The sequence below is a fragment of the Methanobrevibacter millerae genome (assembly GCF_900103415.1).
Taxonomy (GTDB): domain Archaea; phylum Methanobacteriota; class Methanobacteria; order Methanobacteriales; family Methanobacteriaceae; genus Methanocatella; species Methanocatella millerae.
In genome coordinates this window covers 23319-80989 of sequence record NZ_FMXB01000005.1, presented here as the reverse complement: position 1 = coordinate 80989, position 57671 = coordinate 23319, and the positions used below count along the sequence as shown (strand labels likewise).

The 57671-nt window shown below is 35.0% G+C and carries 64 protein-coding genes and 5 tRNA genes (1 of these 69 only partly in view); 54 read left to right on the top strand and 15 right to left on the bottom strand.

Going from position 1 to position 57671, the window contains the following annotated elements:
- The 4 genes from F3G70_RS04045 to glmS all read right to left on the bottom strand — a co-directional run.
- On the bottom strand, nt 1-293 hold the 5' portion of the coding sequence (locus tag F3G70_RS04045) for a BspA family leucine-rich repeat surface protein (RefSeq protein WP_149731440.1). The gene continues 175 nt to the left of window position 1, outside the view; the window shows 293 of its 468 coding nt (coding positions 1-293); it begins with the start codon at nt 291-293; the stop codon falls past the left edge of the window.
- On the bottom strand, nt 260-1138 hold the full coding sequence (locus F3G70_RS04040; RefSeq protein ID WP_188118073.1) for a BspA family leucine-rich repeat surface protein: 879 nt from the start codon (nt 1136-1138) through the stop codon (nt 260-262). The genes F3G70_RS04045 and F3G70_RS04040 overlap by 34 nt, the downstream gene beginning before the upstream one ends.
- A gap of 300 nt (nt 1139-1438) precedes the next feature.
- Nucleotides 1439-2446 (bottom strand): hypothetical protein, encoded by a 1008-nt coding sequence (locus F3G70_RS04035; protein WP_149731438.1) that lies wholly within the window; start codon nt 2444-2446, stop codon nt 1439-1441.
- A 289-nt stretch (nt 2447-2735) separates the two neighbouring features.
- Complete coding sequence (gene glmS / locus F3G70_RS04030; protein WP_149731437.1) at nt 2736-4514, bottom strand: glutamine--fructose-6-phosphate transaminase (isomerizing); 1779 nt, start codon at nt 4512-4514, stop codon at nt 2736-2738.
- Nucleotides 4515-4675: 161 nt separating this feature from the next.
- On the opposite strand from glmS, the gene F3G70_RS04025 reads away from it, so the two are divergent.
- Genes F3G70_RS04025 through F3G70_RS04015 form a run of 3 tightly spaced genes read left to right on the top strand, consistent with a single transcriptional unit; the run spans nt 4676 to nt 6431 of the window.
- Nucleotides 4676-5425, top strand: a complete 750-nt coding sequence (locus tag F3G70_RS04025) for a nucleotidyltransferase domain-containing protein (protein ID WP_149731436.1) — start codon at nt 4676-4678, stop codon at nt 5423-5425.
- 4 nt (nt 5426-5429) lie between these two features.
- Nucleotides 5430-5882 carry an arsenate reductase/protein-tyrosine-phosphatase family protein gene (locus F3G70_RS04020; protein ID WP_188118072.1) on the top strand — a complete coding sequence of 151 codons (453 nt, stop codon included), beginning with the start codon at nt 5430-5432 and terminating at the stop codon, nt 5880-5882.
- Nucleotides 5883-5924: 42 nt separating this feature from the next.
- The gene (locus F3G70_RS04015; protein ID WP_188118071.1) at nt 5925-6431 is read left to right on the top strand and encodes a low molecular weight protein arginine phosphatase; all 507 of its coding nucleotides are present in this window, start codon (nt 5925-5927) and stop codon (nt 6429-6431) included.
- Nucleotides 6432-6548: 117 nt separating this feature from the next.
- On the opposite strand, the gene F3G70_RS04010 is transcribed toward F3G70_RS04015, so the two are convergent.
- The 5 genes from F3G70_RS04010 to F3G70_RS03990 all read right to left on the bottom strand — a co-directional run bounded on the left by F3G70_RS04010 (nt 6549) and on the right by F3G70_RS03990 (nt 9139).
- Nucleotides 6549-6621, bottom strand: a tRNA-Ile gene (locus F3G70_RS04010).
- 181 nt (nt 6622-6802) lie between these two features.
- Nucleotides 6803-6875 (bottom strand) — tRNA-Asn (locus F3G70_RS04005).
- Nucleotides 6876-6892: 17 nt separating this feature from the next.
- Nucleotides 6893-6966: transfer RNA gene (locus tag F3G70_RS04000), tRNA-Met, on the bottom strand.
- Between the two features lie 475 nt (nt 6967-7441).
- The gene (locus F3G70_RS03995) at nt 7442-8401 is read right to left on the bottom strand and encodes a tetratricopeptide repeat protein (protein ID WP_149731433.1); all 960 of its coding nucleotides are present in this window, start codon (nt 8399-8401) and stop codon (nt 7442-7444) included.
- A gap of 225 nt (nt 8402-8626) precedes the next feature.
- Nucleotides 8627-9139 carry a class I SAM-dependent methyltransferase gene (locus F3G70_RS03990; protein ID WP_188118070.1) on the bottom strand — a complete coding sequence of 171 codons (513 nt, stop codon included), beginning with the start codon at nt 9137-9139 and terminating at the stop codon, nt 8627-8629.
- Between the two features lie 110 nt (nt 9140-9249).
- On the opposite strand from F3G70_RS03990, the gene F3G70_RS03985 reads away from it, so the two are divergent.
- Together F3G70_RS03985 and F3G70_RS03980 are read left to right on the top strand one after the other, a co-directional pair.
- Nucleotides 9250-10206 carry a BspA family leucine-rich repeat surface protein gene (locus F3G70_RS03985; RefSeq protein WP_223166002.1) on the top strand — a complete coding sequence of 319 codons (957 nt, stop codon included), beginning with the start codon at nt 9250-9252 and terminating at the stop codon, nt 10204-10206.
- A 54-nt stretch (nt 10207-10260) separates the two neighbouring features.
- Entirely contained in the window at nt 10261-10686 is a 426-nt protein-coding gene (locus tag F3G70_RS03980) for an arsenate reductase/protein-tyrosine-phosphatase family protein (RefSeq protein WP_188118069.1), read from the top strand.
- On the opposite strand, the gene F3G70_RS03975 is transcribed toward F3G70_RS03980, so the two are convergent.
- Nucleotides 10661-11005 (bottom strand): diacylglycerol kinase family protein, encoded by a 345-nt coding sequence (locus tag F3G70_RS03975; RefSeq protein WP_149731429.1) that lies wholly within the window; start codon nt 11003-11005, stop codon nt 10661-10663. The genes F3G70_RS03980 and F3G70_RS03975 overlap by 26 nt on opposite strands.
- A 126-nt stretch (nt 11006-11131) precedes the next feature.
- Between F3G70_RS03975 and F3G70_RS12405 the strand changes: the two genes are divergently transcribed.
- The 44 genes from F3G70_RS12405 to F3G70_RS03765 all read left to right on the top strand — a co-directional run bounded on the left by F3G70_RS12405 (nt 11132) and on the right by F3G70_RS03765 (nt 47780).
- The gene (locus F3G70_RS12405) at nt 11132-11266 is read left to right on the top strand and encodes a hypothetical protein (protein ID WP_262492211.1); all 135 of its coding nucleotides are present in this window, start codon (nt 11132-11134) and stop codon (nt 11264-11266) included.
- Nucleotides 11267-11291: 25 nt separating this feature from the next.
- Nucleotides 11292-14696 (top strand): hypothetical protein, encoded by a 3405-nt coding sequence (locus F3G70_RS03970; RefSeq protein WP_149731428.1) that lies wholly within the window; start codon nt 11292-11294, stop codon nt 14694-14696.
- A gap of 2 nt (nt 14697-14698) precedes the next feature.
- Nucleotides 14699-15391 carry a right-handed parallel beta-helix repeat-containing protein gene (locus F3G70_RS03965; RefSeq protein ID WP_188118068.1) on the top strand — a complete coding sequence of 231 codons (693 nt, stop codon included), beginning with the start codon at nt 14699-14701 and terminating at the stop codon, nt 15389-15391.
- A gap of 68 nt (nt 15392-15459) precedes the next feature.
- On the top strand, nt 15460-16566 hold the full coding sequence (locus tag F3G70_RS03960; protein WP_149731426.1) for an RtcB family protein: 1107 nt from the start codon (nt 15460-15462) through the stop codon (nt 16564-16566).
- A 12-nt stretch (nt 16567-16578) separates the two neighbouring features.
- Nucleotides 16579-17202, top strand: coding sequence for an SIS domain-containing protein (locus tag F3G70_RS03955; protein WP_149731425.1), 624 nt, complete (start codon nt 16579-16581; stop codon nt 17200-17202).
- 62 nt (nt 17203-17264) lie between these two features.
- Nucleotides 17265-18056, top strand: coding sequence for an FHA domain-containing protein (locus F3G70_RS03950; protein WP_149731424.1), 792 nt, complete (start codon nt 17265-17267; stop codon nt 18054-18056).
- A gap of 21 nt (nt 18057-18077) precedes the next feature.
- A complete protein-coding gene (locus F3G70_RS03945) occupies nt 18078-21584 on the top strand; it encodes an Hsp70 family protein (RefSeq protein ID WP_188118067.1) in 3507 nt (1168 codons plus the stop codon).
- Nucleotides 21585-21646: 62 nt separating this feature from the next.
- Nucleotides 21647-21787, top strand: a complete 141-nt coding sequence (locus F3G70_RS12020) for a hypothetical protein (protein WP_188118066.1) — start codon at nt 21647-21649, stop codon at nt 21785-21787.
- Nucleotides 21777-22544, top strand: coding sequence for a metallophosphoesterase (locus tag F3G70_RS03940; protein WP_188118065.1), 768 nt, complete (start codon nt 21777-21779; stop codon nt 22542-22544). The genes F3G70_RS12020 and F3G70_RS03940 overlap by 11 nt, the downstream gene beginning before the upstream one ends.
- A 76-nt stretch (nt 22545-22620) precedes the next feature.
- Nucleotides 22621-24867, top strand: a complete 2247-nt coding sequence (locus tag F3G70_RS03935; protein ID WP_149731421.1) for a RyR domain-containing protein — start codon at nt 22621-22623, stop codon at nt 24865-24867.
- A 286-nt stretch (nt 24868-25153) separates the two neighbouring features.
- Nucleotides 25154-27463, top strand: a complete 2310-nt coding sequence (locus tag F3G70_RS03930) for a hypothetical protein (protein ID WP_149731420.1) — start codon at nt 25154-25156, stop codon at nt 27461-27463.
- Nucleotides 27464-27562: 99 nt separating this feature from the next.
- Nucleotides 27563-27934 (top strand): hypothetical protein, encoded by a 372-nt coding sequence (locus tag F3G70_RS03925; RefSeq protein ID WP_149731419.1) that lies wholly within the window; start codon nt 27563-27565, stop codon nt 27932-27934.
- Between the two features lie 267 nt (nt 27935-28201).
- Nucleotides 28202-28576 (top strand): energy-converting hydrogenase A subunit A EhaA, encoded by a 375-nt coding sequence (locus F3G70_RS03920; RefSeq protein ID WP_149731418.1) that lies wholly within the window; start codon nt 28202-28204, stop codon nt 28574-28576.
- Nucleotides 28573-29073, top strand: a complete 501-nt coding sequence (locus F3G70_RS03915) for a hypothetical protein (protein WP_149731417.1) — start codon at nt 28573-28575, stop codon at nt 29071-29073. The genes F3G70_RS03920 and F3G70_RS03915 overlap by 4 nt, the downstream gene beginning before the upstream one ends.
- A gap of 2 nt (nt 29074-29075) precedes the next feature.
- Complete coding sequence (locus F3G70_RS03910) at nt 29076-29324, top strand: DUF2109 family protein (RefSeq protein ID WP_149731416.1); 249 nt, start codon at nt 29076-29078, stop codon at nt 29322-29324.
- A 10-nt stretch (nt 29325-29334) separates the two neighbouring features.
- Nucleotides 29335-29604, top strand: coding sequence for a DUF2108 domain-containing protein (locus F3G70_RS03905; RefSeq protein ID WP_149731415.1), 270 nt, complete (start codon nt 29335-29337; stop codon nt 29602-29604).
- Complete coding sequence (locus tag F3G70_RS03900; RefSeq protein ID WP_149731414.1) at nt 29597-29857, top strand: EhaE family protein; 261 nt, start codon at nt 29597-29599, stop codon at nt 29855-29857. Before F3G70_RS03905 ends, F3G70_RS03900 begins: the two co-directional genes overlap by 8 nt.
- A complete protein-coding gene (locus F3G70_RS03895) occupies nt 29854-30435 on the top strand; it encodes an EhaF family protein (RefSeq protein ID WP_149731413.1) in 582 nt (193 codons plus the stop codon). Before F3G70_RS03900 ends, F3G70_RS03895 begins: the two co-directional genes overlap by 4 nt.
- Nucleotides 30435-31130, top strand: a complete 696-nt coding sequence (locus F3G70_RS03890) for an EhaG family protein (RefSeq protein WP_149731412.1) — start codon at nt 30435-30437, stop codon at nt 31128-31130. The genes F3G70_RS03895 and F3G70_RS03890 overlap by 1 nt, the downstream gene beginning before the upstream one ends.
- 9 nt (nt 31131-31139) lie before the next feature.
- Nucleotides 31140-31811 (top strand): hypothetical protein, encoded by a 672-nt coding sequence (locus F3G70_RS03885; RefSeq protein ID WP_149731411.1) that lies wholly within the window; start codon nt 31140-31142, stop codon nt 31809-31811.
- 7 nt (nt 31812-31818) lie between these two features.
- The gene (locus F3G70_RS03880) at nt 31819-32034 is read left to right on the top strand and encodes a DUF788 domain-containing protein (RefSeq protein ID WP_149731410.1); all 216 of its coding nucleotides are present in this window, start codon (nt 31819-31821) and stop codon (nt 32032-32034) included.
- Nucleotides 32035-32041: 7 nt separating this feature from the next.
- Nucleotides 32042-32902 carry a respiratory chain complex I subunit 1 family protein gene (locus F3G70_RS03875; RefSeq protein ID WP_149731409.1) on the top strand — a complete coding sequence of 287 codons (861 nt, stop codon included), beginning with the start codon at nt 32042-32044 and terminating at the stop codon, nt 32900-32902.
- A gap of 13 nt (nt 32903-32915) precedes the next feature.
- Nucleotides 32916-33173, top strand: coding sequence for a hypothetical protein (locus F3G70_RS03870; RefSeq protein ID WP_149731408.1), 258 nt, complete (start codon nt 32916-32918; stop codon nt 33171-33173).
- Between the two features lie 10 nt (nt 33174-33183).
- Nucleotides 33184-33486: an energy-converting hydrogenase subunit EhaL family protein gene (locus tag F3G70_RS03865; RefSeq protein WP_149731407.1), complete on the top strand. Its 303-nt coding sequence runs from the start codon at nt 33184-33186 to the stop codon at nt 33484-33486.
- Between the two features lie 10 nt (nt 33487-33496).
- Nucleotides 33497-33883, top strand: a complete 387-nt coding sequence (locus F3G70_RS03860; RefSeq protein ID WP_149731406.1) for a DUF1959 family protein — start codon at nt 33497-33499, stop codon at nt 33881-33883.
- Between the two features lie 13 nt (nt 33884-33896).
- Nucleotides 33897-34346 carry an NADH-quinone oxidoreductase subunit B family protein gene (locus tag F3G70_RS03855; RefSeq protein ID WP_149731405.1) on the top strand — a complete coding sequence of 150 codons (450 nt, stop codon included), beginning with the start codon at nt 33897-33899 and terminating at the stop codon, nt 34344-34346.
- Complete coding sequence (locus F3G70_RS03850; protein WP_149731404.1) at nt 34343-35467, top strand: hydrogenase large subunit; 1125 nt, start codon at nt 34343-34345, stop codon at nt 35465-35467. The genes F3G70_RS03855 and F3G70_RS03850 overlap by 4 nt, the downstream gene beginning before the upstream one ends.
- On the top strand, nt 35468-36496 hold the full coding sequence (locus F3G70_RS03845; protein WP_149731403.1) for a 4Fe-4S binding protein: 1029 nt from the start codon (nt 35468-35470) through the stop codon (nt 36494-36496). It begins immediately after the preceding gene.
- Nucleotides 36493-37860: a 4Fe-4S binding protein gene (locus F3G70_RS03840; RefSeq protein WP_149731402.1), complete on the top strand. Its 1368-nt coding sequence runs from the start codon at nt 36493-36495 to the stop codon at nt 37858-37860. Before F3G70_RS03845 ends, F3G70_RS03840 begins: the two co-directional genes overlap by 4 nt.
- 4 nt (nt 37861-37864) lie before the next feature.
- Nucleotides 37865-38911: a hypothetical protein gene (locus F3G70_RS03835; protein ID WP_149731401.1), complete on the top strand. Its 1047-nt coding sequence runs from the start codon at nt 37865-37867 to the stop codon at nt 38909-38911.
- A gap of 1 nt (nt 38912) precedes the next feature.
- Entirely contained in the window at nt 38913-39803 is an 891-nt protein-coding gene (locus F3G70_RS03830) for a formylmethanofuran--tetrahydromethanopterin N-formyltransferase (protein WP_149731400.1), read from the top strand.
- A 9-nt stretch (nt 39804-39812) separates the two neighbouring features.
- Entirely contained in the window at nt 39813-40751 is a 939-nt protein-coding gene (locus F3G70_RS03825; RefSeq protein WP_149731399.1) for a carbohydrate kinase family protein, read from the top strand.
- A 43-nt stretch (nt 40752-40794) separates the two neighbouring features.
- A complete protein-coding gene (locus F3G70_RS03820; RefSeq protein ID WP_149731398.1) occupies nt 40795-41622 on the top strand; it encodes a 4Fe-4S binding protein in 828 nt (275 codons plus the stop codon).
- Nucleotides 41623-41633: 11 nt separating this feature from the next.
- Complete coding sequence (locus F3G70_RS03815) at nt 41634-42269, top strand: CBS domain-containing protein (RefSeq protein WP_149731397.1); 636 nt, start codon at nt 41634-41636, stop codon at nt 42267-42269.
- Nucleotides 42270-42279: 10 nt separating this feature from the next.
- Nucleotides 42280-42576 carry a putative quinol monooxygenase gene (locus F3G70_RS03810; protein WP_149731396.1) on the top strand — a complete coding sequence of 99 codons (297 nt, stop codon included), beginning with the start codon at nt 42280-42282 and terminating at the stop codon, nt 42574-42576.
- Nucleotides 42577-42598: 22 nt separating this feature from the next.
- Nucleotides 42599-42671: transfer RNA gene (locus F3G70_RS03805), tRNA-Thr, on the top strand.
- Nucleotides 42672-43120: 449 nt separating this feature from the next.
- Nucleotides 43121-43414: a hypothetical protein gene (locus F3G70_RS03800; RefSeq protein WP_188118064.1), complete on the top strand. Its 294-nt coding sequence runs from the start codon at nt 43121-43123 to the stop codon at nt 43412-43414.
- A 113-nt stretch (nt 43415-43527) separates the two neighbouring features.
- On the top strand, nt 43528-44337 hold the full coding sequence (locus tag F3G70_RS03795) for a hypothetical protein (RefSeq protein WP_149731394.1): 810 nt from the start codon (nt 43528-43530) through the stop codon (nt 44335-44337).
- Between the two features lie 117 nt (nt 44338-44454).
- Nucleotides 44455-45576, top strand: a complete 1122-nt coding sequence (locus tag F3G70_RS03790; protein WP_149731393.1) for a tocopherol cyclase family protein — start codon at nt 44455-44457, stop codon at nt 45574-45576.
- A complete protein-coding gene (locus tag F3G70_RS03785; RefSeq protein ID WP_149731392.1) occupies nt 45573-46247 on the top strand; it encodes a diacylglycerol/polyprenol kinase family protein in 675 nt (224 codons plus the stop codon). Before F3G70_RS03790 ends, F3G70_RS03785 begins: the two co-directional genes overlap by 4 nt.
- Nucleotides 46248-46372: 125 nt before the next feature.
- A complete protein-coding gene (locus F3G70_RS03780) occupies nt 46373-46630 on the top strand; it encodes a 2TM domain-containing protein (RefSeq protein ID WP_188118063.1) in 258 nt (85 codons plus the stop codon).
- The gene (locus tag F3G70_RS03775) at nt 46631-46903 is read left to right on the top strand and encodes a 2TM domain-containing protein (RefSeq protein WP_149731390.1); all 273 of its coding nucleotides are present in this window, start codon (nt 46631-46633) and stop codon (nt 46901-46903) included.
- Nucleotides 46904-46907: 4 nt separating this feature from the next.
- On the top strand, nt 46908-47348 hold the full coding sequence (locus tag F3G70_RS03770) for a LytTR family DNA-binding domain-containing protein (RefSeq protein WP_149731389.1): 441 nt from the start codon (nt 46908-46910) through the stop codon (nt 47346-47348).
- 9 nt (nt 47349-47357) lie between these two features.
- Complete coding sequence (locus F3G70_RS03765; protein ID WP_149731388.1) at nt 47358-47780, top strand: DUF3021 domain-containing protein; 423 nt, start codon at nt 47358-47360, stop codon at nt 47778-47780.
- 151 nt (nt 47781-47931) lie between these two features.
- Here the strand turns inward: F3G70_RS03765 and F3G70_RS03760 are convergent, their stop codons facing one another.
- A complete protein-coding gene (locus tag F3G70_RS03760; RefSeq protein ID WP_149731387.1) occupies nt 47932-48330 on the bottom strand; it encodes a DUF3795 domain-containing protein in 399 nt (132 codons plus the stop codon).
- Nucleotides 48331-48404: 74 nt separating this feature from the next.
- Between F3G70_RS03760 and F3G70_RS03755 the strand changes: the two genes are divergently transcribed.
- The 3 genes from F3G70_RS03755 (at nt 48405) to F3G70_RS03745 (ending at nt 50286) form a co-directional block, all read left to right on the top strand.
- The gene (locus tag F3G70_RS03755; protein WP_149731386.1) at nt 48405-49145 is read left to right on the top strand and encodes a hypothetical protein; all 741 of its coding nucleotides are present in this window, start codon (nt 48405-48407) and stop codon (nt 49143-49145) included.
- 126 nt (nt 49146-49271) lie between these two features.
- The gene (locus tag F3G70_RS03750) at nt 49272-49829 is read left to right on the top strand and encodes a 50S ribosomal protein L15e (RefSeq protein WP_149731500.1); all 558 of its coding nucleotides are present in this window, start codon (nt 49272-49274) and stop codon (nt 49827-49829) included.
- A 34-nt stretch (nt 49830-49863) separates the two neighbouring features.
- On the top strand, nt 49864-50286 hold the full coding sequence (locus F3G70_RS03745) for an RNA-binding protein (RefSeq protein WP_149731499.1): 423 nt from the start codon (nt 49864-49866) through the stop codon (nt 50284-50286).
- 128 nt (nt 50287-50414) lie between these two features.
- On the opposite strand, the gene F3G70_RS12480 is transcribed toward F3G70_RS03745, so the two are convergent.
- Entirely contained in the window at nt 50415-50984 is a 570-nt protein-coding gene (locus F3G70_RS12480; RefSeq protein ID WP_149731385.1) for a sugar O-acetyltransferase, read from the bottom strand.
- A 251-nt stretch (nt 50985-51235) separates the two neighbouring features.
- Between F3G70_RS12480 and F3G70_RS03735 the strand changes: the two genes are divergently transcribed.
- Entirely contained in the window at nt 51236-52030 is a 795-nt protein-coding gene (locus F3G70_RS03735) for a hypothetical protein (RefSeq protein ID WP_149731384.1), read from the top strand.
- A 285-nt stretch (nt 52031-52315) separates the two neighbouring features.
- Nucleotides 52316-53182: a CPBP family intramembrane glutamic endopeptidase gene (locus F3G70_RS03730; protein WP_149731383.1), complete on the top strand. Its 867-nt coding sequence runs from the start codon at nt 52316-52318 to the stop codon at nt 53180-53182.
- Nucleotides 53183-53289: 107 nt separating this feature from the next.
- Here F3G70_RS03730 and F3G70_RS03725 read toward each other — a convergent pair.
- The 3 genes from F3G70_RS03725 to F3G70_RS03715 all read right to left on the bottom strand — a co-directional run.
- Nucleotides 53290-53363, bottom strand: a tRNA-Lys gene (locus tag F3G70_RS03725).
- 493 nt (nt 53364-53856) lie between these two features.
- Complete coding sequence (locus F3G70_RS03720; RefSeq protein ID WP_149731382.1) at nt 53857-55224, bottom strand: MATE family efflux transporter; 1368 nt, start codon at nt 55222-55224, stop codon at nt 53857-53859.
- A 54-nt stretch (nt 55225-55278) separates the two neighbouring features.
- Nucleotides 55279-57671 (bottom strand): condensation domain-containing protein (locus F3G70_RS03715; protein WP_149731381.1); only part of this gene is annotated, 2393 nt, incomplete at its 5' end.

Sequence of the window (57671 nt, the reverse complement as noted above, 5' to 3'; positions counted from 1 at the left end):
AGTGGGCTTAAATCTTCCAAATGGACACATCCTTCAAATGCATCATCCATCTCAGTTACACTGGAAACGTCCCAATCTTTTAAAGGTGACAAATCCGTCAAACTGGAACAGCATGCAAAGATTGTCGTCATGGCCTCAACATTGGACACGTCCCAATTTGCAAGAGGGCTTAAATCCTCCAAACTGGTGCAGTGTTCAAACATTTCGCACATGTATTTTGCATTGGAAACATCCCAACTTGCCAAGGGGTTCAGATCCTTCAAGCTGGTGCAGCAGTCGAAGAGGCAATCCATTTTTTTACATTGGAAACATCCCAATCTTTCAAAGGGGACAGATCCGTCAAGAAAGGCAATCCCCAAAACATATGTCCAATATCCTCCGCATTGGATAAGTCCCAATCGGTCAATGGGGTCAAATCATGCAAATCCGGACAATCACAAAACATCATACACATATTTTTTGCATTTGAAACATCCCAATCCTTTAAAGGAGACAAATCCTCTAAAGGACAGGAATAAAATAGTCCTTCCATAGTCTCTACACTAGCCACATCCCAACCGCTTAAAGGTGACAAGTCAGACAAATGAGAACAAAGATAGAACATTCCTTCCATGGATTTTAGATTGGAAACGTTCCAATCCTTTAAAGGAGACAAATCAGTTAATCTATAACAGCGATAAAACATATCTGTCATGTATTTTACATTGGAAACATCCCAACTGGCTAAAGAGTTTATATTTTCCAGTTTATAACATTCTTTAAACATGCAGCTCATATTTTCCACATTGGAAACATCCCAAGTATCTAAACCAGATATATCTACTAAAGATTCACAATTTTCAAACATTCCGCTCAGGTCTCTCAATTTGTCCGAAACTCCACAAGCCACAAATGCCTTAAGGTATTCCAGTTTCTTATATCTTTCACTCAAATCCCTAAAGTCGGACAGATCTTCGCTTATGTATAGAATGGTATCATCACATCTTCCATAATTGTCCTCTTTCCATTCAACGTCCTCCCAACTGGTCAGATTAGTTCCGTCCTTCAGGATAATGAGAACCTCAAAATCCTCCAAATCGTAAATGCTTTTGGTTGTTGTGTTCATTTTTTCAAATTGTTTAAGGAATCCGCTGGCCATATCAATCACATTTATAATTATTTTGTTGATGGGAGTATTTAAAACAAGTGAATTCGAATCTTTAAATATCTGGACTAAAGTTTTCCAATAAAAATTCATTGCAGATATTTGCAAGCACAATTGCTAATTTTTTGATTTCCTTATATAATCTGTTATTTAATTTAGTATGGCTTACATTAATTCAATCCATTTTATTTTTTACATCTGATTTAAAGTATGGATGTATATCATGCAGTCAATTTCAGCAATCCTATGGGTTAACCCATAATCATGCAAAAGGAAGATTCACTTCTATTATAATTATTTAATAGCGATTATTTTTCCGCTATGTTTTACTAGTTTATATTGATTTTTAAGTTTATTTGACGCTTGAATTTGGAGCGCTTTTGATGAATTGTTTATGATGTGTTCTAAAATGGATTCATCAGCAAAAAGTGAGTTTTTAATTGATTTATCCACTTCATCCAAACTAATGGAATGCTCGATTGATGATTGAGTTTTAATTTCATTATTATTTAATTTTTCTAATCTATCATCAATACAAAGAGGATAATGGAGATAGCTATGTTGTTTTATTTTGTTTAATAGCATTTTATCGGTCATATTATTTACGCATTTTGTTTTGAATTCTTCACTAATGTCTGTTTCAATCATTCCATATAAAATATCATTATCAGTCATGTTCTCAATAGCTTTTAACCGGACATATTTGTTGGGGTCATTTAAAGCAATATATTTTAAGGTATTTTGCTTTTGATAATTTTTGATGTAACCTTTTGAGATATTATAACCTAATCTTTGTCTTGCAATATATGAAAATAATTCAAAGCCATATTTATTGACAATTTTACAACGTACATCTTTATTATAAGTTGTCAAAGCAATATCAACTAATGCCTTTTCATCATGGACTTCATCTAACTTTTCAGCATTGGTTTTTTCTAATGTTTCTTTTAAAACTGCTTTTGCAAATTCCCAAACATATTCAGATTTGTATTTTTGACCTTTTTGAAATTTGGATTTCAATTCCTCGCAAAACTTTGGGAAATTTTCAGAATAATTAAAATTAAAAGGATATCTATTAAAACTAGCAAAAAAATATTGTGGGTTAGGATTATCCAGAGATATGTCAATATCACCTAAATCATAATCATTGTTTATTAAATTAAGAGCCAAACCTTGAAAAAACCATATTTTATTAGTTAATGCAATGTCTAATAGATGATAGTTATTATTAATTGATTTAATTTCCTTCCAAGTGGGTGTATATCTGCAGTAAAGAATTGTGGCTTTTTCAAGAATATTCATTTTAATACCCTCTAAATGTGTATTTATACATCAATTTATTTAAATTTTACAAGGTGCTTTGTTCATAAAATTCATTGAAAAAACTGTATTTTCTCATTTTTATTGTTAATTTAACATAATTTACATTAAATCTTCTATTTTTCATTTTATAATTGATTTAGATTGTAGATATTAGCAATGATTTAGTTTCATTTATTTAAACTATTCTGAGAGTAATCCTTATAATACATAATAAAATCAAGCTTTAATTTAAAATAAGAAAAATCATGAAGCCAAACAGACTTCATGACTATACTGTAATCACTTTTGCAAGGTTTCTTGGCTTGTCCGGATCATAGCCCTTGTCAAGTGTCACATAATATGAAATCAGCTGTAAAGGCACGATATAAACCAATGGGGCGATAATGTCTGTTACTTCAGGATCGATTTCAAAGACTATCCTTGAATTTTCAGCTATTCTTTCATCCCCTTTTGCTCCGACACTCAAAATGATGGCATCGCGTGCCCTGACTTCCTCCAGGTTGGTCATTGTCTTGTCATAGTCGTCTCCAGGAGGGATGATTACAAATACAGGAACGTCCTCATCAATCAATGCGAGAGGCCCGTGCTTCAATTCCCCTGCGGCATATCCTTCGGCATGGATGTAGGTAATTTCCTTCAGTTTCAATGCTCCTTCAAGGGCAATCGGATATGAGAATCCCCGTCCAAGGAAGAATGCATCATCTGCAAAGTCGTATCTTGAGGATATCTCCTTGATGTATTTCCTTTGGATTGTCACCTCATCGATGTATTTTGGAACCTTCTCCAATTGTTCAATCAAATCTTCTTCTCCGGCCAAAAATCCTGCAAATAGGTAAATGGCTGTCAGCTGCGCAATGTATGTTTTTGTTGCTGCAACCCCTATTTCGGGACCTGCCTGAGTTTGGATTACGAAATCGGCCTCTTCGGTCATGGCTGATCCCGCTACATTTACGACGGCTAAGGTTTTGGAGGTCTCTCTTGCCTGCTTAAGCGCCATGAGTGAGTCGTATGTTTCGCCGGACTGTGAAATGAATACCACCAGAGTATCCTCATTCCATGTCTTTGCAGTGTATTTGGCTTCAGAGGCAATGACGACGTCTGTCGGAATACCTGCAAGGGACTCAATCAGGTATTTTCCGCTTATTGAAGCATGGTATGATGTTCCGCAGGCAACAAAGCAGATTCTTTTGACATCTCCGATTTCTTCGATTACTTTTTTGATGTTTTCCTTTTGGCCCAGAGTGTTTTTAACGGCATCTGACTGTTCTATGATTTCCTTAATCATGAAGTGGTCATAGCCTTCCTTTTGAGCCATTTCAGGTGACCAGTCAATATATTTGGATTCCCATTTGACGCTTTTGCCGTTTTCATCATGAATTTCTATGCCATTTTTGGTCAATATTGCGATTTCGCCTTCATTTGGCCTGATTATATTGCGGGCATGATTCAGCACTGCCGGAGTATCTGATGCAACGAAATAGCCTTCCTTTCCGTATGATACAATCAAAGGTGAGCCCTTTCTGATTGCAACAATCTTGCCCGGCTCGTCTTTTGCAAAGGCAACAATTGCATATGATCCCTTAAGCTTTCCGGCGGCCTTTCTGACAGCATCCTCCATATTCAGTCCTTCATCCAGGAATTCCCTGATAAGATTTGGAATGACTTCTGTGTCTGTTGTTGATTTGAATTCATAGCCTTTTTCAATCAGTTCTTCCTTTATTTGGGAGTAGTTTTCCAAAGTTCCGTTGTGGACAACCGCAACGCTTTTGCTGTCATCCAGCTGCGGATGGGCGTTTTCATCTGTCGGCTTGCCTGTTGATGCCCATCTTGTGTGTGCAATTCCAAGACATCCTTTCATGTTTTTGAAATTCAGTTTGCCGTTTACTGTTTTGATGTCTCCTTTTGCTTTTCTGACGTTTATTTCATTATCGTAAGTAGCCATGCCTATGGAATCATATCCCCTGTATTCCAGCATTGAGATACATTCAAATAATATTGGTGCTACATCATTATTTTCTTTTAATATGCATCCTACAATTCCGCACATTTTATCACCTCAAAAAATTTTTATTTATTATTAATTAAATTAATACTTAAAGTAATATAAATCACGTAAAGTTTAAACTTTATAAAAGTCGTCATTTGTAAATGAAAGGCTTTAGGTAAGTTAAATACATTTTCAATCAAATATTCAATCAGGTGAATTTCATGAAAAATGAAATATTAAAAAAGTTGAATGAAATTGAAAAAGAGAATAATGTCTCAATTTTATTTGCTGTCGAATCCGGTTCAAGGGCATGGGGCCACTCAAACAGGAATTCCGATTATGACGTAAGATTCATCTACAAGCGCAATGACATCAATGATTATCTAATTCTGAACAGGTTTGTTGATGTCATACAATCCAATGACGGGCTCTTTGATTTTGTCGGCTGGGATGTCAAAAAGGCATTGTACCTGCATTTCAAAAGCAATCCGAACTTAAGGGAATGGACAATATCTCCAATAATATACGTCAAAGACGAAATCGGAATATTCAGGGATTTGCCCGATTTCAATCCGGAAATACTGAAGCACCACTATTACGGCCTTGCATATAATACCAACAAGAGATTTGTTAAAGGCAAGGACTTGAGGGATGCGGGGACGGTTAAAAAAATGCTCTATGTAATCAGATGCAACCTTGCATGGAAATTGCTTGATGAGGGCATTTTGCCTCCTATGGGCTTCATTGAAATAGTTGATTTGAGCGGGGTTGACGGGGAATTGAAAAAAGCATTTTTGGCGCTGAGCGAAAACTACTCCAATCTGACCCTTGAGAAAGTCAGCGACGGGCAATTGAATATGATTCATGATTGGATTGTAAAATCACTTGGCGAATTTAGCAAGAACAAGGTTGAAGGTCCAAAAAGAAACATCGACGATTACAATAGAATATTTCAGGAAATTATAGGTTGATATGATGAAAATAATTTTTCTCTGCAGCGGAAACACTTCAAGAAGCCCGATGGCCGAAGCGTTATTTAAAGATATGCTGAGGGATATTGATGTTTCTTCAGCGGGCTTTTCCACATATTCCGGCGAAAAGGCCGATGAATATGCCATTCTTGTTTGCAGAAAACACGGCATTGATTTGACGGATTTCAGGACAACCAATATCTGTGACGTTGATTTTGAAAATGCCGATTTGCTTTTAACCGCCACAGTATCCAACAGGGATAAGATAAGAAAACTATATCCCAATGTAAATGCATATACAATTAAAGAGTATGGTGGAGCCTGTGATGATTTGGATATTGATGATCCCTCAGACGGCGGTTTGGGAGACTATGTAGTCTGCTATTTTGAAATTAAAGAGGTTTTGGAAAGGATTATTGAAGCCCATGGCGAATTGGTAGATGAGGATTGCGAATGATTGAAAAAAAATAATCATATGAATAAGGCAAGGGGGAGTAATATGAAAATATTGTTTGTTTGTACGGGAAACACATGCAGAAGTGCTATGGCTGAAGGAATATTTAAAAGCATGGTTGAAGGTATTGAAGTTTATTCTGCAGGAGTTTCTACATTTTCCGGCGGAAGCGCTTCTAATCATGCAATAAGTGTATGTTCTAGACATAATATTAATATAAATAATCATAAAACCACAAATATCAATGAGTTGGATGTCTTTGAAATGGATTTGGTCCTGACAGCAACAGTGGGACACAGAAATGATTTGAAAAGATATTATCCTGATTTGAATGTATATACCATTAAGGAGTATGCCGGAGGATATGACGATTTGGACATTAAAGATCCGATTGGTGGTGATTATGATGATTATGATTATTGCTTTTTGGAGATAAAAGAGGCTTTGGAAAAAGTTGCTGAAAAAATAGGCTGTAACAAAGTAGATGTCCTTATTGATTTGGATGAAAATGGCTATTCAAAATATTTATCCAATAAGGCTAAAAAAAGTTAATTTTTTTTAAAATATATCTAAAAGCATTGTAATCAATGCTTAGATATATTCACTCTATTTTTTAGAAAATTTCAATATGGCAGAAAAAATTTTTAAGCATGTTTTTCAATACTTAAGGGGGTCTGGCGGGATTCGAACCCACGGTCTCATCGTTATCAGCAATGCGCCTTACCATCTAGGCCACAGACCCATATTATCTCTTTTTTAAAATGCGGCATCCTGAATCGAACAGGAACAAACTTGGTTTGCAGCCAAGCACCTTCGCCAGTCGGTCATGCCGCCATGTATATTAGAATTGGAGCGGTGTATTACTCCAATTCTGGAGATTATATTATGGAAATGTATTTTTTTTTAAGATTTTACTCTTAAAACGGTCTTGAAAGGACTCGAACCCATAATGCCCGATTAACAGTCGGGTGTTTTACCTGATTAAACTACAAGACCATATATGATTGTTAAAGTAACGGGGACTGGATTTGAACCGGTGATCTAGGGGGCATGAGCCTTTGATGATTCCAGACTACACCACCCCGTTAAATTTCATTTAAAAAATCTGCTTGTAATGCAATAGCTTAAAAGATTATCGGATAATCTGATAAGCTATTGGTGTGATAAAATGACTATGATGATGGAAGGTTAAGGAAAAGTATATTATCGTGTGGTATAAAGCCCAATGTTGGACTTAAACCAATACCTGCTGCACTTCCACATAGATACAATATTACACCTATTACAAATAGATTTAATACAACATGGACTTTTAATATTCATAATTATCATCTGTATACTAATTTAATTCGAATCATATATAAATCGCGTAAAGCTTTTGCTTTCATTAACTTTATCAGTTGTTGTGAAAAGAGTCGATTTACATCGTTTCAGTATGATAGCGTCCTTTTTATTTAATTTAGCTTTACAGTTAATGGTATGGTCAAAGTTATATAAAAATGGGTTAAAGCTTTTTGTTTATATGAGGATTTTTTCAAAATGAGTTTTTGGGGCAAAAGGAGTCAGGGTATTGGGTTTTGGTTAAGTTTGGTTAATATTTCCAGATGGTATGGCTTTACTTTATTTGAATATTGTGGCATTTTTAAAAGTTCATCAAAACAGCTTAGTGCTTCGGGCAATTTATTCATTATCCGCAGCACGATTCCTTTGTTAAAAAGGGCACAGTAATAACATTTATCTATGCTCAAGCATTTATCAAAACAATCAATAGCTTTTTGATATTCGTTAAAGATAAACAGCACCCCTCCTTTATGATTCAGCGTATTCAAATCATTTTTATCAACTTCTAGGACAATATTCATCAGGGTCAACGTTTTGGAAGGGTCGTTTTCTTTCACCAACGACCTGATTGCCTGCATTTTTATCCGATCAATCTTATTGTCCATGTCAAATTCTTCATCATTGTATATGAATTCCTTTTCAAAGGTATTTTTGATTTCATCTATCAGCCTGTTGACTTCACTTTCACATGTGGAATCCGCTTCAATGGCTTTTAGAAATGCTTCAAGACTGTCCCATAATTTGCTTTCATTTTTCAATTCGATGCCTTTTTTAATCAGTTCGGAGGCCTCGTCATTAAATTCGTTTAGATTAATCGTATCTGTTGAAGTGGTGATTTCATTTTTGAGAAGAGTTATGATGTTTTCCAGGTTCGGGTTAATTTCACAGGCCTTGTCAAAATAAAATATTGCCTGTTCATTTTCTTTCAGGTGTTTAAAGATAATGCCTTTATTTAAAAATGCAGAAGAATTTTCACAAATCGAAAGGGATTTATCGAAGTATTCATTAGCCTCATCGTATTTATTCACTTTCATTAAAGCTGATCCTTTGCCGTTCAGCGCATTAATGTTGTCCGGTTCGATTTCTAATAGTTCGTCATAAATTTTCAAAGCTTTATCGGTATCGTTTTGCATTAATTCTCTGGCTTCAGAGATTTTTTCATTAATATAATCTTCTAACATGTTATCCCTGTGTTATCGTTATTTTTTAAAAAAAGTAATGGTTTTAAAGAAATAAAAAGAAGGTTAATGATTAGTTTTGGCATGCTTTTTGTTATAAATAATCCTAGGCTGTCCCAAGTGGGATTATGATGATTGCTTTTGCTAATGTTAATCATTTCTTCAACACCTGTTTTCTAGTTTCATTAAACATATTAATAAATGACATAAAGCAAAAGCTTTCATTGACTAGAAATTCTTATACCAAATCATAAGTGTCCTTTCTTTTTTCATTCTTTTGCTTTCTTTAAAGAAATCTCCGTTACAGTTTGGTTTTTTATGTGGTGTAATAATGACTAAATTATCGCTGGATTCGCTGATGCGATAAAGGAGCATCGGAAGCATGGATTTTTCACACAAGTGCATTGCATATGAACAGATTACAAAATCGTATTGCCTTTCCAATCCATGTTGCACAATGTCTTTGAATGTCATTTCTCTGCAATTATTATTTGTATTGGCTTCGTAAAGCTCTTTAGTGTATGGATCGATTCCTTCAACATTGCAATCACTAAAGATATTGGATACCTCGCCGCTTCCACAGCACAAATCCAGAATATTTCCTTCAACCTTCCATTGAGTTCTTGCTTCACGCAATAGACTTTCAACAATGTCCTTGTGAGGGTTTTCATAATAATGGCCGTGGAGCTTGTAGAATCTGTCTACGCCATATTTTTTGTATTCGTTAATAATTGCATCCATTTTATCACCACAGTCTAATTTCTGATTTCTAATTAAATAAATCACATAAAGCATTTCCTTTAATTGAGGTTGTGATGAATTTAAATAAAAATATAAACATACAGTTTATCATGCAGGAGTTAACTGAATCCGATTATTTTTACAATGATGATTTAAAGGAATTCGAAAGATTGAATGTCACTACAGAAAATATCTATGAACTGGACGGGTTTGAAATTCTTATAATTCTGAAGGACGGAAGGAATTTAACTGATTTGGATGATGTGGAAAACTTGGGCGACATTATCTTCATCAGTGAAGATTTATCCAAAAAATCCGATTTGTCCTATCATTTCTGTGATGTTATCTTTTCAGATATCTCTTCTGATTTTATTAATCTGAAAGCCATAGTAGTTAAGAACTTATCTGATAAGGTGATGTCTCTTGAGTGCATGTTTTCTAAATTGAATAACTTAACCACAATTTCCGGACTGGATTCCTGGGATACTGGCAATGTAAAAAATATGAGGTCAATGTTTTCAAGCTGCACTAAGTTAAGCACGATTAACGGTTTGGATTCGTTGGACGTAGGAAATGTTGAAGACATGTCTTCAATGTTTTATGGACTTGAAAGCTTAACCTCTCTGGCCGGATTGGAGTTATGGGATGTCGGCAATGTTGAGAATATGCAGTACATGTTTAAGAAATGCATCAATCTGGAGGATATCTCCCCAATCATGAACTGGAATATTGGTGATGAGTGCAGATTTGATTCAATGTTTGAAGACTCAAATATTTTCGTTAAAATGGAATTCTACAGCAATTGGCAAAGGCTGCTTGAGGATTCATTCAACGACATATTTCATTTTTCATCTGAAAACATTCAAAATGATTTCAAGTGCGAAAAATGCGGTCATTTTAATTTAATCTATGATAACGAATCGTCCAGTCTGATTTGCAGGAATTGTGGCAATGTGATTCGCAGATATTTAAAAAATTGTCCCGATTGCGGCAGTTCAGATTTGGTTTTCGATTCTTTCTCAATGGATTTGGCATGCGGCCGCTGCGGTCTAATCATTGGTAAATGAAAGGCTTTTCATGATTTAAATAATTTAAAATAAATAATATATTATATGAAAATAATGTTTGTATGCTATGCAAATACGTCAAGAAGTGCAATGGCTGAAGCTATTTTTAAGCAAATGGTGTCGGATGATATTGAAGTTTACTCTTCAGGTATTTTTGCTATAACCGGCAGAAAATCCTCCGAAGTGACTGTCGAGGTGTGCAAATCCCATGGAATTGATATAACTTCCCACAGGGCAACTAACTTCAAGGACTCCAATATTGCAGATATGGATTTGGTTTTAACTCTGGAGGAGTTTTACACTCGAAGGGTAAAAATGTTCTATCCTGATTTGAAAGTCTGCACAATCAGGCAATTCATAAAGGAATATCCTCCGGACATCAATGATCCTGCCGGCGGGGACTATGAGGTATATGATGCATGCTTTTGTGAGATTTACCGCTGCTTGAAAAAGGTTAAATCAGTTTTGGAAGAAAAATAATCAATCCGACAACTGCTGATGCGATGGCTAAGACTAAAACGGCCGCCGCTGATGCGTCTTTGATGAATCTGATTTTTTCATCATAGTCCATGTTGATGTAATCCAGAGTTTTTTCAAAGGCCGTATTAAACATTTCAGCGCTTATTACAAGGCCAAACAAAACAATACAAATGATCCATTCAAAAGAAGTTAATTTAACTATCAATCCTAAGATAATAACGCAAAACATTATTATGAAATGGATTTTCAAGTTTTTCTCAACGCCTGTTGTATTGATAATGCCGTCAATTGCATGTTTAAAACTTTTTAATAATTTCATATTAAATAATATTTCATTGAATGATATTTAACTTGATTAAAGTAATTACTTTAACTTGGTTAAATATATCATAAAGTATACTATAATTAATTGGGGAAATGAAAAATTAATCATGAGAGCATAATCATGGATTCTAAGGATTTATTGATTATGTTAATAAGCGATGATGATTATAAGGAATTGACGGATTTAATTGTGGAAGTCAGAACGCAATTGTTGGATGATAATCTGATAGATAAGTGGTTAGAAATTAATTCATGAATTTAAAGGTTTAGGTTGTGGTATCATGAATTTCAAGGAATTTGAAGAATTGATTAACAGTGGAGCAGAAGAGATTGTCTTAACTGAAGATATTTTTATTTCTGATGAAGATAATAGCAAATCATTTGAAATAAGTTTGGATGTTGATAATTTAATAATTGATGGGAATAATCACACTATTGAAAGTGTAAATTGTGAATTTGAAATTCGTGGGGACAATATTACTTTTAAAAATATTAACTTTAAGGATATTGAAAATCTCTCAACAATAAAGAATAAAGGTTATTTAAATATAGAAAATTGTAATTTTGATTCATATCATATTTTCGCTACTGATTCTAAATTAAATTTATTTAATTCACATATCAATTGTAAAAAGTTTTTAAAGAATAATTTAGTGTCTCCTATTGAAGGTATAGTCAGTGAAAATTCCATATTATATCTGAATAATTGTAATGTCACAGGAATATCATGTATTGATTCTGAATTGGAGATAAATAATTGCTTTATTGAGAATGTTCCTGATCTTGGTTATTCTGGGATTTCATCCAACAAATCTCTTTTAAAATTGAATAATTGTGATTTTAAAGATTTAGGGAATAGGATTATTATTCAAGAAAGTTCTGTTGATTTTGATGATTGTAATTTTGCAGATAGTAAATATATTGATATTAGTTACAGTTCAGTTAATTTCTGTGATTGTAATTTTACAAATAATAAGTCTCCACATAATGGGGGTGCGATATATGCTTCAAATTCCACTGTTAAATTAATTAATTCTAATTTTGATGGAAATTCTTCTATAAAAGTAGGTAAAGTTATTTATTCTCAAGATTCAACATTAATACTTGATGCTTGTGAATTTAGGGAAGAATTAAATGATATTGTTGTTAACAGGGCTAGTCATGATGATGTTGAGAGAGATGAATGCATAATAATTAAAAATACTAAATTTAAAGGACATCACCAAATCATAACAACTGAAAATATCCTTTTGGAGGGTAATATTGGCTTAATGGATGAGAATATTAAAATAATTAAAGATACTCAATTTTTAACTGATTTAATTTCATCCAATCAAAAAGAGATTAATTTGGATAATTACTTTTTTATCAAGGGTATTATCTCAATAAATGCAGATAATCTGGTCATTGACGGATGCGGAAATACATTAGATGGAAATCGCAGTAAATACAGTGGCTTTATCATTATTGGGGAGAATATAACTCTTAAAAATATCAATTTTAAAAACATTAGCACTGAGTCTTATGAAGGGAGTGTTATTTTTAATAAATCAAGGAGTCTTAAAATAGAAAATTGTTCATTTGAAAATATTAGTGATTGGGTTAATGGAAGAGCAATCTACAACTATGATGGTCATATACTTATTGAAAATTCCTTGTTCAAGACAAATGTTGCAGCTATTGGACTTGATAATGGAGGGGCAATTTATAATCATTTAGGATCAATTGATATAAAAAATTCTGATTTCATAGATAACCATACAGGACACAATGGTGGTGCGATTTATAATTTCAATGGAAATATCTGTATATTCAGATGTAATTTTAAAGATAATTGCAGTAAATATTTGGGCGAAAGTTATATGATTAATTATGGTGGAGCAATACATAATGACCATGGCCAAATTGAGGTTTACCAATCAAATTTTAAAGATAATTTTGTTTTTGGTGGTGGCGATGCAATATTTAATGAAGGTGAAATGAATTTAAAGAGATGCAATTTTGAGGGTAGGGATTCGGATGTTATTGCAAATAAAGGCATATTATCCTTGGATGACTGCAAATTTAGTAATGACAATGTTATTTTAAATAATTCGATGCTTTGTATTTTAGAAAATCAAAAAAACTATTTAAATAATTTCATATCAAATGATTTCGGAAAGATTCATTATATATCAGACGTGGAAACTATTCCAAATAAAAACAACTTTAAATATCTTGATGATTTAATTAATTCAAAAGATTGTCCTGAAATTACATTATCTTGTGATATTATTGTTGGAAACGAAGAAAATGATTATTTCGATAAAGGAATTGAAATAAATAGAGATAATTTGGTAATTGATGGAAACGGACATACAATTGATGGAAATTTAATATCAAGCATTTTTAAAATAGAATCTAAAAACATTACTTTGAAAAATATTATATTTAAAAATGCATTATACACCATAAACGGTGCAATAAATGCATCCGATGCGAAAATAAATCTGGAAAATTGTATTTTCAAATCAATTGTTTCATTACCCCAAAAGGATGTTTCTGATAAAAGTAGTTCAATATTTATTGAAAATTCTCATTTGGAATTAATTAATTCAAAATTTGATGATGGAATTGGCACGGCTTTAAGTTCACATAACTCTTCTATAAATATTCTTTCTTGTGAATTTGAATCTATTGAAAGTATTGATGCCAATATAATTTATATTAAAAATTCAGCAATTAAAATAAATAATTCTTCTTTCTTAAAAAATCATGGAAACAATAGGTTAATCTATTGCAGTGACTCTTCAGTAGATATTTCAGATTCAGTTTTTGAAAATAATCTGATGGGAATAGCTGGAATTGATGATTCTAGTCCATCAAGAAGTAATCGTTTTAAAAATTGTATTTTTAATGGAAATGTTTGTGTAGAACCATTGTGCAAATTAACATCTGTAAACAATAGGAAATTTTCATTCGATGGCTGTAATTTTATAAATAATTCCATTTCTATAAGGGGATTAATATTTTTCGTCAATATGTCTCTTTTTATTTCAAATTGCTGTTTTGAAAATAATAAATCATTTGAATTTTTGCCGAATAAGTTAATTAATGGAAATAATCATATTTATTTAAAAAGTTGCATTTTCAAAAACAATCAGCATTTTTCTGCTTTAATAAAGGCAAATCGTTTAAACATTCGTGATGAAGAATATGATTCATTGAAAAATTATCTGGATGTCAAATATGTTTCATCAATCGTTTGTTTAGATTTATCTGATAAAAACAACCTAATTTTAGAATCCAATATATTTCTAGAAGATTCATTAAAGATAAATAATGATTTAATAATTGATGGGAATAATAAAAAAATTTGTTGTACTTTTAAAGAAATTCATATAAATTCCAATGTGATATTTAAAAACATTATTTTTGAAGATGCAAAAATAAATAATTCAAAAAATTTAACTTTAGAAAATAGTTTCTTTGAAGGATCAGTCTCTTTAGTTAATGCAGGAGAATTCACATTAAAAAATTGTGAATTTGAAAACGATTGTTTAATAAATAATAAAGGAACAGTAATTCTAATTGACGGAGATAAAAAAGATGTTTTAAGAGACAAAAAAATTGGATTGTATAAAAATGTTGAAGATGATGAAGAAGAAGTAGGTCTTGGTTTAGATGCATTATTTGGAGGGTTATGATAGTGAATTTCAAGGAATTTGAAGAATTGATTGACAGTGGAGCTAAAAAAATTACTCTAACAGAAGATGTTATCTTTAATAATGACGAGTTAGAATACTCAAAATGCATTAATTTGGATGTTGATGATTTGATTATTGATGGAAACAATCATGTCATTGATGCAAATGAAAAATCCAGTATTTTTGTTGTTTCTGGAAAAAATATCACAATCAAAAATATAATATTCAAAAATGGATATTCACAGGATTTCGGAGCCATAATAAATTACTCTAATAATTTTACAATAGAATGCTGTAAATTCAGTAATAATTGCTCTGATGATTTAGGCAATGCTTCTGGTGGAGCTATTTTAAACAAAGCTGGTAAAATCAATATTAAAGATTCAGTCTTTAAAGAGAACAGATCAGATTATGGCGGTGCTATTTATAATGATTCGATTTTAAACATTGAAAATTCAATTTTTGATTCAAACAGTTCGGAGTTTGAAGGTGGAGCAATCTACAATAAGGCAAAATTGCTCATTCATGGCTCTTTATTCGATAAAAATGTGTCTTTTAAGGGTGGGGCCATTTATAATGAAAGAATTTTAAATGTAAAGAGTTGTGAATTTAATAATAACATTGCAAGCGATGGAAATCACATAGAAAGTGAAAATGATGATAATTTACGCATTGCTGATTGCAGGTTTGACTAAAGTAAATGCTTTACTTTATTTATATAAAGGATTTAACAAACTATTAAATAGCTATAGGGGGTGAAATTATGTTTGAATTGAAGGGTAAATATGCAACAGCCAAGGTTTTTGCAGACGATGTCGACAACGACAGCATTTCACAGGTCATCCAATTCCTCAACCAGCCGATAGCTGAAGGCCAAAAAATCCGCATGATGCCGGATATTCACGCAGGAATGGGATGTACAATCGGAACTACAATGACTATCGAAGACAAGGTCATTCCCAATCTAGTCGGCTCAGACATCGGCTGCGGAATGGAAGTCTTTTACCTGGACGCAGATGAAATTGATTTTAAACGTTTGGATAACATCATTCGCTCCAAGGTGCCTTATGGATATAATAAAAGGGTTGTTCCCCATCATTTCATGAAGGATTTTGACTTAACGGAACTGAAATGTTATTTTGGTCTTGAAGCCGGAAGTGAAGGCAATTTCTATTTGGGTACTCTTGGTGGTGGAAATCATTTCATTGAAGTTAATAAAACAAAAGACAATGAATTAATTTTGGTAATTCACTCAGGAAGCCGCAGAATAGGTGCTGATGTCTGTGAATATTATCAAAATCAGGCTTTAAAGGAATTCAAAAGATTTCATAATATGGCTTCCAATAAGGATTTGATTTACTGCGAGGGCAAGCTGTTTGATGACTACATTCACGACATGGAAATCATGCAGGATTATGCTTCATTAAACCGTAAAGCTATTGCAGAGACAATATTAAGCGAATACGGAATGGATTACACTAAACATTTCACGACTATTCACAACTACATTGACATGGATAAAATGATTCTTCGTAAAGGCGCGGTTTCCGCTGATGAAGGTGAAACTCTTATTATTCCTATTAATATGCGTGACGGATCTTTAATCTGTGAGGGAAAAGGTAATCCTGACTGGAATTATTCCGCTCCCCATGGTGCAGGCCGTTTATACAGGCGTTCTCAAGCGAAAGAAATTCTATCTCTCGATGAGTTTAAAGATTCAATGAAAGGAATTTATTCAACATCCATTGGAAAAAACACCATTGACGAATCTCCGATGGCATATAAGTCATTGGAAAATATTTTAAATAATGTTAATGATACAGTTAAAATAGTGGATATTGCCAAGCCTGTTTATAATTTTAAAGCTTAAAGGGTTATTAAAATGTCTGAATTAAAGTATATGGATTTATCTTTCGATGAAATCCTAAAAAATATTAATGAATCCAAATCAGTTATTAAAAATCAGGAAGAATCTATTTTACACTTTATGAATATTATTCTGGAAGCTTCAAATAAACGTGTAACATCTAAAAGAGAAACCACAATATTTCTTGCAGGTGCCGGAAGATCAGGTTTTGTTGCAAAGTCTTTTGCTATGAGATTAATGCATTTGGGTTTTTATGTATATGTATTTAATGAATCAATACTTCCATCAGTTCGTGATGGGGATATTATCATCATTATTTCAAAATCAGGTAAATCCAATTCCATTACCCAGATTGTGGAAGATTCACAAATGGATGATGTAAAGCTTTTAACCGTTTGCGGAGATGCTCAAAGCGACCTTGCCCAAACAGCAGATGCAAAAATCATCATCGAATCACTAAAGCAGGAATCTGTTAGTTTAGATGATGGAAAATCATTAGAATTAATATTAATGGGCAGCGGTTTTGAAATCTCTGCATTAGTATTGCTCGATGCGTTAGTTACGCAATTAATGGCGAAGTTAAACTTATGTGAACAGGATTTAAAAGATTATCATGATGTTTTAAGTAGTTCGATTTAAGAAATTATTAAATATTTATTAAAAGATATATAATATAAAGCATTGTTTGGGAGAGATTTTAAATGACTGAATCAAATGTTGATAAAACTGTTATTATTGATTCAGATGAATCTAATTTAATTTCAGTTAAGCTATCAGCCGTAAACAATAAAGTAAGATTTTCTATTTTAGAAATTCTAAGGGATAATCAGAAATATAATAATATTAATTCAAGAAATCCATTATATTCTCGTGAAATAAATGAAATTCTTTTAAAGAGTTATAAAATTAACATTACCACCCAAATGTTGGGCCAACACATGAAAAAGCTGATTGATGCCAATTTGGTCTGTGAAATTTCTATTAAAAAGGAAGTGCCTAATAAGGTTGGCAAGCGCACAGTTAAGGCATATGCTTTAAAAGAGGATGCTTTCGATGATTTGTTTTTAGACATTAACTTTTTATCAGATGAACTTTTCACTTTCTTTGATTTATATGATTCCAATCAAAAATATCATGATGACGAGCATTGCGTTCTAACGATTTTCAATGGTGTTGATAAAGGCAAAACATTTAAGGTTCGCCAAGATGAAAGTGTTTTGATTGGAAGAAAAGCCGATTTCGATGAAGGGGATTTGGCGTCATTTTCAATTCTTCTGGATAATAGTTACGATACCGTTTCAAATATTTCTAAGCCGCATTTAAGATTATTCTATAAAAATGATGGCTGGTACATTATTGATGAAGCCAGTTCAAACGGAACATTCATTGGTGATATTGAAGTGCCAAAAGGTAAAGCCACTAAATTAAGACCTAATTCATTTTTAAAATTATCCCGGGGTGTTGGTGGAGCAGTAATTTATTGTTCTTTTTAATAACATCATTTGGTGGTATTAGTGGACTTTGATGAAATTAAACACCAAATAGAAGAATTTTTTAATGGCAAATTTGAAGTTAAAAAATTTCTGGGTGAAGGATCCTTTGCAAAGGTTTACCTTGTAAATCATAATTATATGGATGAGTTAATGGCAATGAAAATCGTTAAGGAGCCATTAACTGCCACAACCAATAAGAAAGACATTTTTCGTGAAGTTTCGCTGGCCTGCCATCTTAGCCATGAAAACATTATAAGCATTTATGATGCCGCTGAAATTTCCGGTTTTGAGGACGGTAAAAATCATGCTTATTTTGTAATGGAATATGTTAGCGGCGGGGATTTGGAACAGTTTTTAAATTCTTTTTCTGAAAATAACATGTTCATGCCGCTAAATCGTAGTCTGGATTTAGTCAAACAGATTCTTAAAGGTTTAAACACACTACACTCAGCTAATCCTCCCATCATTCATCGTGATTTAAAACCCAACAACGTTTTACTCAGTTTCAATGCCTGCGGAGATATTATTATAAAAATTTCCGATTTTGGTTTTGCAAAGGAAGTCACTACAGGCATTTCAGACATTGACATCGCAGGTACAAGGCCGTACATGGCTCCTGAAATATTCAATAAGTCCATATCAACCAGAACAGATATTTATGCTGTCGGCGTTATATTTTATCAGTTACTGACAAACCTCTATCCTTATGATGTTGAGGAATACTCCAATGAGGAGTTAATTGATTTAAAACCTTGGCAAAAAACATTAAACGCTCCAAGCTTTTACAATGATAAAGTATTTGAAGACCTGGATAATATCGTTTTGAAATGTTTGGATTTCAATCCGGAAAACAGGTATTTGGATGCCGGGGAACTTTTAGCCGATGTTGAAAAGGCCATTGAAAAGCATAAATCAACACAAATCATATCTCAGGATAATCTTTCTAAGGATTATAATGATGAATATTCCGAATATATCATTAATGATTCTATTAAAGAGGCTTTTCGACTTGCAAAATGTGAAAATAAACTTCCGGAAGCTATTGAACTGCTGGAATCTGAAGTTTTACAGGATTATGATATTCGTAAATGTTATTCTGAAACTCTCAGAATATGGAAATCAAAGCGTCCCGATGTCAAATTGATTTCAAAGGCGTTCACCGTTAATCTGAAAGGACAAAATTATAAGTTGTCCTGCAATTTCCTGAATGAAGCTATTGCATATAATCCGTCACTTAAAAGCAGATATGCCCATTATATTGATTTGTGGAATATTTTTATAGATTTGGAAAAGCATGGCAGTTTATTCAAGTCAGTTGTTCTGCTTGAAAGTCTGATGGATAGAAATGATGAGATAAAAAAATTTTATAAAGATATCATTCCAATTTTAAAAACATATTCCATTGAGGAAATCGTAGTTGAAGCCATCCGTTTGGTCAATTCAAATAATCTGATGAACGCTGCAAATTTAATGGAGTTTGCAGTCGTTTGCGACGCAAATATCAAATCCAAATACGCATACAAGTTATCCTTATGGAAGCAAAACATGAAAATGCATTTTAAAACTGCCAAACAAGTAAAACAGGATACAATTGATTACGCAATTGACTTGGGAACAACTGATTCAGTAATCTCCTATTTTAACAAGGGAAATCCAGTCATTATTAAAAATTACATGACTGGCGATGAATTTACTCCTTCTGCTGTTTTAATCGATAATCAGGACAGGGTTCAGGTAGGAATAAATGCAAGAAATGCGATTGTTAATAATTCGCCAAATGCAGTATCGGAATTTAAACAGAATATGGGATTTCCGATACCATTTAAATTCAATGAATCTTCACGGATAATGTTTCCCGAAGAATTGTCCGCCATGGTACTTAAGGAATTGAGGCTGTCAGCTTTTAAGCGGTGTGGTGTGGATGTTGAACATGCGGTTATTTGTGTTCCGGCAAATTCCAATCCTCTCAAGACAAAGGCAATCAATGATGCAGCCAACATTGCGGGATTTCGATCCCATAATTTAATTTTAGAACCCATTGCAGTCAGTATTGCATATAACCTTCGAAAGGACAATGCTTATTGGATGATTTATGATTTGGGTGGCGGAACCTTTAATGTAACCATAATTCATGATAATGGTGGTGAAATTGAAAAGTTCGCAACCAACGGTTTAGATAATCTTGGAGGAAATTCATTTGATTGGAAAATCGTCAATGATTTGTTCCGTCCAAAAATAGCCTATGATTTAAATCTGGATGATTTCAGACAGGATAATCCGAAATATTTGGAGGTATTTTCAAAACTTAAAAACGCATCGGAAGTGGCCAAAAAAGAATTAAGTAAAAATGAATGTGCAGATATATCAATCGATAATCTTTTTGAGGATTATGATTTTAACTATAATTTAATGAAAGAGGACTTCAAGAAAAGCATAGAGCCTTTGGTAAAATATACTTTTAAATTATGCATGGATTTATTAAATGAATGCTCTTTAGGTGAGGAAAATATCGAAAAACTGATTCTTGTTGGAGGTTCATGTTTAAGTCCAGTTGTTCGGGAATTGTTGAGCGATGAATTTGATATTGAGATAACCTCAGATTTAAACCCGTTGACTGTCGTTTCGATGGGTGCGGCAATATATGCTGGAAGTTTAGAAAAACCGTCCATCAATATTAAAAAAGAAAAGTTTTCCGTAATTCTAAGCAATAAAAACAACAGAATTAAAGGAAAGGTCTTCTGTCTGGACAATAAATTTTCATTTTTGGATTATTCGATTGAATTTAAAAATAATCAATTTTCATCAGGTAAAATTCCATTGGATATTGATTCGACATTCAATATTGAATTGCCTAATGAAGAATTGACAGTTAATCTTTATAGGGGAAATACTAAAGTGACGCTCGATGAAAAATCTCCTGCGACAATTAATGGCGACAGCACCTACATTCCATTTTTAAGGGATTCATTCAGCATATCTGATAATGATTTCACATTGAAAGAATTATTTAATCAATATCTAAAGCTGCTTAAAGAAGTGGAATGGCTTGATGAATATTCATATTACTCCGATAAAGATCTGATAAATTATATTGGCAGGTTATTTGAAATAGCTCAAAAAGACAATAGTGCATTAAATCAGTGTTCAATCTATCTGAATTATTTGAAATCCAACGTTGAGGATTTAAAAAGAGATTTCCGATATTCAGTTCTTTTGGAAAATGTGGAAAATAAAATGAAAGCAATAAAGGAAAATGGCCTGTTTGAAATGGATGATGATTATGAAAATTATGATTTGAATGAACTGGAGGAGTTTCATTCCGATTTAATTGAAAAATACGTTTTATTGAATAGGGACAATGTTATCGAGGAATGTTTTTTCAATTTAAAATTTGAAGGAGTCTATACAAATAATGAAAAGCTTGCAGCTGAATTGATTGAAAAAGCAAACGTGGCATTTGCCGATAATGACTATGTGGAACTGTTCGGAATAATCAGTCTATTATATGAACTTGATGAGCGTGATTAAATAAAAGACTTTATGTGAGTTAAATATGCTATTATATAAATCTAATAAGTAGAGGTAATTTCATGAAAAAATCAAGGAAACCTACAGTTATTTTAAATAAAAATAAATCTGACGGATTTTTAAATTTAAATTCAAAATCCGAATTGTCAAAAGTCATGGAAATACTTGAAAAGTTAATGGAAGGTGATGAAGATGAAAAATGATAAATTAATCGAATTGCCTGATTATGGTCGTTTAATTGTTGTAACTGATTTGCATGGTGATTTTGATGACTATAATCATTATTTAAGCTTATGGGATAAAAATGACCCTGATTTTCACATTGTTTTTACGGGAGACCTTATTCATTCCATTCATGAAGACGATAAATCCCTAGAAATATTGGATGACGCAATTAAAAAATCACAAAAGTATCCAAATTTCCACACCCTTTTGGGAAATCATGAATGGGCGCACATCGTAAACAGGAATATTTATAAGAATGGTGAGGATCTGCTTTGGAAGTTTACAAATCTAATCTCATTTAAGAAAGGATTTGTGGAACCTTCATTAACGAATTATATTAAATTCTTTAAAACGATGCCTTATTTTTTAAAAACGTCCAATGGATTGTTTATTTCACATGCCGGACCATCTGATAAGATTCATTCAATTGAAGCGTTTGAGAAAATTTTTTATGGGGATTATTTAAATCCGATTTTGGATGATTTTTTATGGAACAGGTATGATTCAATTTATGGCTATACGAAAGACGACATAACCAGATTTTTAGACATCATTGATTCAAAATTCATGATTGTCGGCCATAACGTGGTTGAATCCTATAAGGTATACGGCAAACAGATGATTTTGGCTTCAAGTTTTCAAACTAGAGTAAAGACATATCTTGATTTGGACTTATCCAAGGAAATTACATCAATGAAGGATATTCAAAGGCAGTTGAAATTCATAACGGATTGAAATTTCCGGTAAATGATTGTAAAATAATAATGTTTATTAGAAATTAATTCAAAAAGATAAATTAAAGGTGTAAAAAATGAATGAAAACAATTTAAGGCAGTACATTGATAAGTTTTTCGATGACTTGGTCTTGTATGATGACTATAAGAATGGTCATTACTACAAGGATTTGTTGAAGGCCGGAATTGATGTGTTTTTAGACAATGAAAACTCTTATAATGCATATGAGATTTACAGGACATTTTTCATGATTTATCAGATTACTGCGGAAGACAAGTCTGAAAAAAACAACAAGGTAATGACTATCGTAAAGGAACCTAATACCCTTCTTGACTTGGTCAAGACAATGAAAAAATACGAAGAAAGCACAGGAGACCTGATTGAAAAGCAAAGGGATCATTTCATTCATTCCGTCAATGTTTTCCTTTTGGGTTTGGCTATTTATGCTCAAAACGGTAAATATAGGGAATATTTCAAGAGATATGTTATTAAAAGCCCATATACAAAATACTATAGGCTTGAAAACGGAGACTTTTCAAATGAGGAATTCCTATATCGTTGGGGAGTAGCGGCTCTTTTCCACGATATCGGATATCCCGTTGAAATCATTGGTAAACAACTTAAGAAATTCATAAATGATGGTGTCAAATCAATTTCTCCAACTTATGGTGCAGACACCGCAATCGACTTTAAGGACTTTAATGAGTTCAATACAATCGTCAAAATGAATCCTGAGTTTGCTGACGCTTTTACGGAAGTTTATCCTGAAGCGAAATTCCTGAACCTGTTCAAGCCGACTGACATTGTTGCCCATAAGATTTCCACTGATCTTGAAGGTGTCAACGTAAACGATGTTGCAAAGCATCTTGACAAGTTTGTCAATTATATGGGTGAGCTTGGATTTATAGACCATGGATTCTTCTCATGCATTCTAGTTTTAAATTCATACGGTTATCTGATACAGAAGTATGCGAAAAACAATGACTTTTTCTTCTATCCGATTGTAGACAGCGCATCAGCAATTCTGTTGCACAACTACTACAGAAACGTTTTGCAAAATGATCCTTTTAACTTGAAGGAACTCCATCCGTCCCAGTCACCTTTGGCATTTCTGCTGATATTATGTGATGAGCTTCAGGAATGGAACAGGCAGCCTTTCGGAATAAAGGACAAACAGAAGGGCCGCGTAAACGAACTGCTTTTAAAAATAGACGACGATACATTTGACGTGAAGTATATCGTTAAAAGTGGATCCATGGGGCTGGGCTTTTCAGAGGATAAGGAAAAACTTCTCAGCAACGTATTGTCCATAAGAAGTGTATTCGATTTTGGATTGAGAATAATCACTGATGTCAGACAGCATTTCGTTGTGGGTGAGGATACTAAAGAGGCTTCACAGGCTCCGGATATCCTGCTTAGAAATGTTGAAAACCTGGCCGTTTTAATCCATGAGCATTATAATGAGTTAATCGAAAAGCAATATCAGGATAAAATCGACAATGGTGAGGAAATCGATGAGGATTTCCAAAAGAAATATGATGAAAGAAAGCCTTTCGATGAACTGACTCCTCAGCTTAAGATAGCCAACATAAGACAGGCAAGGTCAATCCCTATTAAACTGGACATGATTGGCTGTGAACTTGCAGATGAGTCCGATGAGCGTGAGGCAATCAATGAATTTTCAGTCGAGGAAGTTGAGGATTTGGCAATTTTTGAGCATGACGAATGGTGTGAAGAGAAGGAAGGTACTGGATGGGTATATGGTGAAGAGAAGGATGTTGAAAATCTTGTTACGCCGTATCTCGTTCCATGGGACGCATTGACCGAGGAAATAAAGGAATTTGACAGGGAACCTGTTAGGGAAATACCGTCCTTAATGCAGTCCATAGGTTTGAAAGTTGTAAGAAGCAAAATCAGGCTTTTAACTTTTGAAATGCATAATCTGCATGACAAAAATACTTCATTCGAGGATTTGCCGGATTACATTAAATACTCTAACTATAAGCAGGCGGATTACCTGATTAAGATTTTGTCCTTAAGGGGATATTCCGTTGTGGACATTGATTCTCCTGGAGAACCGATTACAGGATTCGATCCGGATTCAATAGACTATTTCGCTGAAAGGGAGCATGAAGCCTGGTACAAACTCAAGGTCAATTTAGGCTGGAAATACGGGTCAGTCAAGGACGAAATTTCTAAAACAAATCCTAATCTGGTTGAATGGAAGGCACTTGATTTTGAAAATAAGGAAGCCAACAGAAATACATTCAAAAATCTGCCAGATTTATGTAAAAAAGTTGATTTAAAAATTGTTAAGAATTAATTAACAATTCTTTTATTTTCTTTTTTAATGGAGATTATGGATAATCCTTTTTTCTGTTTATAATAATGATTAATCTTATAAATTCGGGTTCATTGTATGAATTGGACGAAAAAATTAAAAAAAATCAATAACGCACAATTTAAAAATCTTTGCATATGTGCTGGATTTGATTTAAAAATTGTTAGAAAATATTAATAATTCTTTCTTTTTTTCACTATTTTTTTTCATAATTAAGCTTATTTAATAGTTAATATATATATTATATCAACATTTTTTAGGTGAAATTATGAGTGAAAATAACTTGAAAAAATATGTTGATGACTTTTTTGAAGGCTTGGAATTATATGATGATTATAAGAATGGTCATAATTATAAAGGTCTCTTAACTGCTGCAATTGACGTTTTTTTAGAACACGAGAATAATTATACGGCATTTGAGATTTATCAAACCTTTTTCATGATTTACCAAATCACTCCTGAAAATAAGTCTGAAGAAAAAAAGCAAAAGTGTAATCTTGTAAGTGAACCAAACACCCTTCTTGATTTAGTTAATATAATGAAAGATTATGAAGAGAAAACTGGAGATTTAATTGAAAGACAGAGGGATCATTTTATTCACTCAGTTAATGTTTTTCTTTTAGGTTTAGCTATTTATTCTCAAAATAAAAATTATAGGGATGTTTTTAAGAGTTATGTTGAAAAAAGCGAATATGAAAAATTCTACAAAACTAAAGATAAAGAATTGTCTGATGAGGAATTTTTATATCGCTGGGGTGTTGCATCCCTTTTCCATGATATCGGTTATCCATTTGAGATTATAGGAAAACAATTAAATAAATTTATAAATGATGGTGTTAAATCTATTTCAAATACTTATGATGTTGAGGTGAGCATTGATTTTAATGATTTCAATGAGTTTAATTCTATTGTAAGGTTAGAACCTTATGATTTTGCCGATAACTATCGTGCACGCTATGATAATTCCAAAATCATTGATTTATTCAAACCAACGGAAATAATGGCTCATAAGATAGCTCATAATTTCAAATTTAATAAAAATCAATATAATGATTTATTAAAACATTTGAATGCTTTTATTTCCTATATGAAGGAAAATAATTTCATTGATCATGGATTTTTCTCAGCTATTTTAGTTTTAAATTCATATGGTAACTTAATTCAGAAATATGCCAAAAATAAAGATTTCTTTTTCTATCCAATTGTAGATAGTGCAAGTGCTATTTTATTACATAACTATTATAATAAGACATTACAAAAAGATCCATTTTCTCTAGGTCCGTTGTACGTTGAATCTTATCCTATTGCATTCTTATTGATTTTATGTGATGAACTTCAGGAATGGAACCGTCAGCCTTTTGGTGTTATAGATAAACAAAAAGACCATGTCAACGATTTAAATATTACAATTGACAATTCAAATATGGATGTTGAGTATATTTTAAATAGTGGTTCAATGGGTTTGGGTTTCCATAAAGAGAAAAAAGCGTTTATTTATGAGGTTTTGGATATTGAAAGAACAGTATTTCCTAAAGGTTTGTCAGTAACGATTCCCGAAACAGATTTTGAACAGGAAGCTATGTTGGATATGGATATATCTGATATTGATGCACCGCATTTGTTGCTTAGAAACCTTGAAAAATTAGCAAGAAAAATTAATCTGCAGTATAATGACACTAAAAATGATGAATTTGAATCTGGAAAAGAAGATGAAATTGATGAAGAAATAGAAATAGAGATGTTTAATTCATTACGTTCCGATTTAAAATTATCCAATATTCGTCAAGCCAGGTCTATTCCTAAGAAATTAGACATGATTGGTTGTGTAATTGCAGATAAATCTGATGAAAGGCCTGCTATAACTGAATTTTTAAAAAAAGAAGTCACGGATTTAGCTATTTTTGAACATATGGAATGGATGGAAGAAAAAGAAAATACTGGTTGGACTTTAACTGATGGTGATAAGGATGAGGTAAATCTTAAAACTCCATATTTGGTTCCATGGGATGATTTAGATCCTAAAATTCAGCAATATGATATTGATGCAGTAAAGAATATCCCCTCTCTTTTAGATTCCATAGGTTTAAAAGTTGTTCGTTCAAGACTAAGATTACTTACATTTGAAATGCATAAGTTTTATTTAAAGGAAACTGGTGTAAAGACAGTTGAAGTTGATGGGGTAGAAAAGAATATAAGCGATTGTACTCCTAAAGAATTATTTGATGTGTTACCTAATCATATTCAATATTCAAATTATAAACAAGCTGACTTCATTGTTAAAATCTTAAAAGAAAGAAAATATGAATTGGTTGATAAAACTGATAAAAGAGAAAAAATCGAAGTGTTTGATGAAAAAGATTTAGAATACTTTGCTAAACGCGAACATAAAAATTGGTATAATCTTAGAGTTAATTTAGGTTGGACATATGGTAATGGTGAAGGAAAAACTAGTCCTAATCTGGTTTCATGGGACAAATTAGGTGATGAAATTAAAGAAGAGAATAAACGCACTTTCAAAAACCTTCCAATCATGTGTGATATGCCTTTAATTCAATTAAAAATAGTTAGAAGTGAGTAAATTAATTTAATTTACTCCATATTTTTTTTTAATCTATAATTTTATATATGATAAAAAACTAACTTAAAGTAACTAAAATATTTTGGGGGAATCATTCTCATGACAACATCTGAAATAGGCAATAATGTTGTATTTAAAAAACAGTTAGGTTTAAATTATGAAATCGACCAAAAATATGTCGGTTTAAAAATGAAGGAAAATAATATCTTATCTTTTAATTTTAGAGTACCTGGCGCTTTAAAAGATGAAATCGAATCATATTTCAAAAGGTTTAAAATGGGAGAACCTATTCTTGTTGATATCGGTGGAACTGGAGATATGAGATGTGAATTCAAAGGTTTGTCACCGGTTTTAAAAAATAAGGATAAAATGGATTCTTATTTCATTTCAGCTACTTTACAGGAAGATAAGCAGTATAATCCTTTAGAAGAAGAGAAATGTGAAACCTGCAGTGGCTGCGGATTCCACTAGGCGTTTCCATTTTTATATTTTATTAAAAGCTTTACACTATAAAAAAGTAATACTCAATTATCACCTATTAATTAATCTGCAATGCTCAAACCTTTAAAGGAAAGTCTATCAATCACCAAATCTTTCTTATTTTTATTTAAATAAATTAAAAGCCATTTTAATTAATTTTATTACCTTTTAGCTTTTATTTATTATTTTTAAGTAAAAAGATTTATATATTTTTTTAGTTATAAATTAAATTATATTATAATATAAGAGGGAGTTAATATGTTTGAGTTAGTGCACACTACCGTAGGCTCACTAGCTATAGCTAATGTTTATGGTCTTTCAAATATATCAATCAGTTATTTTGATATGATTCTGGCGTATCTGGTAGCTATTGTCGTATCTATCATAGTTGCATTGATTTTAAGAGTTCCATTATTGCCAAGTATGCCTTATAGGTATTCCTTTGATGTAAGTGCAGTTTATCCAACTCCAATTATCGCAATTGGTGTTCTTTCATTATTCCTGGTTTTAAATTACACTTTCAAGTATAATGGACTTTTGCTGGCTGCAATTATCGGAATTTGTTCCGCATTGTTTGTAAAATATTTATTTGATTATATATTCCCATCCCCCGCTCAGGAGGAAGATAAATGAATGAGATAATAGGAGTAATACTGGCCGCAGTTATCTGCTGGCTGAACTTTGTAATCGTTGATACCTATTTCGGACTTCCTGAACAGCCGGGCGTTCAAGGGGCTAGAATCGTTGGGGAATCAATTAAGAAAAGAAATGGAGATATTGCCGGAGGATTCTTCCAGGGAAACATTCTGTGTTCTCCTGACGCATCAGCCGGTACGTTAATAGCATCTATTGGATATCTTGTTTTGGGCATTCCCGGAGGAATCATTGCCGCATTTCTGGTATTTATCGGAAACAGATTATGCGCCGATCCAGGATATGCCGGAACAACCGGAGCTTTAACCGCTACAGCGCTTATTTTTATATTTTCCTTTATAGGACTGACTCCTGAAATGTTTATTGTAGGTATGGTTATAGCCATATTGACTGTCCAAGGTATCGATCAGGTTAAGGCATCTATCCTTCTTGGTAAGATAGCCGATAAGTTTAATAGACATGCCGGGGATGATTGATTATGTACGTTGAAATAATTGGTGTAATTTTAATATTTGTCGCTTTAAGGGCATTGATAACCAAAAACATAGCCGAAAGACTCCTGTATCTAAACGTTATCGGCTTCGGCGTATCTGCGCTCATAGCCCTGGTTATCAACACACCTTTCGCTCTTATCGTTGCGGCAGCATTCTTTATCTGTTCTACAATCAGCGCAAATGCAATTGCTTACACCTTGAAAAAACTGGATGAGGAGATACTTTTAGATTGAGGGGATTACTATGGAGTTTTTCGTATCTTTAATTGCAATTGCATTGATGGCGATTGGTGCCGTGGGCATCATAATGCTTGAAAAGCCTATGGATAAGGTCATAATGTTTTCAATCCTCGATGCAGGATTCCTGCTGACTGTAGTCCTGTTCAAATATCTGGATGTGGCATTGTTTGTTGCCCTGTCCGGTCCGTTGTCAACTCTGGTCTTCATAATGGCCATTGTAAAAATCAAGGAAATCAGATTCAAAAAGGTTGAAAGTGGTGAGTTGCATGATTAGCGTTAATTTGTTCTTCTATTTCGGAATCGTGCTTGCCATCGTCGGCAGTTTGGCCACAGCATGGGGTCCGGGCGTTAAAGACCCTATTGTCAGGACATTCAATACCGAAGTGGCCTCAATAGGAGTATGTTTAATATTATTATCATATAATCATGTGCTTGCGCTATTGACACTGGTTGCGACAACGGTTGTCATTACTTTAATTTTATTCAGAGCTATTATTCGCTTGGAAGAAATGGGGGCGGACGTATGAAAATAGGTAAAATCTGGAATAAGCTGGCTGACCCTAAAAACGTCCCACGTCTCTTTGCATTCTGTCTGGGCGTTATACTGATTATCGGATTTGTAGTGCCTATGGCTTTAAATCCGGATCAAATTTATACAAGGCCGGCTCCTCAAGTTCAAGCTGATGAAGGCCTTGCCTTAGCTCCTTATGACAGGGGCGGTGAGGTATTAAAAGAGCCGGGAATAATTAAGGCACAATATCCTGAAAATTCCAAGGAATTGGGAATGATAACGGGATATATGTCTCCTCTGGCCGAGTGGGTGTCATCGATTTCACCATACTTCGGAACGTCAATCTATTCGTCTCCGGGCGGACTTATCGATGAAGTGCTCTATTATACCAGAGGTTTCGATACGATTCTCGAATCATCAATACTGATGATGGCCTTCATTATAGCCTCATGGCTGACCATCAATTACACGATGAAAAGAAGGGACATCGAAAAGGACCTGAAAAAGGCCGCTGATGATTCCGCAAGAGTGGCTCGCGAAGTCAAGCTAAGCGATGAAAAGGCAAGGGCCAAACAGTTAAGGAGGGATAACTGATGATATTAATACCTTCATATGTTCCGGCCGAGTTCGTTTCAATGTATCTTCCGGCCATTTACGCTGCTTTAATCGTCGGATTTATCGGTTCAATGGCAATAGCCTTGAGAAGGGAAGAGATTCATATCCTTATATTGACTGATTTGATTGGACTTGCCATGATAATTGTCGTTTCCGCAGTCGGAACCGATCTGGCCGAGGCATTGATTCTGCCGGGTCTGGTTGTAGAGCTGGCTGAAACTTTAGCTATTTCAGAAATTTTGATTTCAAGGGAAATGCACAAAATCGAGGCCAATCCTAGAGGAAACTTGACCAAATCAACTTCACTTTTCCCTCAGCCTTTCGCTCTGGACATGGAAATCATGACTACGGCTCCTAATTTCATAGCTTTGGTATTGATAGCTTATGGAATATTTTTGACCGGATTTACCGGAGGTGCAGTAGCCGGTGGAGGAATGGTCTTGTATGCATTGTCTAAAAAGGCAAGAGGAATGCCTGTATTGGTCATTGACGGCATTGCGGGCGTTTCAGGTATAGCATGGTGTTTATGGATTATCGGATTTGTATTGTTCTTTGTTGCTCCTAATTTGTGGGTACTAAGTTTATTCTTGGCAGCTTGCGGTTTACTATTAAAAGTAGCTTCAAAAGTAGGTTTAATAGGTCTGCTTATGAGAGAGGACATTGATAAGGAGTAGGTGGTGAATATGGATTTTGTTACGCTTGGAGGAAATTTGATGGGTACAATATCTCTCGGGGATATTGTATTGTATATTACGCCGCTTAATTTATTCTTATTTGCAGTTCTGCTTGTATTTACATTGCTGATAGCTATCAGTAAGACTGAAACGCAGGTAGAAGCTACGTTCATGAAGCTTTCAAACACCAATGTCAAGGTGGGTAAAAGCGAATTCAAGCAAAGGAGATTTCTGGCAGTAATCTGCGGTATCGCTTCTGCCGGAGCGATGATAACTGGAGATCTGTTTAATTTCACGCTGTTCATGGCATTAATCGGTATCTTGAATATCGGTATCGTTTCTGCAGTTAAACAGACTAGTGTTTTGAACTCAGCATATCAGTACGGATTGATTGCAATGATGTGCAGTCTGCCTTTATTCGGTGGAGCAGCAATTATTCTTGCATCAACTGGAACATTAAGTCTTGCCGTATTGTCTCAGATGCAGGCAACCCCAATGGTTGTTTTCGGTGCAGTATTAATGCTTTTAGGTATTCTGGGTGAAAGCGGAGTTGCGCCGTTTTTTGCAAGCAAGGCGGAAATGTTCAGGACGCCGGGTTCTCCGTTCATCGTTATTATTCACTTGAGCTCTTTGTTTATTATTGTAAGGGCTGTTGAAATATTATTATTGGTATTGTGGTAGTGAGAGTATGGTTAATCAAAAAAGCTTATGTATTGTGTTATTGGTTATATCTACAATAGCCATTCTGGCCTGTTTATTTATAAGTTTAGAGGCCTGGATTGTCTATCTGGTAGCTATAATCGGTATTCCTCTATGGGTCTTGTCATTCGGCCTGCTTACAATGGCCAAGCCGAGAGAGGAAGATAAGGAAGAAAGGGTGAAAGAACCGTTTACTGGATATTAGTGGTATTATGAATTTAATGGCAGATATTTTAATTAATGTGATTATTGCATTCCTGGCGGGAAGCCTGCTTCTAGGTTTGCATAGGAAAATAATGGCACGTGTTCAGAAAAGACCTGGCCCGCCAATCATACAGCATCTATTGCACTCCTTGAAATTCTTCTTTAAGGAAACGGCATTTCCAAATACGGTTTCAATGCCATTCTATATTGGCATTGTATTCATATTGGCTGCAATTTGGATTGTCGGTGTGATTGTAGGTCCCGTTGCAAAGGATTCACTTTTAATATTGTTCGGTGTTTATGCGGTCTACAAGATTGTGGAGCACAATTCAGGATCAAGTTCAGGTTCACCTTACGGAAAGGCAAGCTGTGTAAGGGCAGTATTGTCAGCAGCAACTGAACTGCCGTTATTTGCGGCAATCGTGCTTGTCTATTTAAAGACAGGCTCAATGAATATAGGAAATATTATAGCTTATCAATCTGTTAACGGTCCGCTTGCATTTTCAATACCTCTTGCGGCAATAATGTTTTTCTTGCTACTGTTATCAAAATCTCCATACTCTCCATTTGGAATAACAAAAGACAAGGCATTAATTTCAGGTTTTGAAACGGAGCACTTCGGATTCCTAAGGGGATTCATAATGTTTGCAGAATCAATCTCATGGTATGTAATGCTGTGGGTTTTCTTAACGATATTCTTCGGACCGCTGTCTGCAGTAGGCTATCTGATAGGAATGATTGTGATTACATTCATTACAGGTTTTATCAATGCCGTAACTCCGATTTTGAATCCGAATCATTCAGTAATGACTCAGATAACGGCTGGAGCGATATGCTTTGCAGGAACGCTTATAATGATATTGATTTAGGGATGGGGATAAGATGAGTTCACAAAAAGTTTTGGTATATATGACCGGATTGGTTGCAATTGGCATAATTGTTGTTGGTTTACTTGCGACAGTTCTCCATTCTACGCTTTTAGCTCCAATTCCAATTTTGGGATTGATACTAGCTATTCTTGTATTGCTGACTAATAAGGGTGATTTTGCACATAAGATTGAGAATATAGAGAAAATAATGTTTTTCGTAACGTTTATAGTAATTGTATGTTCATTCATATTACTTTACAAACCGATTTAGGGAGATTATCATGTTAGACTATTTAATTTATTTGCTTGCATTTGTTATCGGATCCATTGCGGGATTGGTATACAGCTATAAGTTGCACGGCGAACCTTTCGTAGCCGACAGTAGTTTAAACATTCCTTATACTATAATTTCCGCAGTTGGTTGGATTTTGGCATTCAATTCCGGAATTGTCATTTTATCCGGAATAGGATTTATCCTGGCAGGTTTTGTCATGGGAGGACGACCTGGATATGGAAGAAAAGAGACAGCTATAGGTCTGGTATTGGCCATAGCCGCTTATATATTATTACACTGGGCAGTATGATGTGATTTCAATGGATGATAATGAAAAATTAGAGTTAATGAAAAATCGTATGGTCGACACTTATGTGATTCAAAGGGATATAATGAAGCCTTTATCCGAAGATTTCGACTGCACGCCTGAAGAGCTGGAGCAAGTCTTTTTTGACTTATTGAACATGTCTGAAGTCTTGTCACTGCACGCCACCTTTGAAACCGCAGAATACGAATGTTTGGTTAAAAGATTTCATGCTGATTTAAGATTATGCTGGTTCGTATCAACTTTGGAATTAATATCCAAGGATGATGCGGTAAATCTTCAAAAAAGACTGGCCCATGAAGTGTTGGGAGGAAAAAACTATTCCGACGCTTTGAAAGAGGGCCATAAGGAAATATTCCAATTATTAAAAAATTCTAGATAAAAAGAGGGAGAAAATGTTAGATTCAATTAAGGATGTTGTGAGGAAAAGCTCAATTCATGTCTGCATCGTAAATTGCGGAGGATGCAATGGATGCGATGTTGAATGCGTTGCGCTTTTGTCTCCAAGATATGATTTGGAGCAATACGGTATTTACGTTCACAATAATCCTCGTGAGGCTGATGTCCTATTGTTGACTGGTGCCGTTACAGAGCAATGGAGAACAAACCTTAAAAGGGTTTACGATAAGGCTCCGGAGCCTAAAATAGTAGTGTCCATTGGAAACTGTCCGATATCAGGGGACGTTTTCAATCAGGAAGGAGGTCACGTTTACGCTCCTGCTTCCAATTTCATTCCAGTTGACGCTTCAGTTCCGGGATGTCCTCCAAGGCCTAGTGAAATTTTAGAGGCCATTTTGGCAGTTGGTCCTCAAGCTATTGCTGATCGTGGGAGGGAGAAGAAATGATAATGCCTATCGGTCCTATTCATCCTGCCTTAAAGGAACCTATTCGTCTTAAACTCCAGACTGAAGGAGAAAGAGTGGTTAAGGCAGAAATAGAATACGGTTATGTGCACAGAGGTATTGAAAAGATTATTGAAGGTCAAACCTGGCAGAGAGGTATTTACTTATCAGAAAGGGTTTGCGGAATCTGTTCATATGAACACACCCAGACTTTCGCCGAAACGATTGAAAACATCTGCGGCGTCCAGGCTCCTCCAAGGGCACAGTTCCTAAGGGTTATTACCAACGAATTAGATAGGATTCAAAGTCATTTCCTTGCAAACTCAACCTTTTTCAAGTCAATGGACCATGAAACTTTATTCATGCAGGTATTGGAGCTCAGGGAGTATGCAATGGATTCAATTGAACTCTTGACCGGTAACAGGGTCAATATGGGATGGAACGTTGTCGGAGGAGTTAAGATGGATGCCGACGAGCGCCATTTCGAGCCTATTTTAGAAAACCTTAAAAAGATAGAAGACCATTTCGAAACCACCCGTGAATTATTTGCCGAAGGTCCGGCTCTAGGTCTTCGTTGTAAGGGTGTAGGATTGATGACCAAGAAGGAAGCAATCAGAGGAAGGGCTGTCGGCCCGATCGGAAGAGGTTCCGGAATAAAATACGATTATCGTGAAGGCCACTATACATATAAGGATTACTTTGACTTTAAAACGATTTGGAGAAAGGAAGGGGACAACTACGCAAGAACCCTCAACAGGTTCGATGAGATTCCAGAATCCATCAGTCTGGTCAGGCAGGCCATTGAGAATATCCCTAAGGGAGACATACGCGTTCCGGTGGAACTCAAATCCGGATACGCCCAGTGGAGAAACGAGGCTCCCCGCGGTGAGGTAACATATACTATTGAAACCAACGGAAACCTGATTAAGCACATTTCAATCAGAACTCCAAGTATTCCGAATATGGATTCATGCGCCAAATACATGATCAGGGACGTTCCTACAATCTCCGATGCGATTTCAACTTATGCATCATGCGATCCTTGCGTTGCCTGTGCAGAAAGGGTAGCGGTTACAAACGAGCATGGCAAAACTTATTTAACTGATTTATATGGGGGAAAGTAAATGTCATCTCTAATGTGGTACATCTATGATTTTGCAAGAAGAGCATGGGCAGATGCGTTTACAAATGCCAAATCCATGCCTGAACTTGCCGAAAAACCGGAAAGGTTTAGAAATTTCCCTACCGTAAATAAGGAGTACTGTATCGGATGCGGAGCATGTACAGTTTCATGTCCTTCACCGAACGCAATCAAGATTGTCCGTGAAAAGGATGATGAAACCGGAGAAGGTTTGACTTATCCGGTTATCTTTAACGGCGCTTGCATTCGCTGCGGATTCTGTGCTGAAGTCTGTCCGACTGACCCGAAAACTCTTGAATGCGGTGAAAATCATTTGATAAGGCCTGAATTCAATATCATTCCTTCCAAAAGGCAGTACATCATTGACGATTATCTGTGTATTAAATGTAAAAAGTGTATGAAAAAGTGTCCCGTCAATGCAATATCAATTGTAAACGACAAGCTGCATGTGGATCAGCTCAACTGCATTTCCTGCGGAGAATGTATTGAGGTCTGTCCTGTAAGCGGAGCAATGAAGGGCGTATTTGTCGAAAACCTTCAGGACCAAAAAGATTTGATTCTTTTGACTGTAAATTATGTTGAAGACTACATAAATTCGAAGGAAGAGGATTTGAGGTCTTTGGAAAAGGACAGGCTGCTTCAGTATGACGTTCCTTTGGATGACATATGGGATGAAGCCCTTAAAATCATTCCTGACGAAGAAGTCAGCTTTGAAATAATTTCCAATGCAATCAACAGACTTAAAATACGAATCATTGACTGGGATAAAAGCAAATGTAAGAAATGTCAGCTGTGCATTCCGGATTGTCCGACAGGCTGCATTTCCTTTGATGAAGATGAAGATACGATTGTAAGAGACAAGAACAGATGTTTGAGATGCAGTATATGTTACCAGACTTGTCCTTTCTCAGTAATAAAATACTTTATTGCAAAATTCTCTCTCGGAGAGGACAGGATTATTCACACTACTGTAAAGGCATCCAATTTAAATGAGGAGCTTTTGATGGAGTGATTATCATGATTGACAGTTATACAAAAACTCCAAGACCGTTAAGGCATGTTGATGTCGATTATCTTATTGACCAGACGAAATGTGAAAAGTGCAAGGACAAGCCATGTCTTGATTCATGTCCTATCGATGCAATTTATATGGATAATGTTGATAATTTAATAAAAATTAAAAATACCTGTTTCGGATGTGTTTTATGCCGAAATTCATGCCCTTATGATGCAATTACCCTTGATGTGCATATGGACCCTCCTATTAAGGAGGAAGTTCCTATCATCAACATCAAGCTGTGTAAGGCATGCGGTGCGTGCGTGCAGGCATGTAAAAATGCTTCAATCCACCTTAAAAGTGACGGAAACAATCCGCCTCACAGTGAAATCGACAAGGATACATGTGTGCGCTGCGGATACTGCTTCAGGGTCTGTCCTACCGATGCAATCAAGTACGGGCAGCTGCTTCCGAAAACCGTTAAGGGCGGAAAAGCCATTGTCGTCAACCAGGACAACTGTATCGGCTGTATGACCTGTACGAGGGTCTGTCCTTCAACAGGTGCAATCAATGTCGGAAGAACCAATAAGCTGCCGTATATCAATCCGGGGTACTGTGCAAGATGTGAGGAATGTATGCATTCATGCCCTTCAGGCGCAATAAAATACTCTTCACGTAAAAAGGCCTATAAGATGTACAGTGAAATCAAGTCATTCGATATAGTTTCCGGAATCGTTGACAATGACATGAAAAGGCTGTCTCTGGACCTCATCAGTCTGAACTCAGTGCTTAAAAGGGTTGCAACTTCAATTTCCATGGAATTCGATGATCAGAACTTTGAAAACTTCATTGAATGCAAGGTAAACGACCACATGGAAAGGGAGCTTGGCGTTGTTCTGGACTCAAGCATTCAAATAAACAAGTTCGACAGGCTCTTCGGTTCCTATCTGATGGATCGAAACATCGAGGTTTACGATAAAAAATGCGTTGCCTGCGGAGAATGCTACAACGTCTGTCCGACCGGCGCAATAGAACTCAACGGTCCGAATCCGATTTCAATTAATAAAAACTGTGTTTACTGCGGAAAATGCGTAGAGCAATGTCAGTTCGATGCAATCGGAGCTTATGATGATTATTACTACAGCAAAGACACCGATTTGTATTATGCAAGGTCATATCTCTACAAGCAGAGGGAAGGGGATTTGTCCATTTCCTCAACCAAGTGTCAGGCATGTGAAATCTGCGTTAGAAACTGTCCGAGTGACGCTTTGGTATTGAATGACGATAAGGTCGATTTCATTGAAGATAACTGTATTTACTGCAGGACCTGTGAAGCCATTTGTCCTGTGGATTCAATAAGGATTATTAACTTCAGGTGAGCAGATGTTTGAAAAATCATTTATTACGGACTGTGAAGGACCGTTAACGCTTAACGATAACGCATTTGAATTATGCGAGCATTTCATAGAAAACGGGGGCGAACTATTTAAGATTCTCAGTCTGTATGATGACTATCTTGTTGACGTTGTCAAAAAGGACGGCTACAAGGCAGGAAATACATTGAAGTTAATACTGCCGTTTTTCGTTCTTGAAAAGCTTGAAAACAGGGACATGATTGATTTTTCACGCAATAATATTTATGCTGTCAGGGATTCAAAATTCCTGTTAAAATACTTGAAGGAAGCTATGAATACTTACATAGTCAGTACCAGTTATGGCCAATATATTGAAGCTTTGTCCAATTATATGGAATTTCCATTTGAGAATACATATTATACAAAAGTTGATGTAGATGTCCTCTCTTTAAATGATGAGGAAATGCAAAAAGTTGCCCAATTCAAAAATCAGATTCTTGAAAATCCTGAAGATTATGGGCTGTTCGATGAGATATTCTTTGAAGAAATCCCGAAAATGGCCATTTATGAAGAAATCAAAAAAATAGATGTTGTCGGTGGCCTCGGCAAAAAACTGGCAATTGACGACATTATTGAAAAGGATAAAATCGATGTCAATCAGATTTTATATATTGGTGACAGCATAACCGATGTGGAGCCGCTGGAATTTGCCTTTAAGAACAATGGAATATCAATATCATTCAACGGCAACGAATATCCGTTAAAAGTGGCTCAGATAGCTATAGTATCGCCAAGCGCAATAGCAACCGCAGTGATTGCCGATATCTATGCAAATAATGATAAAAATAAAGTCCTGGACTTTATTAACGACTATAACTCAACTGAAAGCATTAATGAACTGTTTGACGGTTATGAAATTAACAGCGAGATAAGGGAAAGGTTCTTTGAGGTCTTTGACGATGATTCCTTCCCGATAATTAAGATTATTGACGAAGAAAACTATGATGAAATACTTAATGAGAGCGTCAAAATGCGAAACGGCATTCGTGGCGATGACATAGGAGGATTAGGATAAGATGAATTATGATAAGGTCGAAGATACATTTTTTGAAGCCTTTGAAGGAAAATACGTAAGGGCTTTAATAACCGGACCGACGGAAAAGATTGTAAAAAGCGCTGCATACGATTCAACTTCCACTCCAAGCGCTGTAATCGGAAGGGTGGAAGGCGGAGTTGAAAGCTTTCTGGATAAGGACAAAACTCCCGACGGCAGATACGGTGCAGTCGTACAATACTGGCTTGGTGACGATGATACGGAAAAGTTTGCATTTGAATTGTCATACCGATTGAGGCAGGACATTCTGGTCAAGCCATTTACGCGTATATTTGACTACTCAGACGTGGATAGCGATGAAAATATTGAAATGATGGACATCGTTGGACATTGCGGTGACGGATGGGAATGGATTGTAGAAGAATACGGCCGCAAAATGATTAATGTGCCAATTGCAGTTCCTGATTTTCAGATCGAAGAAAAATTCAAAATCAATGACGGAATAATGGGCGGAAACTTCTGGTATTTGTGTGAAACTCCCGAAGCAGTATTAACTGCCGGAGACGCAATAATCGATGCGATAATGGAAGTTGAAGGTGCAACGGCTCCATTTGGAGTTTGCTCAGCTGCTTCAAAGCCTGAAACCAATTATCCCGAAATCGGCCCGACCACAAATCATTATTACTGTCCGTCATTGAAGGATCGCCTGAAAGACGAATCCAAGGTTCCCGAAAACGTCAATTACATTCCCGAAATCGTAATTAATGCGATGGATGTCGATTCAATGTTTAAGGCTTTAAAGGCAGGAATTGATGCTGCCATTGATGTTGATGGAGTCATTGGAATATCTGCGGGCAATTTTGGCGGAAAACTTGGAGATAAGATTTATAATTTATTGGATGTACTTAAATAGGGTTTTAATATGGAAATATTGGATGACGATATAAATGCAGAGGTTATAGGATTCGGAGCATTGAACGTGGATAAGCTGTACTCCGTTGGAAACATTGCAGGAGCCGATGAGGAAAGCTTCATCACCTCAAGCAGGGACACTCCCGGAGGATCTGCAGCCAATACTATAATCGGGCTCTCAAGATTGGGCGTATCAACGTCAATCATCGGAAAAATCGCCGAAGACGAGGACGGAGACCTGATAGAATATAACCTGATGTTCAATGAGGTCTTTTCAAATAATCTTATTTACGCTGATAAGGGAAGTACGGGCAAATGCCTGGGATTCGTTGATGAAAACGGCCAGAGATGCCTTTATGTTGACCCTGGAGTTAACGATGAAATTTCAATTGATGAAATCAATCCCTTAAACATAATGAGATGCAGGATAATGCATTACACATCCTTTGTTGGAGATTCATTCAAAACCCAGATAGAACTGCTTGAAAAGCTAAGCGAAGAGACAGTTTTAAGCTTCGATCCGGGAATGCTATATGTCCAGAAGGGTCTTGAAGAGATAAGGCCGATTTTGGACAGGTGTGATATCCTGCTCATAAATGAATCAGAATTAAGATTATTATTCAAGGACTCAGAATCTGGACTTAAGGAACTCGCCGAAAAAGTTCTTGATATGGGAATCACAACGGTTGTCATTAAAAAAGGTTCAGACGGTGTTTTTGCCTGTAATAATGAAGAAGAATGTGATGTCGGGGCATTTGAATGTGATGTCGTTGACACCACCGGCGCTGGCGACAGTTTCAACAGCGGATTTCTATATGCTTTTCTAAACGATTACGGTTTGGAAAAATCATGTAAAATCGGTAATTGGGTAGCCAGCAGAGCTATTGAAGGATTTGGGATGGATAAATTCCCTACATTAAAAGAATTAAAAGAGTTTATTAACAATTAAAGATAAATCTATTAAATGAGAGATTACATAGGTTGGTAATAAAATGAATGTATCGTTTATAAAGCAGATGAAGAATTTGGAAAGGGAAGTTCTTTTGAAATCTGTTGAATTAGATGATGACGGCGACGATTTCCAGTTCGAATTGGACAGTTTCCATGCTGAAGAGGAGATTATAGCCGTTGCACCAAAATGTGTAAGATGCAATACGTGCGTTGGCGAATGTCCTGTTAATGCCATCGGGCCGGCCAACATTTTCAGACTGGCTAAGATTACAGACAAATGTGTGAAATGTGAAATCTGCGTTCAGACATGCCCGGTTTCAGCTATTAAATTAATTAAAAACGTAGTTGATTATGACGGCGAAAGCGAAAACGATTTCATGGAATACAGTCTGTACAATGTCCGCTCCCCTCACAGGGTTGTCAGGATGAAAAGCATTGACATAGATTATACTGCTGACAACAATTGGCAGGATTGTGCGGATTTATGTCCAACGAACGCATTCACTTTAGAATTTAAGGAATATTTTGAGGAGTTAGGCTGTGATACGGGCATTGACTTGGATGAAGATACATTATACCCTTTCATTAACAAGAAATTATGTATCGGATGCGGAGCCTGTGTCGAAATTTCAAAAAGTGAAAATGCAATCACGTTAGACAGAATAATTGGGCCTATAGTTCACGGCAGAAATATTGAAGTTAACCACGACCTGTGCGTTAACTGTTTCCTGTGTGAAGAGAACTGTCCGGTAGAGGCCATAAGGTTAGAAGACGGGGAAGTAGTTTTAGACGATGATAAGTGTATACGCTGTGTGGAGTGTACTAATCATTGTCCAGTTGGAGCACTGAAACGTGTAGAAATTGAATAGGAGGAATTATTTTGAAAGCTAGAGAATTAATGGATAAAGAGTTTGTATACCTGAACTGTGATGACAGTGTCGTGGAAGTTTCCAAAGTAATGGAAGAAATAAGAAGATTTACTTGTCCTGTTGTAAATGAAAACAAGCAATTGGTTGGATGGATCACTTCATTTGACATTACCCGAGGTTTAAGGGAAGGAAATGAGAAAATCAATGAAATAATGAGCTCTTATGAAGATGTTGTCACTATTCATGAAGACCAGCCGGCAAGACTTGCAGTTCTTTTAACCGCAAACAACAAGTTCGTTACTGTCCCAGTCATCAATGACGACAATCAGGTTATAGGAATGATCCGTGCCTGCGATATTGTTGAATTGCTCTCAGAGCTTTATGACATTAAGGTATCAAAATTGTATAAGGCAATGCAGAATCAGCTTAAGGGAGTTACATGGGAAGAGCTTATGGACGCTTCAGCTTTGGTTTCCCAGAAAACCACCGGCGTAAAGATAACTCCTGAAGAATATGAAGCCAATATTATGGACGCAACCTTCGGTGAAGCCATATGGGCGACCGGAGGACTGGAAAAATTCTTTGCGGGTCTGATTTCAGTCGGCGAGCTGGTAATTGCCAGAAGAGTTGGAAAAGCAAGAAGGTAATGGTGATAATATGATAGTTGTTTTGGCAAAGGCAGTGCCTAAGGATGAAGATGCAAAAGTTAAAATAATTGATTTTTCAAAAGATTTAATAGACAACTCAAAAGCCGAAGATGGAAACATTGATTACAACCTGTATGAAAATACTTCCGAAGACTCATTGATGTTTGTCGAACAGTGGGAATCCCTTGAGATTCTCCAAAGGCATATGCAAACCGAACATTTCATTGCTTTCGGTGAAAATATCGGCGATTTGGTCGCTGGTGAACTCGAAATAAATGTTTTCAATTCTGAAAAGTTGGAATTTTAAACATTTTTTTATCTTTATTTGTGCTACTGTAACACAATTGGCAGTGTGCCGCCCTCGTAAGGCGGAGGTTGCGGGTTCAAGTCCCGTCAGTAGCTTACTTTTTTTTATTATTTTTATCTATATGAACTTATTTATACATTAATGATTGTTTAATTTTTATTATGTTTCATCGATATAAAATTGAACAAAGTATTTTCACATCGTTATTTTTATTTTTTATCATTTTTTATCCATATTTTCAAAAATAAACCGAAATATTTATAGGCAATTAATGCAATACTATAATACGATATAAAGTGAATTTTATATCATTATTCTCATTCCATTTTTTAATCTTCAAAATGCCGGTAATATGGAGTAGAATTCCTATCTGTTTTACTCCATTTATCATTTTGATTCTAAATTTCTTTTTAATAAATTTCAATGGCAATATTTATTAATGTGTTTTTTTCAATATCTAATAAGAGGTAAAAAAATGAAATTGGAAGATGCGATTATAATAATATTAATCATTTGTATAATTTTGGCCGCTGGCTTTTATCTTTTGATATCTAAGGCGGATATCTCTGTAACTACTGAAAAGGACACTAACAACACCACTTCCAATGTCACTAAGAGTGTAGTTAATGATACTGCCACATCAAGTGATTCTTCATCATCATCCCAATCAGTTAGTTCCGAAAGTTCTTCTTCCGCCTCATCAGGTGCTGCAGATTCGTCATCGAGTTATGATAGCTCATATAGCTATGATAGTTCTTCACAGGAGAGCAGTTACTCTTCAGATTCGTTCCGACCTGGTCAATCATCAGATGCGGTGAATAATGGGGATTTTAATTAAAATCTTCATTTATATTCTTTTTTTAATGGAAATATGCATTTTCACATGTTTTCGCTGAATACTCCACAATATTGTGATAAATTTATTTAGTAATATTTTCATATTTTATATTAATGAAAATCATTCAAATTATCGCCGAATCTTTCAAGCTGCCTTTTAAAAGGCGTAAACTGTTTTTATTAGCTTTTGTATTGGCATTAGTACTTGAAATGGTTACTCATTATATTTATAAGCTTCCATTAGGCGATTGGACTTTGATGATTGCAGTAATTTACACCATATTTTCTTTAATTATCTTTGGAGTAATTCTCAGTTTAAGCAATGTTGCGATACTCGGAGAAAAATTCCACTTTGACTTTAAAGAACATTTAATAGAGTCGATTAGGGAATACTTCATTACAATGTATTATCTTCTCATTTCATTTTTTATAAGCGGTTTTTTTGTTATTCACTTTAATTTTTACAGTGATTTTTTAAGAATACAATATTTCATTTTACATAGGGATTATGGAAACGCCATTCTCTCCGTGCATCAATTGGTTCATCAGCTTCCTTTATCTATGCAAATCGACTTGCACCAGAAGATTCAATTGAATGTACTGATTGTTCTACTTATTTTAATATTTATTTCTTCCTTGGGATTCATTGGAAAGGTGGTCTCCCTCAAATCTGACGATTTCCTTAAGGCTTTTGATTTAAGGGTTATCTTTTCAATCATTAAGGAAATAGGTATTTTAAGATATCTTGAATTTCTTTTGATAATTGCTTTTATTGCAGTAATCGTGGTAAATATACTAGTTTCTCTGGAAAGTTCGTATATTGAAAGTTTCGTTTCGGCATTTCTTGAAGTATTTGTATTGTTTATTATAATTAATGCATTTTATCGGATTATTGACAGTCATATAAGTGATGAAAAGTTCTGATTGTTAACTCATTTTAAAAGCTTACAAGTTCAGTTATTATCCTGCTTTTTTCAATGAAAAATAAAAATCTTTTTATTATACTTTAAATAAAATATTATTATCTATGGAGGATTCTAAATGAATAAAAGTGATTTGGAAAGAGATTATTATATGCTCAAGGGACCACTTGCAAAGAAAGGTTATGACTGGTGGTGGCATTCCTTAACGGCTTATAATAAGGAAACGGGTGAAGCGAAGCCTTTTTTCATTGAATATTTCGTGTGTAACCCTGCATTAGCTGAAGATGAACCTACATTAGGTCAGGACCCTGAAAATCAAAAATTGGGTAAAAAACCGTCTTATTTCCTGATGAAGGTAGGAACTTGGGGTAAGGATGCAAAGCAGATTCATAATTTTTACTCAATGAAAGATTTCCAATGTCCGGATAATGAATTGGACATCCGTGTGGGAGACTGCTCACTGACGGAAACCCATATGTCCGGATCATGTACCGTAACGCCGGAAGAAGCCGAAAATCATCCTGAATACATGTGTGATGCTGGAGATATGAGATGGGATTTGGATATTGACAAGCAAATCACTTTCAATGTCGGTTACGGCGCAAGCGGACTATTTAGAAAACTGAACTCATTTGAAATGTTTTGGCATGCTGAAGGAATTAAAACACAATACAGCGGTTCAATTTGGCTTGACGGTGTTGAATATGAAGTAATTCCTGAAAAGTCATATGGTTATGCCGATAAAAACTGGGGCGGAGACTTTACCTCACCGTGGCTCTGGATTTCCTCATGCAACCTGACCAGCCTCAAAACAGGTAAAAAATTAAATAATTCAGCATTTGAAGCAGGAGGAGGAAGGCCAAAGGCGTTTGGTATTTCCATTCCGCGTAAATTGCTAATCGGTTTTTATTATGAGGGAACGATGTATGAATACAACTTCGCAAGGTTTTGGAATATGGTTAAAATCGACTTTGACTTTGAAGAGGGCGATGAGGTTCATACATGGCACGTAAACGCTTCAAACAAGAATTCACGTATGGAAATGGTTCTTTACTGCAAACGTGAAGATATGCTCTTTATTAATTATGAAGCTCCAAACGGCAAAAAACTCCACAACCGCTTATGGAACGGCGGAAACGGATGGGGCGAAATCAAGTTATACAAAAAGGACGGCACGTTAATTGACCATGTAAAAATGGAAAATGCTGGCTGTGAATACGGGGAGTATGATAAAGAATGATCTGGTCCGATATATTAGCGTTAATTGTCGTATACATTTATGTTGCAGCCATTTTCGTAATAGCCGAAATGGTTTTAAAGACAAGGCCTGAAGTTTCACGTAAGTTTCTCCACATCATGGTAGGTAACATGATATTTGCCATGCCGTTTTTCTCAGATCCGTGGGTAATGGTATGGTTTTTAACGCTTCCGATTACGATTGTGCTGTTCTTCCTGACGGAATACTCACCGATTAAAATCGAAAACAGTGTTACCGAATCCGGCCACGCACTGGGACTGTTCTTTTATGCAGGTATCTGGACAGTACTGATAGCTGTTTTCACCAATTACTTATGGATTGTTGCATTGGCAATCGTACCTATGGTATACGGTGACGGATTTGCCGCATTAATCGGTCAAAAGTTCGGTAAGGTCAAATATAAGGTATTTGGCGGTGAGAAATCCCTTGAAGGATCACTTACGATGTTTGTAATCACGACCGTAATGAGCGTATTCGTATGGATGGTTTTCTCATCAATAGGCTATCCGATGCCTCAGTTCAATCTGGTTGCCATTTTAGGAATATCTGCTGTTGCAACCGTTTGTGAAGCTTTAAGTTATGGAGGAATCGACAACTTGACGGTTCCTGCACTGACTGCAATCTTATATTATCTGGTAACTATTACAATCTAGTTACCTTTCACTTTCTATTTTTTGCATTTTAGCAAGACATTTTTGCATCTTATACACCTCGCCAAATAGCCATTTATATGGTCTTCAACTATGTTATATTATCGAATAGTTATTTGGTGATACAAATGGATTTAAGAAAAGAAGCTGAAAGAAGAGTTGATGCAAAAATTGAATTTCAAGAAAATCTATATAAGTATTTGATTGTAAATGTAATATTAGCAATAATATGCGTATTGTTTTTACATAGTTTCTGGTTATTGTTCTTTGTAATGTTTTTCTGGGGAATTGGTCTTTTGGATAAGTTTTTCAAGGCATATTCCTTAAGGGGTATCCTTGATAGGGAAAGCATGATAGAAAAAGAAATTTCAAGAATGGGTGATTAGATGAGTGATGTAAGATCAAGAGCAGAAAAACGTGTTGACAATAAAATCAGATTTTATATAAATTTCAGTGCGTATATTGTCGTAAATGCAATGTTATTTGTTCTGAACTGGTATTTTACCCCCGAATTCTGGTGGGTTGCATTTCCCGCATTATTCTGGGGAATCGGAGTACTTAAAGACTTTTTAATTGCATTTGTATTTATAAGTAAATTTGACAGTGAAAGTTACAGGGAACAAAAAATTCAGGAAGAAATGGGAAAACTGAGGAACTAGAATCATGAAGGTAAATCTATTCGTATCAAAAGACATCAAGGAAGCTCATGCTGACATTCACACAAATGAGCTGACCGATAATATTACAAAGGCAATAGCTATTCTTGAGAGTGATGATTCAAATGACATGCTGGCCGTCAAGAACGGTTCGGACATTGCCCTTTTGGAATTGGGCGATATTTACATGTTCAGGGTTGAAGACAAGCAGGTAAAGGTATACACTGAAAATTCGGATTATCTGATTAAAAAGCCCCTGTATCAAGTGGAAGAGGATTTGGATCAGTCATTTGTCAGAATTTCAAAAACGACCATCGTTAATTTGAAAAAAATTCAGCGGGTTGCCCCTTCACTTAAGGGAATGATGTTTATAGAGCTTAAAAACGGCTTGAAGGATAATATTTCAAGAAAATATCTGCCGGAGTTTAAGGAGGCTTTGGGATTGTAGGTGATTATTATGGAATTTACTCGAATAATTAAATCTTTATCAATGGGTGCTTTTGTCGGCTGTTTTATTGGATTGCTTGTTGCAGTTTTCATTTCACTTCAGGTAGGTCCTCAAAACATAAGATTTTCAGGAACGGACATAATCAATCTCTTTTTCGGATGTATTGTTGCAGGATGGGGATTTTCCCTCAGCGGATTGATATATGAAAAAGAGGATCTGGCGCTGCCGTTTCAGGTAATATTTCAGCTGGGAATTGGAATGGTTGTCTTATTGTTAGTAGCAATTTATTTAAAATGGATGCCGATTGATATGGGAATCGGACCGGTTATTACGTGGATTTTAATCGCATGTGTTTTTGCAGCGATTTTCTGGCTTGGTTTCTATGTTTATTACTATTTGCTTGCCCGTGACATTAATCAAAAATTAGCTTAGAGATTATTTGGGGGGTTAACCCCAAATCTCTTTATATATATACAAACGGGTGAGTAATATGAATTTTTAGAAAAAATTCATCAAACTATAACTATAGTTATTATTATTCACAAATAAAACTATTGTTATATTTTATATTTATAGCTTATGTTTAAAATTCGAAACCGCATTCGCTGCAGGTTTTAGTCTGAAAGTGGATCACGCCGCCGCAGTCGGGACACGTCCACTTTTGTCTGTCCTGAGCCATCATCTTTCCAATGCCTGTTGTTTTAATCCTTTTGGCACTGTCTAAAGTGTTCAAATCATATCTTTTAACATATTTTTTTGAATGCTTTTTTAGTAATGGGCATGCAAACTCGCTGCATCGTCCGCAGTAGCTGAAGTTTTTCGTGTCAAAGCAGGCTTTAATCTTGCATTTGAGGCTGGCCTTGCTTTTGCCGTCATCGCCGATTAGACAGCCGACGCATGGATTTTGATATCTCTCGCAGCTGATGCAGTTTACTCCGCAGGGAGCGAATAATTTGGAATCGATAGTATCTGGCATTTTCATAATCTGTCACTCACTAGAAAGTATTATATTGCTTTGAAAATAAATATTTTGTTGTAAAAACCGGATTGATTTTAATGAGTGAGTCTGAAATTAAAGAACTGAAAGAGCAATTGATGCATTTGATTTTTGAATATGATGATTTGGTCAGTCACGTTTGTCCAGATATTGAAGTAAGATACGTTTTGGAATTCGGAATGGATGAATATGAATTGTATGAAATCGAGCTTGAAATCGAGAAGCTTGAAAGGAAACTGGAGCTGATTGAAGCTGAAAGCAATGTTGATTTGAATAAAATCGATAAAAAACTGGATAAGGAGTTTGAAGAATCCGAAAGACAGCTTAAAGCACAGATTAATGAGATCAATTACCTGAAAGGAAATGAGCTTAAAAGATTATCTCCTGAGGACTTACAAAAGCTTAGGCAAACATATCTGATGCTTATTGAAAAACTGCATCCTGATTTAAATCCAAATCAAAACTTTTTGGACTTATCATTATTTATTAAGGCTGAAAATTCATTTAAAACTGATGATTTGGAGGCATTGGAATCCGTAACAAGAATCTTGCCTGAGGAGGATAATCAGGAAATGCCCGAAATCGAAGATTTAAAAGGTTCAATTCTGGAATTTGAAGGTAAAATCTATTTGGTTGAAAATGAATATCCCTATAACAAAAAGGAGCTTCTGGACGATGAAGATTGTGGAAATGAATATAGGGAAATGCTTTCAGAGCTTGTCGATGACAGAAAGGAAGAGTTGAAAAGGCTTGAAAACAAAATTGATGAACGTTTGAAAAATCAGAAAAAATCACTTTAAAAACATTAACTTTATATGTATTTAAAATAATATATTTTATTACTGTTAATTTTTGGCAGTTTACTTTTTTGGGATATGTTCCCATTGGATGTGGCTTTTATAGCTGAACAAAAAAAGGTGAAATTTATGTATAAATATATTAGAGAAGCTTGGAAAAACCCAGATGAGTCCTACGTACGTGAACTCATGTGGCAAAGAGCTCCAAAATGGAGACGTCAAAAAGTAGTACAAAGAATTGACAGACCTACCAGATTAGACAGAGCTAGAAGCTTAGGTTACAGAGCTAAAAAAGGTTTCGTTTTAGTAAGAACCAGAGTAAGACGTGGTGGAAGAAGAAAATCACGTTTCAAAGGCGGTCGTAAACCTAAGAGAATGGGTGTTAACAAAATTACTCAAGCTAAATCAATTCAAAGAATTGCTGAAGAAAGAGTAGGTAAGAAATACCCTAACTTAGAAGTCCTAAATTCATACTGGGTATGGTCTGACGGTAAATACAAATACTACGAAGTTATTTTAGTAGATCCACAAAGTCCTTCTATCATTAACGATAAGAAAATCAATTGGATTTGTTCCAAAAAACACACTAACAGAGCTTTAAGAGGCTTAACCAGTGCTGGTAACAAAGGACGTGGAATAAAATCTAAAGGAAAAGGTAGTGAACAAGCTAGAAGAAGAGATTTATAATCTCCTCTTTTTTACTACTCTTTTTTTGATATTTATGATACATAACATTAAATTTAGGGTCTTTGTTTATGAAAACGAAGATATTGATGAACTGTCACAAGCTATTTTGAATATCCTGCCTGAAGCCGAAATCGATGCCGAGGAAGCTGAAGGATTAATGGAAGACAGGATAATAATCTTATCAGGTGTCGTTTCAAAGAAAAGATACACCAAGACTTTTTTTAACTTGCTTTTGGATTCCGTCGATTTGGATAAATTGAATGATGATTTGGAGCGAAAAATCGATGAAAAGGGAAACTGGTTTTTAAGATTCGATAAATCAGATGCAATTGATGAAAAACTGACGGTTAAGGATTCGGGAGATTCCATCCATCTTAAAATCAAAATTGCAGCATATCCTGCCAAAAAAGAGATTGCGATCGAAAAGGTCCGCGAAGCCATCACAAATCACACATAATATTCTTGCATAAACGATTAATTAAACTACATTACTGTTGTTAATCATTTATTTTTATAAACTGTTTTTTTAATTTAATTAATTCTCATTGATATTATTCATATAATCTTTAGACATATGTAGATGTATCAGTCAATTTTTTTAATTAACTTCGCAGGAACTCCTCCGACAACTGATTTTTCATCAACGTCTTTAGTTACGACAGCCCCTGCAGCGATAATGGCTCCGTCTCCAATCGTTACTCCCGGCAAAACCGTGGCGTTTGAACCGATCCAGACGTCATTTCCTATTCTTATCGGTGAAGGGCACAGATTACCTCTTTTTTTAGGGTCTTCCTCATGGTTCAGGGTGGCCAGCACAACGTTATGTCCGATCAGCACGTTATCGCCGATATAGATTCCGCCCTGATCTTGAAACTTGCAGTCGCTGTTGATGAAAACGTTCTTTCCCAGATGTATGTTCTTGCCGAAATCAGTATAGAACGGCGGAAAAACCCTGAACAGATCATCGACTTTTTTACCGATTAGCTTTGAAAAGATTTCCCTTATTTCATCAAGGTCATGGTAGCTGTAATTCAGCTCACAGGTAATTTTTTGGGCTTCCGTTGCATAATAATTGCAGGCTTCTGTTGCTTCCTCGTCCATTGTCAACGTTTTTTCCTTGTTGAAAAATTCCAATAGTTCTTCTAGTTCTAACATGATTGATGTTTTGTTGAATATTGAATATAACTATTTCACATTGCTTAAAAATGAATAATTTTAAGTAAAATATTCAAAACATTTATATTGTTCATTAAATATATCTAAAATCAAGGATATGTATAATCATTATTGATAAATTTTGTATTTCAATGAAAATATTCATTTCAATGGAGGTAAAAAATGTTGAATAGAAAAATAATGGTTGCATTAATCATTTTAGTCTCATATCCTCAATCAGTGCGCAGAATGTGACTTCGGACGTTAACGAGTCAGACATGCATTACGGATTTTGCGTTTTGGCTGAAGATATGGACAAAGTAAATTTCAAGAACCTGTCAAATCATGGAGTAACTGATCTGTTTTTGGATTATCGCTGCCTTAACACGCACGACAAGGCTCAGGTTGAAACATGGATTCAAGATGCAAAAAAGGAAGGAATTTCAGTCCACATATTGGCGCAGATTTTCAATGACGATGAAAAATGGTATAATCCAACCAATCAAAGTTTCGCTGATGCAAAAATTAAAGAACTAAAGGAATATGCAGGTTTAAAGGACCTTGCAGGCATACATATGAATTATGTTAGGTATGATGGTGCATCGGCCGCTGAAAATGACAATTGCACTCAGGCTGTTTCGGATTTTGTGGTGAATGCAACAGGTGAACTTAGAAAGGACAATCCGAATTTGATTCTATCCTCTGACGTTATGCCTGAATATGATCAACTGAAAAAGAAATACTGTACGGATTACTCTGTAATCAGCAAGCACTTCGATTTTGTTATTCCGTTGACTTACTTCGGCAATAACAATGAAAACGATACGTTCATACAGGATAGCATTAATTCTCTTAGGAATCATTCGCAGGGTGCCAAAATATGGGCAAATGTGCAGACTTTCAACAATTCAACTCAAACGCCGATTCCTTTAAGTGAGATGAATCTTAAAATCCAGAACATATCAAAGGCGAATCCGGACGGAATATTCTTTTTCAGATACGGATTGAGTGAAGACATCGACTTTAATAATTTGCATGTCAAGTAATTCGAATATATATGATGATTAAGGCTTTGAGGTGTATTTTTACTTTCAATTGCACTTCAGAGCCATTTTTTTTTAGAAATGCTTGGATGCATTTGTCTGATTGAAAAATATGGTTATTCTTGCGGGTAATGGTAAAATATCAAGATTTTATCTAGAGTTTTCCTTAATTAATTATAAATAACTTAAAAATAAAAAATTAATTAAATAATTGAGAGACAGTTAAAAATATGCTCGTAATGCTTGCGTTTCTCTATGATTATTAATAACTGATTGAAGGTTATTTTCATGAATAACGATAAAATATCTGATTATACTACGTTTCCAAGAACTTTTGAGAACTATAAATGGTACAAGCCGATACTTGTTTTGATAGTGAGTCTTGTACTGATTGCAATATTTGAAGTACTGGTAGTCGGGTTTTTTTACATATTGTTTGGGTTTGATTTTTTAAAGTCCGTTTTAAGTGGAGGATATGAAGCATTATCATCTCCGATGGCGATATTATTCGCAGATTTGATTATTATTGTATTTATACCGACATTATATCTTGCATCAAGGATTGTTAAGGACAGGCCGTTTTCTTCCTATTCCTCTTCACGTGGAGGATGGAATTTCAAACTCTATTTCAAGGCATTGGTAATTCCGTTAATCATGTACATAATCTATGGAGTTGCAGATGCTACCATTAACGGATCACCGGGCACGCCTAATTTCTCAATAGCATTTCTTTTGGTAATATTGATTTCTGTACCTCTCCAAAGTATTGCGGAAGAATATGCATACCGCGGATTTTTAATGCAGACATTCGGGTCATGGTTTAAAATACCCGTTTTGGCGATTGTCATTCAGGCAATATTATTTGCATTAAGCCATGGATATAACAGCTTAGGACTCATTGAAACACTGGTTTCAGGTCTTGGTTTGGGATTTTTGGCCTGGAAAACAAATGGTATAGAAGTAAGCTCAGCCATTCATTCTGCGAATAATTTTTCTGTTGGGCTCTTCGTAATGCTTGGAATGCACGCATCAAGTTCCTCTCCGCAATTTTGGGATGTTGTCTCATCATGTGTTTTCTTAGCAATTCTATACATCATAATGTATTTCATCGGCAAGAAAACCAACTGGTTTGGTGAAATCCCTGAAAACTCTTAAAATATGGGATTATTCAATAATGGATAATCTTTATATTATAATTTATCAGATTAAACGGAAAAAATAGCTAGATTCTTTAAAAGAAAAGTTTTGCAAAAGTAAAAAAACGGGCCCGACGGGAATTGAACCCGCGACAACAAGGTTAAGAGCCAAGCGCTCTGCCAGACTGAGCTACGGGCCCCGTTGAAAAAATCTTTTCAAAAATACAATATTAATATTAGTCATTTACTATATTTAACTATTTTGTTTTCACGTAATTTCTTTGTCTTGATTGGGCGAAACATAATCAGTTTATAGCTTATTCAATCAAAACAAATGTTCGAAAATCATTATTAAAGAATTTCTAGTGAAAAAATAAGGAAATAGTCCTATCCGGAGTCGAACCGGAGTCACAAGTTCCAGAGACTCGTATGATTGCCATTACACCATAGGACTATAAATGTTGGAATCCGATTTATAAAAAAATTATCATAAATTGGAATTCTATTAATTGTATATCCGTTCATAGATATAAAATTTTCCTTTTTCAATTGCATATTTCACGTTTCACCAGCATATAATATCTTCAATAAAAATAATCTTTTCATAAAATTCGACATATCACTTCAAATCAGCTTTAAATTCATGAATTTTAGAAAGGGGTTCTTTATTAAGTAAAGTATGGCATATAGAATTCACCATTTCAATGATTTAATCAAATGCCTTACAAATAAGAAATTTAAAACACTTGCAATTGATTTTCCAACAGTCAAACCTGCCCAAACACCGATTAAACCCCAACCCAGCAATATTCCAAATACATATATAAATACATTTGTACATATTATTTCACGTATTATTGTCCAGGCCAAACTTGTTGTTCCTTTCCCAATTCCCTGATAAAAATAACTTGATGCTAATCCGATACTTATAAACGGCAGACATAAAGTCCCGATTTGAAGAAAACCTGCAATTCCTCCAATTAAATTTGAAGTTTCAGGAGTGAATGCAAGTATGCTTGCCAGTGGATTGGCAAATAAAATAAAAATAATTAAAAATAATGTTGCCAAGATCATGGACATTTTTGATCCGTAAATATGGCTTCTTGATAGATAGTCCTCATTTTTGGCACCGAAAGCGCTTCCGGAAACTGTAGTGACTGTTGCGCCTATAGCATTTATCGGTAATGTCGCAAAGGTATATAATCTTTGAGCTGATGAAAATACAGCAACCCCATAATCACCACCAATCATTGAAATAAATATTAAATACATGCTTAAAGCAATATTTTGTATAATCATTTCCATTGATGAAGGAATAGCGACCTTTAAAATGTCAAAAGATATTTCAGAGTCAAATTTAAAATTTTTAAAGTTAACATCAACATAGGTATCTTTCTTAATGAAAATCCAGTATATCATGACAATTAATGCAATAAAACAACTGAACACCGTTGCTATCGATGCGCCTGCAGAACCAAGATTCAGGGTATAGATGAAAATCGGATCAAGTATTGTATTCAGTATTACGGCAAAACCAATGCCATACATTGGTCTTTTCATGTCTCCCTCGCCCCGAAGTATTCCAGTCAAACCAATCGTAAATACCAGTACTGTCAGACCTAAGAATAATGGGGTTCCATATTTTAGGCCTTCATTTAAAGATGCGCCGCTTGCACCTAAAAGAATCAGCAAGGGTTTTTGTAAGAAAAACAATAATAATGTTAAAATTATTGACACTATTATTAAAATTAAAATTGAATGCATTGCCGACATATTTGCGCCATTATGGTCCTTTGCACCTATAAAACGACTGATGCTGCTTGCTACACCAGTACTGAGACCCAGACTTATCCCAAGTAAAATCATGTAAAAAGGATTAAGAAAACCAATGCCTGCAATTGCTGCTTGTCCCAGACCAACAACCCATATGCCATCAACAAGATAATAACCTGCAACGAAAAGCATTGCAAGCATCGTTGGCACAGATAACTTTTTAATGGCCTTTTCCGGTTCGCCTCTAATTAAATCAATATTTTCGTTGGTTTGCGCATTATTTTCCATAAATTATCTCCAGATTAAGTCAAAATAAGTCATCTTTGGACATAGTTATTTTCTTCATTTAATTGAGTTTAAATTCGAAGTTGTGTCTCCATTAATGATTTTTGATAAAACTGATATATATGTATCTTTGAAATCATTAATCATTTTATCGGAATATTTGTTTGAATTTGTAAATACTAAGCTGTAATCGTCACCGTTTTGATAAACCTGAACTAAAAATTCTGTTAAAGAATCTTGGAAGTTATTAAGGACTTTATTAAAAATTTCTTGAGATTCAGCATTATCAAAAGTATTAAAGTCATCTGCAATCCAATTAGGTACAAACTGGAATAGTATATGGACCTCGAAATTATATTTCTGATAAAGCAATAATATTGGATAATAACTGTGCCTTAATACTCCATAAACGGTATTGGCCATATTTTCCATAAATGAGCTGATGCTTTGATTTTTACATTTTGCTACTATCGGCATTACATTTGAGGTCATGCCAATGAAATTTTCACTGAATCTGTCACGCCCGTTTTCAATTATTGTAAATAAAACCTTATCTCTATCTGCAAATTGGGACAATGTATATGCAAATACGCTGGTGAAAAATACATTTTCACTTATTCCTGCATTATTTAAAAAGGATTTGAATGCAACTTTGTCAAATTCCAAATCATAAAGTGATGTGCTGTATCCTTCAGATGAACTGTCCCCACTTAAGACACCCACATCATCAATATCCGATAACATAGGCTCATAAAATTCGCCTGCCTCATCGAACTTTTCGGTATTTTTTATTTGATGAGTGAAGGCGGATGTTTTTAGGAATGTATCCTCATAATTAACCTCGCCTCCATCAAGAAGAGTCCTGAATTCATTCTGGAATACGCCTGCGGAAGTCGCATCAAAAATGATGTGGTGGATCCAATAAATCAAGTAATATGATTCTTCAGATTCAACAATCAGGAACTTGGACAAATAATTATATAAATCAAAACTTTCGTCAAAGAAATCTAGAATAACTTTCTCATTCACATTCCCTTCCACAAAAACCGGAGGTTTTGCGCCTTTTACCAAATACGGATATTCTCCCTTAAACAGCCGGATAGTGGTTCTAAGCATTTTATAAAGTCCGCCAGCATCCAATCCATATGCCTTAATCAGATTCATTATTTCCTTTATTCCGAATTTTCTGGCTGTAGACATTAAATCTTTAAGCAAATCCAAATTGCTCATGTCAGTATTATCATTTACTTCATATTCTTCACTTAAGTGCATGCTTAAAATCGGATGGGCATCCAATAGCTTATCCAATGATTCAAGTATATTTTCAAGACTGTATTCCTTAGGGATAGAAATATAACCTGGAATATGATAGGCATTCTTTTTATTATAAACATTTACATCTGCAAACACATTAATCTGTGCTGAATTCAATGGACATCCGCTTTCCAATGAATAAATGTCCAAATCAAAAGAATAATCGGACATGTTTTTTGCAATTGCTTCGGGAGTTCGGAAAGTGAAAATATCTGCCATGGTCACGTCATGGGATGTTATATAAGACAGCAATCTGATTGCAGTAAGTGAATCTCCACCTAAACGTATGAAATCATCATGTATGCTGACTTTTTCCAGATTCAATGCCTTTTCGAATGCTTCAACAATTTCTTTTTCATTTTCATTTCTTGGAGCAACATATTCCGCATGCAAACTAGTTTTATCTACATCAGGCAAAGCACGCTTATCGACTTTACCATTGACATTCAATGGGATTTCGTCTAGTTTCACTACATATGATGGAACCATGTATTCTGGTTTGTGTTTTAAGACATATTCACGAACATAATCAACTAAATCCTCTTTTAAATCTTTAGATAAAGTAACATAGGCTACTAGTTCATTGTTTGTGTTGTTTTTGGTAATTTGGACTGTCACGTCATCAATGTTGTCCATATTTCTTATTACTGATTCGACTTCAGTGAGTTCTACACGATTTCCTCTTATTTTTACCTGACCATCACGACGGCCGATAATGCCGTAACTTCCATCTGGAAGCAGTCTTGCCACATCGCCTGTGCAATATAATCCACCATATTCTTCATTGTTTTCAAATGGATTACTCATAAATGCTTTAGAGGTTTCTTCTGGTCTATTTAAGTAACCGTCAGCTAGTTGAATGCCCGACAGATATAATTCTCCGACTGCTCCAATCGGCACTCGTCTAAATTCTTTATCCAATATGTATGCTTTTGTATTGTTTTGTACATACCCCACACTGCTGTAATCGATTTTGTTTGCTGTATCTGCACTGATTACATATACGCAGGCTTCGGTTGGTCCATATGCATCCACAATCCGGTAATTTCTGATTTCATCTATTTGCCCTAATTTTTCTCCCCCGGCAACAAGTACTTTCAGGGATGTTTTCTCAATTTGCTTTATAAATAGTTTGG

Coding starts and splice junctions, on each gene's coding strand:
- F3G70_RS04040 (WP_188118073.1), bottom strand. CDS start 1,138: ATGGCCAGCGGATTCCTTAAACAATTTGAAAAAATGAACACAACAACC.
- F3G70_RS04035 (WP_149731438.1), bottom strand. CDS start 2,446: ATGAATATTCTTGAAAAAGCCACAATTCTTTACTGCAGATATACACCC.
- glmS (WP_149731437.1), bottom strand. CDS start 4,514: ATGTGCGGAATTGTAGGATGCATATTAAAAGAAAATAATGATGTAGCA.
- F3G70_RS04025 (WP_149731436.1), top strand. CDS start 4,676: ATGAAAAATGAAATATTAAAAAAGTTGAATGAAATTGAAAAAGAGAAT.
- F3G70_RS04020 (WP_188118072.1), top strand. CDS start 5,430: ATGAAAATAATTTTTCTCTGCAGCGGAAACACTTCAAGAAGCCCGATG.
- F3G70_RS04015 (WP_188118071.1), top strand. CDS start 5,925: ATGAAAATATTGTTTGTTTGTACGGGAAACACATGCAGAAGTGCTATG.
- F3G70_RS03995 (WP_149731433.1), bottom strand. CDS start 8,401: ATGTTAGAAGATTATATTAATGAAAAAATCTCTGAAGCCAGAGAATTA.
- F3G70_RS03990 (WP_188118070.1), bottom strand. CDS start 9,139: ATGGATGCAATTATTAACGAATACAAAAAATATGGCGTAGACAGATTC.
- F3G70_RS03985 (WP_223166002.1), top strand. CDS start 9,250: ATGCAGGAGTTAACTGAATCCGATTATTTTTACAATGATGATTTAAAG.
- F3G70_RS03980 (WP_188118069.1), top strand. CDS start 10,261: ATGTTTGTATGCTATGCAAATACGTCAAGAAGTGCAATGGCTGAAGCT.
- F3G70_RS03975 (WP_149731429.1), bottom strand. CDS start 11,005: ATGAAATTATTAAAAAGTTTTAAACATGCAATTGACGGCATTATCAAT.
- F3G70_RS12405 (WP_262492211.1), top strand. CDS start 11,132: ATGGATTCTAAGGATTTATTGATTATGTTAATAAGCGATGATGATTAT.
- F3G70_RS03970 (WP_149731428.1), top strand. CDS start 11,292: ATGAATTTCAAGGAATTTGAAGAATTGATTAACAGTGGAGCAGAAGAG.
- F3G70_RS03960 (WP_149731426.1), top strand. CDS start 15,460: ATGTTTGAATTGAAGGGTAAATATGCAACAGCCAAGGTTTTTGCAGAC.
- F3G70_RS03955 (WP_149731425.1), top strand. CDS start 16,579: ATGTCTGAATTAAAGTATATGGATTTATCTTTCGATGAAATCCTAAAA.
- F3G70_RS03950 (WP_149731424.1), top strand. CDS start 17,265: ATGACTGAATCAAATGTTGATAAAACTGTTATTATTGATTCAGATGAA.
- F3G70_RS12020 (WP_188118066.1), top strand. CDS start 21,647: ATGAAAAAATCAAGGAAACCTACAGTTATTTTAAATAAAAATAAATCT.
- F3G70_RS03940 (WP_188118065.1), top strand. CDS start 21,777: ATGAAAAATGATAAATTAATCGAATTGCCTGATTATGGTCGTTTAATT.
- F3G70_RS03935 (WP_149731421.1), top strand. CDS start 22,621: ATGAATGAAAACAATTTAAGGCAGTACATTGATAAGTTTTTCGATGAC.
- F3G70_RS03930 (WP_149731420.1), top strand. CDS start 25,154: ATGAGTGAAAATAACTTGAAAAAATATGTTGATGACTTTTTTGAAGGC.
- F3G70_RS03925 (WP_149731419.1), top strand. CDS start 27,563: ATGACAACATCTGAAATAGGCAATAATGTTGTATTTAAAAAACAGTTA.
- F3G70_RS03920 (WP_149731418.1), top strand. CDS start 28,202: ATGTTTGAGTTAGTGCACACTACCGTAGGCTCACTAGCTATAGCTAAT.
- F3G70_RS03915 (WP_149731417.1), top strand. CDS start 28,573: ATGAATGAGATAATAGGAGTAATACTGGCCGCAGTTATCTGCTGGCTG.
- F3G70_RS03910 (WP_149731416.1), top strand. CDS start 29,076: ATGTACGTTGAAATAATTGGTGTAATTTTAATATTTGTCGCTTTAAGG.
- F3G70_RS03905 (WP_149731415.1), top strand. CDS start 29,335: ATGGAGTTTTTCGTATCTTTAATTGCAATTGCATTGATGGCGATTGGT.
- F3G70_RS03900 (WP_149731414.1), top strand. CDS start 29,597: ATGATTAGCGTTAATTTGTTCTTCTATTTCGGAATCGTGCTTGCCATC.
- F3G70_RS03895 (WP_149731413.1), top strand. CDS start 29,854: ATGAAAATAGGTAAAATCTGGAATAAGCTGGCTGACCCTAAAAACGTC.
- F3G70_RS03890 (WP_149731412.1), top strand. CDS start 30,435: ATGATATTAATACCTTCATATGTTCCGGCCGAGTTCGTTTCAATGTAT.
- F3G70_RS03885 (WP_149731411.1), top strand. CDS start 31,140: ATGGATTTTGTTACGCTTGGAGGAAATTTGATGGGTACAATATCTCTC.
- F3G70_RS03880 (WP_149731410.1), top strand. CDS start 31,819: ATGGTTAATCAAAAAAGCTTATGTATTGTGTTATTGGTTATATCTACA.
- F3G70_RS03875 (WP_149731409.1), top strand. CDS start 32,042: ATGAATTTAATGGCAGATATTTTAATTAATGTGATTATTGCATTCCTG.
- F3G70_RS03870 (WP_149731408.1), top strand. CDS start 32,916: ATGAGTTCACAAAAAGTTTTGGTATATATGACCGGATTGGTTGCAATT.
- F3G70_RS03865 (WP_149731407.1), top strand. CDS start 33,184: ATGTTAGACTATTTAATTTATTTGCTTGCATTTGTTATCGGATCCATT.
- F3G70_RS03860 (WP_149731406.1), top strand. CDS start 33,497: ATGGATGATAATGAAAAATTAGAGTTAATGAAAAATCGTATGGTCGAC.
- F3G70_RS03855 (WP_149731405.1), top strand. CDS start 33,897: ATGTTAGATTCAATTAAGGATGTTGTGAGGAAAAGCTCAATTCATGTC.
- F3G70_RS03850 (WP_149731404.1), top strand. CDS start 34,343: ATGATAATGCCTATCGGTCCTATTCATCCTGCCTTAAAGGAACCTATT.
- F3G70_RS03845 (WP_149731403.1), top strand. CDS start 35,468: ATGTCATCTCTAATGTGGTACATCTATGATTTTGCAAGAAGAGCATGG.
- F3G70_RS03835 (WP_149731401.1), top strand. CDS start 37,865: ATGTTTGAAAAATCATTTATTACGGACTGTGAAGGACCGTTAACGCTT.
- F3G70_RS03830 (WP_149731400.1), top strand. CDS start 38,913: ATGAATTATGATAAGGTCGAAGATACATTTTTTGAAGCCTTTGAAGGA.
- F3G70_RS03825 (WP_149731399.1), top strand. CDS start 39,813: ATGGAAATATTGGATGACGATATAAATGCAGAGGTTATAGGATTCGGA.
- F3G70_RS03820 (WP_149731398.1), top strand. CDS start 40,795: ATGAATGTATCGTTTATAAAGCAGATGAAGAATTTGGAAAGGGAAGTT.
- F3G70_RS03810 (WP_149731396.1), top strand. CDS start 42,280: ATGATAGTTGTTTTGGCAAAGGCAGTGCCTAAGGATGAAGATGCAAAA.
- F3G70_RS03795 (WP_149731394.1), top strand. CDS start 43,528: ATGAAAATCATTCAAATTATCGCCGAATCTTTCAAGCTGCCTTTTAAA.
- F3G70_RS03790 (WP_149731393.1), top strand. CDS start 44,455: ATGAATAAAAGTGATTTGGAAAGAGATTATTATATGCTCAAGGGACCA.
- F3G70_RS03785 (WP_149731392.1), top strand. CDS start 45,573: ATGATCTGGTCCGATATATTAGCGTTAATTGTCGTATACATTTATGTT.
- F3G70_RS03780 (WP_188118063.1), top strand. CDS start 46,373: ATGGATTTAAGAAAAGAAGCTGAAAGAAGAGTTGATGCAAAAATTGAA.
- F3G70_RS03775 (WP_149731390.1), top strand. CDS start 46,631: ATGAGTGATGTAAGATCAAGAGCAGAAAAACGTGTTGACAATAAAATC.
- F3G70_RS03770 (WP_149731389.1), top strand. CDS start 46,908: ATGAAGGTAAATCTATTCGTATCAAAAGACATCAAGGAAGCTCATGCT.
- F3G70_RS03765 (WP_149731388.1), top strand. CDS start 47,358: ATGGAATTTACTCGAATAATTAAATCTTTATCAATGGGTGCTTTTGTC.
- F3G70_RS03760 (WP_149731387.1), bottom strand. CDS start 48,330: ATGAAAATGCCAGATACTATCGATTCCAAATTATTCGCTCCCTGCGGA.
- F3G70_RS03755 (WP_149731386.1), top strand. CDS start 48,405: ATGAGTGAGTCTGAAATTAAAGAACTGAAAGAGCAATTGATGCATTTG.
- F3G70_RS03750 (WP_149731500.1), top strand. CDS start 49,272: ATGTATAAATATATTAGAGAAGCTTGGAAAAACCCAGATGAGTCCTAC.
- F3G70_RS03745 (WP_149731499.1), top strand. CDS start 49,864: ATGATACATAACATTAAATTTAGGGTCTTTGTTTATGAAAACGAAGAT.
- F3G70_RS12480 (WP_149731385.1), bottom strand. CDS start 50,984: ATGTTAGAACTAGAAGAACTATTGGAATTTTTCAACAAGGAAAAAACG.
- F3G70_RS03730 (WP_149731383.1), top strand. CDS start 52,316: ATGAATAACGATAAAATATCTGATTATACTACGTTTCCAAGAACTTTT.
- F3G70_RS03720 (WP_149731382.1), bottom strand. CDS start 55,224: ATGGAAAATAATGCGCAAACCAACGAAAATATTGATTTAATTAGAGGC.